The organism is Serratia sp. 4542, from assembly GCF_016805595.1.
Classification (GTDB): domain Bacteria; phylum Pseudomonadota; class Gammaproteobacteria; order Enterobacterales; family Enterobacteriaceae; genus Serratia; species Serratia nevei.
This window is the reverse complement of the sequence record NZ_RXKV01000009.1, coordinates 229,553-285,372: the sequence shown is the minus strand read 5'-3', so window position 1 is coordinate 285,372 and position 55,820 is coordinate 229,553. Positions and strand designations below refer to the sequence as shown.

The window sequence follows — 55,820 nt, the reverse complement described above, 5'->3', positions numbered from 1 at the left end:
AGAGCGAGCGGCGACGCAATCCTGCCGCTCCTCCGGCACCCTCGCAATCCCTGTCGTGGATGTCTGCCCCAAAGTTTAACCTTTTTTCGGGTTCGTGACCTGGACAAGCTGTCCGGTCAAGATTTGTGGCGCGCGCACGCTAAAATGTAAAGAGAATGTGAATGGCGAGATGTGTCTTTCCCCGGCGTAGTGAACAATAAGGAAAAAGTGATGAGTTTGCTTCCGGTTATGGTCATCTTCGGACTGTCGTTTCCGCCGGTGTTTTTCGAGCTGCTGGTGTCGCTGGCGCTGTTTTTTCTCTTGCGCCGCCTGCTGCAGCCGACGGGGATTTACGATTTTGTCTGGCATCCGGCGCTGTTTAACACCGCGCTGTATTGCTGCTTGTTTTATCTGATTTCATGTCTTTTTGTTTGAGGTCGCTGTGAAAAATTTTTCGATAAAAATAACCCGAATCGCGATCACTTTGATTCTTGTGCTGCTGGGTATCGTTGCGGTGTTCAAGGCCTGGGTGTTCTACACCGAGTCGCCGTGGACACGTGACGCCAAGTTCACCGCCGACGTGGTGGCGATCGCGCCGGACGTCAGCGGCCTGCTGACCGAAGTGCCGGTGGTGGACAACCAGCTGGTGAAGAAAGGCCAGGTGCTGTTCGTGGTCGATCGGCCGCGCTATGAGCAGGCGCTGGCGGAGGCCGGTGCCGACGTCGCCTACTATCAAACGCTGGCGGCGGAAAAACGGCGCGAAGCCGGCCGCCGCGTGAAGTTGGGCGTGCAGGCGATGTCGCAGGAAGAAATCGACCAGTCGAACAACTCGCTGCAGACCGTGCAACACCAGCTGGCGAAGGCCGTGGCGGCGCGCGAGCTGGCGCAGCTGGATCTGGAGCGTACCACGGTGCGCGCCCCGGCCGATGGCTGGATCACCAACCTCAACGTCCACGCCGGCGAATACATCACCCGCGGCTCGGTGGCGGTGGCACTGGTGAAGAAAGACTCCTTCTACATCCTGGCGTACCTGGAAGAAACCAAGCTGACCGGCCTGAATAAGGGGGACCGCGCGGAGATCACCCCGCTCGGCAGCAATCGCATCATGCACGGCACCGTCGACAGCGTGGCGGCGGCGGTAAACAACAGCAGCAGCACGGTCAACAGCAAAGGGCTGGCCTCGATCGACAGCAACCTGGAGTGGGTGCGCCTGGCGCAGCGCGTGCCGGTGAAGATCCTGCTGGACGCCAAGGACCAACAGCATCCGTACCCGGCCGGCACCACCGCCACCGTGGTGATCGTCGGCAAGAACGATCGCAATGCCGACAGCGGCTCGCCCTTTGTGCGCCTGATGCACCGGCTGCGTGAGTTCGGCTAATGAACAGCCCAACCTTTATCCGGCTGAGGTTTGCCTTCAAACTCAGCTTCGCGATTGTGTTTGCGCTGTTCGTCGGTTTCCATCTCAACCTGGAAACCCCGCGCTGGTCGGCGATGACCGCCGCCATCGTCGCCGCCGGCCCGGCCTTTGCCGCCGGCGGTGAACCCTTCTCCGGCGCCATCCGCCACCGCGGCTGGCTGCGCATCATCGGCACCTTTATCGGCTGCTTCGTCGGCCTGATCATTATCATCACCACCGCCCGTGCGCCGGTGGTGATGCTGCTGCTGTGCTGCATCTGGGCCGGCTTCTGCACCTGGCTCTCTTCGCTGATCAAGGTCGAGAACTCCTACGCCTGGGGCCTGGCCGGCTATACCGCGCTGATCATCATCGTGACGGTCGCCACCAGCAAGGCCCATCTGCTGGAAGCGCCGCAGTTCGCCATCGAGCGTTGCAGCGAGATCGTGCTGGGCATCGTCAGCGCCGTATTGGCGGATCTGCTGTTCTCGCCGCGTTCGATCAAGCAGGACATCGATCGGGCGGTGGATCAGCTGTTGGTGGATCAATATCGCCTGATGCAGATGTGCATCAGCAACGCCGACAAAGAAGACATTGACCGTGCCTGGAGCAATCTGGTCAAGAGCACCACGGCGCTGGATGGCATGCGCAACAACCTGATGATGGAGTCCTCGCGCTGGCAGAAGGTCAACCGTCGGGTGAAGGCGCTGCATACCCTGTCGCTGACGCTGATCACCCAGGCTTGCGAAACCTATCTGATCCTGCTGAATCACCCGAACGCGCTGCAAGCGAGCCTGCGGGAGCAACTGATGGTGCCGGCGGAAACCCCGCAGGAGATCCACAAGCGCATGAAGCTGTTGCGCCAGGTGCTGACCACGCATCGCTCCGATGAAACGCTGCCGACCCTCACCGGCTGGGTCGGCGCGGCGACGCGCTACCTGCTGCTGTCGAAGGGCGTACACACCAACGGCAGCATCAGCGCGGTGGAAGAGGGTGTGTTGAGCAATGAAACCGTGGTCAAGCCGACCTCGGCGGAAGGGCATCACGCGATGATCAACGGCCTGCGCACCTTTGTGGCCACGGCGTTCGGCAGCCTGCTGTGGCTGTGGACCGGTTGGACGTCCGGCAGCGGTTTTATGGTGATCATCGCGGTAATCACCTCGCTGGCGATGCGCACCCCGGCGCCGCGCATGGTGGCGATGGATTTCGTGCTGGGCATGCTGGCGGCGATCCCGGTCGGTTCCCTGTTCTTCATGGTGATCCTGCCGGCGACGCAGCAGAGCATCTTGCTGCTGTGTCTCAGCCTCGGCCTGCTGGCGTTTTTCATCGGCATCGAGGTGCAGAAGCGGCGGCTCGGTTCGCTGGGGCTGCTGGCGGGGACGATCAACATTCTGGTGCTGAGCAACCCGATGGAGTTCAACGTCACCCAGTTTCTCGATGGGGCGCTCGGCCAGTTCCTCGGTAGCTGCGTGGGGCTGATGGTGCTGCTGCTGATCCGCGACAATTCGCGCGAGCGCACCGGCCGCACGTTGCTCAACCAGTTCGTCAGCAGCGCGGTGTCGGCGCTGACCACCAAGGCGGCGCGCCGTCGGCAGAACCACCTGCCAGCGCTGTATCAACAGCTCAACCAGCTGCTGATGATGTTCCCGAACGATATCGCCAAGTATCGTCTGGCGCTGAACCTGATCATCGCCCACCAGCGTATGCAGCGGGCGGAAATTCCGGTCAGCGAAGAGCTGTCGGCCTTCCACCGCCAGATCCGCAGCACCGCCGATCGGGTGGTCTCGGCCAAGAACGACGTCAAGCGCGCCTATTACTACGATCGCTTGCTGGGTGAAATGAACGAGTACCAGCAAAAATTGGTGGACAACCAGGCGCCGCTCAGCGTCACCGGGCCGGTGAAACGCCTGGCCGACATGCTGCATCGCTATCGCCACGCCTTGATCGATTGATGCGTTCCCGCCTTTTGCGCCGCGTTGTGCGGCGCCTTCCCTGACTATACTGAAAGCAGCGCCTGGTACGGCGGCCGTCTCATAAGAGGCGGCCCGTTTTCAGAGAGACTCCGAGTGCCAGAACGGCTGGAAAGTGGCATCATTGTCATGAATGGATGAAACCTTAGCCGCCGCGAAAACGTTACTTGCCGGTCATCTTAGTTTCATCCAGGTCGACTATATACCTAACTAGCCTGGGGGAGCTGCGGCGCCTTCGGCGGCATAATTTCAGGGAATGTCATGAACAAGCGGATTCTGGTGGCGATTGTCATCGCCGTGGTTATCGCCGTCTTCAGCGCGCTGCGCGGCAACGAGCACCGTGCGATCGGCGGCAATCCGGCGGTGGTCCAGGCCCCGGCGGGGCAGCAGCAGAGCATCGATCGGCTCACGCAGCAGCAAACGGTGGTGAGTTACCTGCAGCAGCATCAGCGGCTGCCGGATTATTACGTCACCAAGAAGCAGGCGCGCGAGCAGGGCTGGGATCCGCGTTCAGGCAACCTCTGTGCGGTATTGCCGGGCAAGGCGATTGGCGGCGATCGATTCTCTAACCGTGAAGGGCAATTGCCGACCGCCGGCGGCCGGGTCTGGCGCGAAGCGGACATCAATTACCAGTGTGGCCGGCGCGGCGCCGATCGCCTGCTGTATTCGAGCGACGGTCTGATCTTCGTCACGCGCGACCATTACAAAAACTTCATTCGTGTGGAGTGAGTTTGATGGCAAAAGTAGAGTTTGATTTTGAACAGATCCAGGATGTGCCGGCCTTCTACCGCGATTTCGCGCGCAAGTTTGCGCTGGACGAGGGGTTCGGCGCCAACCTCGACGCGCTGTGGGACGTGGTGACCGGCGATATCGGCCTGCCGGTGGAAATCGAGTTCACTCACCTGAATGCCCGCAGCAAGCGTCGTTTCGGCGCGATCATTCTGCTGTTTGAAGAGGCGGAAGAAGAGCTGGAAGGCAGCCTGCGCTTCAATATCCGCGAAAGCAGCGGCGAGCCGGCCCATCACCGGGGATGAAACGGCTTCATCCCGGGATGGCGGCGGCGCTTAGTCGGCCGCTTCGGCCAGCTCGCGCAGGTATTGGAAGATCTGGCGGTAAGCCTTAGGCGGCTTGTTGGCAGCCTTCTCTTTCTGCGCGTTGCGCACCAGTGAACGCAGCTGTTGGCGATCGGCGGCCGGATACAGATCCAGGATCGACGGAATGACGTCATCGCCTTCTTCCACCAGGCGGTCGCGCAGCGCTTCCAGTTTATGGAACAGCGAAACCTGCTGGTTGTGGCGGTTTTTCAGCTTGTCGAGCGCGGTCTGGATCGGCTCGATATCGCGGGCGCGCAGCATCTTGCCGATCAGCTGCAGCTGACGGCGACGGCCCTCTTTCTTGATCTTTTGCGCCAGCTCGATGGCGGCACGCAGATCTTCGTCCAACGGAATGCGGTCCAGCGCGTTTTTGCCCAGATCGACCATTTCGGCCCCCAGGTCTTTCAGCGCTTCGGCATCACGTTTAATCTCACTTTTACTGACCCAGATAATCTCGTCATCGTCCTCGTTTTCATTCTCCGGGACATCGTCGAGCCAGTCTTCAGGCTGTTTGTTCATGGTAGGCTCCGTTAAAAAGAGGCTAATCCTAACAGGTTGCCGGCTTTATGCGAAATTCAACGCGGTTCCTGTTAGACTCAACGGCAGAGATCTCAGGATTTTTGCGCGCCGCCCCGCGTGCACAACTACGCCGCTCCGGCACTTTTCTCAACGATTTTCTGATTAATTATGGCAGATTGATGAAAGTAGTCACTCAAGTTGCAGAACAGCGCAAGGCGCTGGAACAGGCCGTTTCTCAGGCGCTGGAGCTGGCCCGCGCCGGTTCCGACGCGGCGGAAGTCGCGGTCACCAAATCGACCGGCATCAGCGTCAGTACCCGCTTCGGCGAGGTGGAAAACGTCGAGTTCAACAGCGATGGCGCGCTGGGCATTACCGTGTATCACCGTCAGCGCAAAGGCAGCGCCTCTTCTACCGATCTCAGCCCGGACGCCATCGCCCGCACCGTGCAGGCGGCGTTGGATATCGCGCGCTACACCTCTGAAGATCCCTGCGCCGGCCCGGCGGAGAAAGATCTGCTGGCGTTCGAGGCGCCGGATCTCGATCTGTTCCACCCGATCGAACTGGACGCCGAGCGCGGCATTGAGCTGGCGGCGCGCGCCGAGCAGGCTTCGCTGGCGGCGGACAAGCGCATCACCAACACCGAAGGCGGCAGCTTCAACAGCCACTACGGCATCAAGGTGTTCGGCAACAGCCACGGCATGCTGCAAAGCTACTGTTCCAGCCGCCATTCGCTGTCCAGCTGCGTCATTGCTGAGCAGGACGGCGATATGGAACGAGATTACGCTTACACCATCGGCCGTGCGATGAGCGATCTGCACAGCCCCGAGTGGGTGGGGCAAGAGTGCGCCCGTCGCACGCTGGCGCGCCTCGCGCCGCGCAAACTGTCGACCATGAAGGCGCCGGTGCTGTTCGCCTCCGAGGTGGCCACCGGGCTGTTCGGCCATCTGGTGGGCGCCATCAGCGGCAGCAGCGTTTACCGCAAGTCGACCTTCCTGCTGGACTCGCTCGGCAAACAGATCCTGCCGGCGTGGCTGACCGTCGAGGAGCATCCGCACCTGCTGAAAGGGCTGGCGTCGACGCCGTTCGACAGCGAGGGCGTGCGCACCCAGCGGCGCGATATCGTCAAGGACGGCGTGCTGCAAACCTGGCTGATGACCAGCTACTCGGCGCGCAAACTGGGCCTGCACAGCACCGGCCATGCCGGCGGCATCCATAACTGGCGCATTGCCGGGCAGGGTGCGGACTTCGCCGGCATGTTGAAACAGCTTGGCACCGGCCTGGTGGTCACCGAGCTGATGGGCCAGGGCGTCAGCGGCGTTACCGGCGATTACTCGCGCGGCGCCGCCGGTTTCTGGGTCGAAAACGGCGAGATCCAATACCCGGTCAGCGAGATCACCATCGCCGGCAACCTGAAAGACATGCTGCGCAACATCGTCAGCGTCGGCAGCGATATCGAAACCCGCAGCAATATTCAGTGCGGTTCGGTGCTGCTGCCGGAAATGAAGATCGCCGGTCAGTGATCCTCTGCGCGGCCGGTGCCTGCCGGCTGCGCGTTATCCCGCCTCAACCTTGCTTACAAATCTCCGGTTTCGGTTTTGCCCGGCCTTGCCTATGGTATCGGTGGGTTAATTAAAACAATAACTGGAAGGTGAGCAAACATGCAGAATACCCTGAAAGCGCTGGCGGCGTTGACGCTGCTGGCGGCCAGTTCGCTGGCGGCCGCCGCCGATCTGGGCGACGATATGGACACCTTGGCGGAAAACTACAAAACGGTGCTGAATACCGATTCCGCCGCTACCCTCACACAGAGCCTGCAAAACATGCGCGCCGCCGCGCAGGACGCCAAACAGGGCACTCCGCCGAAGCTGGAGGACAAAGCCGCCGACAGTCCGGAAATGAAAGATTTCCGCCACGGGCTGGATACCCTGATCGGCCAGATCGATCAGGCGCTGGCGCTGGCCAACCAGGGCAAAGTCGCCGAAGCGAAGCAGCTGGCGCAGGGGTTCAAACAGACCCGCGACGCCAACCACAAGAAATTCCGCTAACCCGTCAACCGTCGCGCCCGTCTTCCGTCAGATAGGAGGAGGGCGCTTGCCCCAGCACGCGGCGAAACATGGTTGAAAACGCCGCGCTGCTGTCATATCCCATTTCCATCGCCACCTGCGTTACGCTGCGCCCTTCGGCCAGCAGCGCCAGCGCCAGCACCACGCAGGCGCGTTGGCGCCATTGCGAAAACGGCAGGCCGGTCTGCGCGCGAAAGAAGCGGCTGAAGGTGCGGATGCTCATGTACAGACGAGGCGCCCACCGCTGCGCGGAGTCGTGGGCGTCGGGGTGCTGCAAAAAGGCGTGGCACAGCTCGCCCAGCCGATGATCGGCGGGCAGCGGGATGTGCAACGGCAAGGGTTGCAGCCGGGCCAACTCATGCAGCAGCAGCGTTGCCAGCGCTCCGTCGCGCCCGTCTCGCTCATACTCCAGCGGCATATCCACCGCCGCCATCAACAGCTGGCGCATCAGCGGGGTGACGCTGACCACCTGGCAGACCTGCGGCCGTTCGGCGGGCAATGCGCCGGGTTCGAGGTACAGGCTGCGGGTGGTGACGCCGACCATCCTCACCGCGTGCGGCATCTGCGGCGGCAGCCACACCGCATGCTGCGGCGGGACGACCCAATTGCCTTGCTGGGTGAATACGTGCATGACGCCAGTGGCGCCGTACAGCAACTGCGCGCGCCGGTGGCTGTGCATCGGCAGCAGATGCCCCGGCGGGTAGTCGGTGCCGATGGCGATCACCGCGCGCGTTACGTGGTCGATGTCATCAATGCGGACATTGCGCATGTGTCCTCTTTGGCGGGCAGATTGGCCGAAACGCAATGATAGTTGGCCCTTCATATAAAGCAAGCCAACGGCCGTCGCCCTACTATCGGGGCAGAAAAATAACGCTTGTTCGGGGCGCCGCTATTTTATCGGCCAGGCAACCCATGCAAGTTTTCACACCGGGGTGGGACGAACGTTCTCGTTCTCGCAATACAAGAAGTTAATAAGGAATAAAGCGTCATTTTATTCCAACACCTGAAGCAATAGTTCTTAGTGCAGCTCAATGACTATAAGGTGATATTTCATGTATAAGTTCGGTGTGATTGGCGGCGGAGCCGCCGGGATCTCTTTTGCGTATAACTTTATAAAAAATAAGTCGGTTAATCATTGCAAAAGACCGCTTTCCCTGAAGGTTTTCGACAAGCAGGGCTTCAAAGGCGGTATGGCATACAGCAGTGATTTTGACAGCCATATATTAAATATGACGCCGGAAAACATGTCGGCGGATATTTTCGACGATGCGCACTTTGTTGATTGGATTGCCATGCATTTCCCGCAGTTTTGCCAGGATCGTTATCCGCCGCGCTGGCTGTATCGGGAATATCTCGATTTTATTCGCGACATGACGATTTATATGGCGGCGGACAGTAATGTGACGCTGAATTTCGTGACCGCCGAAGTGAATGCCATCGCGCCGCACGAAGCCGGCTATCGGCTGACCACCGCCTGCGGCGGCGCCGAGCAGATGAACGCGCTGGTGCTGTGCTCAGGGCACAACCCGCCGGAATGTCTCTATCCGGTGGAGGGGGTGATCGCTTATCAGGCCCACCAGGATCTGCCGCCGATCAACCCTTATTCGACCATCGGCGTGATCGGCTGCAGCCTGACGGCGATTGACGCCATCGTAGAGCTGATGGAGCGCCTGGGGGCGACCGACATCTGCGCTTTATCGCGCTCGGGCCTGTTCCCCAGCGTGCAGCCGGCGCTGATGCGTCCGCCGCCGGAGGCGTTTGTGGAGGGGGTGCGGCGCTTTGTCGCCGGCAGCGATTTCATTGACGCGCATCAGCTGGTGCATGCGATCAATGCCGCGCTGGCGCGCCACTATCCGGGGCCGGAGCGGTTGACGGTGCTCTCGGCGCTGGGGGAAAGGCGCGATTGTTACCGCGATCTGGCGGACAGCCTCGATCGCGCGCGTTTTGCCCGGGAGCATATTTGCAGCTATCTGGCGGCGATCCACCCGGCGGTGTGCGCCGCCTGGGTCAAGATGGATGCCAACAACCGGCAGGTCTTCATGCGTTTTTACAACTCCTCCTGGATGCGCAATCGGCACGCCATGCCGATCAAGAACGCCAACAAGATCGTGGCGGCGCTGGAGAGCCAACGCCTGCGCGCCTGCGGCGGCCTGGCGGATATCAGCAAGGGAGCGGACGGGTTTACCCTCCGTTGCCATGAGACGCGGGTGCACGCGCAGTATCTGTTCAACTGCACCACGCCTTCCTATCAACTGCCGCCCAACCGCCTGAGCCATCAGCTGCTGCAAGACGGGCTGGTGCAAGAGAACCTGTTCGGCGGCGTGAAGTGCAACCCGCACACGCTGAAAATCGCCGACCGGCGCGGCCGCGAGCAGCATCTCTACTCGCTCGGCGCGCCCGCCAAGGGCGATCTGTTTTACACCTCGGCGATGGAGTCCATCACGCGGGATATCAGCAAGATCGTGTTTAACAACCCTATTTTCAACGCAAAGAAGGCTGAAGTATGAAAAACGTAGCGCTCTTTGTCGGCAACGACATTTTCTCCTGGCTGGTGTGTCAGGATCTGATCGCCGCCCTGAAAGGCGAGTGTGCCTTTACGGTGTATTTCCCCCTGGCGAAAAGCGCCAGGCGCACGCAGGAGCCGGCGGTTCGCCACCTGGGGCTGTATGAGCGCGAAGTGCTGAACGATTTCGTGTTCCCGTTCGTGGGCCGCAACGCCGCCGCCTGTGAGGGCGCCTATCAGCCGCCGGCGCTGTTCCTGGCCGCCGCCGGGGTCAAAGCGCATCGCGTTCTCGACATCAACGACACCGCGTTTATCAGCAGTCTGGGGCATATGGATGGGGTGATCTCCCTGCGCTGTTATCAGAAATTCTCCGCCGACTATGTGCGCGCCTTCAGCCGACGCGGCAAGCTGCTCTGGAACCTGCATCCGGGGGATTTGCCGCGCTATCGCGGGGTGATGACGCTGTTCCGCGCGATGATGAACGGTGACAGGGACTGTGCGGTAACGCTGCATGAAATGGATGAACACTGGGACGCCGGCCCGGTGATCGCCCGCCTGCCCGCCGAGCTGCGTCACGATCTGTCGTTCCTGGAAAACATGATGCTGTTGGGCGTGCAGAGCGGCACTTTCCTGGCGCGCCAGCTGATGCGGGCGGAGCATAGCGAAGCGATAGCGGCGGAAAAGCAGGGCGATTCGCGCTACTGGGGCTTCCCGGACGCGCAGACGCTGGCGCAGGCAGAGCAGGCGGGCATTGAGCTGGTGGACCATGACGCCGTGCGCGAGCAATATCTGGGGCTGTTCGTCGGCGATCGTTTCCACCCGCTGGCGGGGCAGTTCTGCGCCGGGTTCGACGACTTCGTGCGGGCGCACGGCCATGATTGAAACCTTGATTGTACTGGGTGCCGGTTTTCTGACCGGCATCACCACCATTCTGTTCGGCTTCGGCGGCGGCTTTGTGGTGGTGCCTTTCGTCTATCACCTGATCTCCGCCTCGGGCGAGCAGCCCGGCCAGGCGATGCATATCGCGGTGGCGACCTCGACGGCGGTGATGATCCTCAACGCGAGTTACGCCACGCTGACCAACTGGCGCAGCGGCAACCTGCTGCGTGAAACCATCGTGCCGCTGATCTTTTTCATCGGCATCGGCGCGGCGCTGGGCGCGTTCGCCTCTTCACTGCTGGCGGACGGCGTGATCCGCGGGCTGTTTGTGGTCTATATGGCAGTGACCATCGCCGACTGCCTGTTCCGCCGGGGTTTTTTGATCAAACCGGCGCGCGCCGAACTGTCCCCCGTTACGCTGTGGGGCGGTGGGCCGCTGATCGGCGGCATCGCCACCCTGCTGGGGGTGGGCGGCAGCGTGATGACCGTGCCGCTGCTGCGTCGCCATGGTTACGACATGAAGTATTGCGTCAGTGCCGCCAACCCGCTGTCGATCCCGGTGGCGGTGATCGGGGCGCTGATGTATATCGTGTTGGGGTGGCACGAGATGAGCGGGCCGCAGTATCTGGGCTACGTCAATCTGAACATTCTGGGGTTGCTGGTGGTCGCGGGAATTGCGGGGATCGTGTTTGCCAGGCGCTGTTTGCCTAAGGTGAGCGATGCGCTGCATGCCAAAATCTACGTGCTGCTGCTGATCGCCGTGCTGATCGCTATCTGCCTCTGAAACAGAAAGGGCGGCCGGATGCCGCCCTGAGAACCGCTTAACGGTGGTATTCGCCCGCCGCTTCCGGCTGGTACAGCAATTCCAGCACTTCAATCCGCGCTTCTTCACCGTTCGGCAATTGCCAGGAGATCTGCTTGCCGACGTGCATGCCGAGCAGCGCTGCGCCCAGCGGCGCCATTACCGACAGCTGATCGTGGCTGTCTTTCAGCGATGCCGGGTAAACCAGCGTGCGCACGTGCTCTTCATCGGTGTGCAGATCGCGAAAACGCACGCGGCTGTTCATGGTCACCACGTTGGCCGGCATTTTCTCCGGCGGCAGGATTTCCGCGCGATCCAACTCGTCGTTCAGCGCGGCGGCGACGTCGGTGTTGGCAAAGGCCGGTTGTTCCAATAGCGCATCCAGGCGTTCCGCATCCAGCTCATTAATAGTAATGATGGGTTTGGTCATTCCACTCTCCAGTCAAATCAAAGGGTGCCAGTCTGTGCACCCATAAATTCGGAAAAACAACACAAAGCAACACCCCCGCGCCAGAGGAGCGGGGGTGTGGGTAATGTCGATTTGTCCTATTGATAGTAGGCGGTTGGGGCGAGAAAAGAAAGAGATCCCGATCACGAAGGCTTTTATCGTCAATCGTGGCAAAAGAAACGGTTAGCCCGGTTATCTATTTGTTATCTCATTGACTTTTTCACCGCCGCGCCGTTTTGCGAAATGGATCCCCGCGCGTCATTCGATTTCCACTTCGAACTGGAAAAAACCGGTCTACACAGAAAATCCTACCGGGGGTAGGGTAAAGACATCATAGAAAGCGGGTTATTCAGGTGATGCGCTTTACGGCTTACTGATTAATGTAGGATCTAGGGGTACTGAAAAGTGAATGATGGATCTGCTTCGATAAAAGAAATTGAACAATCCGATGTCAGCGAAGCCGGAGCGATCGCTGCTCGGGTGTTGGCGGATATTACCGCGATGCTGAATGCTGAAAATATTTATACCAATGCGGTGCAGCAACAGATGCTGGAATCGCATATTCGCGCCATGGTGCTGCGTTCAATAACCGGTGAGCCGTTGCCGGAGGTGGATAAATCGTTGTTCGACGAAATCTCTGCCGAATCCATGCAAATGGCGGAGCGCGTGGTGAATCAGTTTGGCACATTGCCTATCGAAGAAGCCTATTTGCTGTCAGTGCACTTCGAAGTGGCGAAAGATAATAACGCATAGCGGTTAACGCATCGATTTCAATCAGGAGAATATACCATGGGTCAAATTACCGTAGTGATCGGCGATCGTCTGGGCAAAGGGCAAAAAGTTGGCCAAGGCGTTGAAAGCGCAGGCGGAAAAGCGGTGGTCATCCCCGGCGTCGCGGCGGACATGAAGCTGGGCGACGTCATGAAAGCGGAAAACGCGCAGCTGGGCATCTCTTTTTGCGGCAGCGGCGGCGCCGGCGCGATTACCGCGCAAACCAAACACGGCTACAAGGCTAAATATGGCATGCGTTCGGTGGAAGAGGGCGTGACGGCAATTAACGAAGGCTACAACGTGCTGGGCTTCGGCTTTATGGATAAAGAAGAGCTGGGCCAGAAACTGGTGGAAGCTTACGTCAAAAAACATGGCAATCCATAATGAAAGAGCAATATACCACATCGGTAAAGGTGGAGGGTAAAGGCGACAGCAAAGCGAAAGCTTTTGCTTCCGCCTTGGCTAATGTGCAGGGCGCGGTATTAAAGTCCACCAACAATATTCTGCTGCGTATCGAGCCGCAGGACGTCAGCGTAGTGAAAGCGGAAGAGAAAATAACTAAAGAGAAATTTCTTTTCTTCTTTTTGCCGCGTGAAAGAAAGAGCTATGCCGTTTCTCTGGAAATAACCGTGAACGTAACCATTATCAATACCGATAAGGTTGTCTTCGTCACGAAATAAAAACGTTAGCATAAATGAAAGGGTATACTGATGTTTTTAATCATCTTATTTAAATCGATTATTATCGGTGGGCTGGTGGGGGTCGGCGTAGGGGCCGGCGCCGCGCGCATGTTCCACGCACCGACAACACAGGGCATGGGGGCGTTTCGCACCCTGGGCGAGCTGAATTCCTGCGAGGGCGATCCGGCTTCCCACTTCTCATTCGGTCTGGGCTTCTTCTTCAACGCCTGGGCGTCTTCCGTGGCGGCGGGCTCCTTCACGCAGGACGTCGACCACCGCATCATCCCGCACTGGGGCGCGGCGGCCCTGATGGTCAAGAACCGCAATCTGGCGCAAACGCTGCACGATCCGAAAAAAATGGCCATTGCCTGCGGCATCATCGGCATGCTGGTGGTGGCGTTCCTCAATACCACCGCTTCCGCCGTGCCTGCCGCGCTGCAGGTCACCGCGATCAAGGTGCTGGTGCCGGCGGCCAACCTGCTGGTGAACACCGTGATGCCGGTGATCTTCTGGCTGGCGGCGATCGACGCCGGGCGCCGTTCTGGCTTCTGGGGCACCATCTTCGGCGGCCTGGCGCAGCTGATCATGGGCAACGCCGTACCGGGCCTGGTGCTGGGCATTCTGATCGGCAAAGGCGTGGAAGAGAGCGGCTGGAACAAGATCACCAAGATCATGATGGCGGTGATCGTGCTGCTGTTCGTGCTGAGCGGCTTCTTCCGCGGCTTCGACATGAAAGTTCTCGAGTCCTTCAGCCTCGGCGTGCCGGGCTGGCTGGACGCCATTCACAACACCCTGAGCGGTAAATAAGGAGCGGGATGATGGAAGAGCAAACCCAAAAAGGCTTCTGGTACGCCGACTGGTCATTCCCGATTTTTGTTGGCCTGCTGTCCTCCGGCGTGTTCGCCGGGACGCACATGTACTACCTGTATGGCATCGGCGCCTTTAACGAAGTGGCGTTCGTTTCCATGCTGCGGGCGGGGATGGATACCGGCGTGTATGGCGCGGTGGCGGCGTTCGGCGCCAGCTTCCTGTTCGCGCGCATCATCGAAGGCTCGCTGGTGGGGATCCTGGACATCGGTGGCGCGATCCAGACTGGCGTCGGGCTGGGCGTACCGGCGCTGCTGCTGGGGGCCGGCATCGTGTTCCCGGTCGCCAACTTCGCCGCTTCGCTGGCCACCGGCCTCGTCATCGGCCTGGCGATCGGTTACGTGATCATCCTGGCGCGCAAATTCACCATCAATCAGAGCAACTCCACCTACGGGGCGGACGTGATGATGGGCGCGGGCAACTCGTCGGGCCGCTTCCTCGGGCCGTTGATCATCCTGTCGGCGATGACCGCCTCGATCCCGATCGGCATCGGTTCGCTGCTCGGCGCGCTGCTGTTCTATATCTGGGGTAAACCGATCACCGGCGGAGCGATCCTCGGCGCGATGATCCTGGGGGCGATCTTCCCGGTAGCCATTTCTTAAGAGGCCTGCGCCAGGCGCCGCCCGATGCTGCGGCGGCGCCCGGGCTAACAGGAGCAATGCGGTATGTATGACTTAGTAATCAGAGGCGCCAGACTGGCGGACGACACGCTGATCGATCTGGCGGTGAAAGACGGCAAAATAGCCTCGGTCGGGCGGTTGGCGGCAGACGTCAGCGCCGTTCGCCAACTGGATCTGGCGGGCAACTGCCGCCTGAGCGCCGGTTGGATCGATGCGCACGTGCACTGCTATCCCGACTCGCCGATTTACCATGACGAGCCCGATCGGGTCGGCGTCGCCAGCGGCGTCACCAGCGTGGTCGATGCCGGCAGCACCGGCGCCGACGATATCGACGCCTTTTATCAGCTGACGCGCAGCGCCAAAACCAACGTGTTCGCCTTCCTCAACATCTCGCGCATCGGCCTGCTGCGGCAGAACGAGCTGGCGGAGTTGACGGATATCGACAAGCACGAGGCCGGCCAGGCCATCGCCAACCATCCCGGCTTCATCATCGGCATCAAGGCGCGCATGAGCAGCAGCGTGGTGGGCAAGAACGGCACCCGGCCGCTGGTGTTGGCCAAAGAGATCCAGCGGGAAAACCGCCAGCTGCCGCTGATGGTGCATATCGGCAACAACCCGCCGAATCTGGATGAGATCGCCGATCTGCTGACCCGTGGCGACATCATCACCCACTGCTACAACGGTAAACCGAACCGCATTCTGACGCCGGCGGGCACGCTGCGCGAGTCGATCCAGCGGGCGCTGCGGCGCGGCGTGTTGCTCGACGTGGGGCACGGCACCGCCAGCTTCAGCTTCGAGGTGGCGCGCCAGGCGATCAAGCTGGGCATTTTGCCGCATACCATCAGCTCCGATATTTACTGCCGCAATCGCATAAACGGGCCGGTGCACAGCCTGGCGACGGTGATGTCCAAATTTTTCAGCGTCGGCCTGACGCTGCCGCAGGTGATCGCCTGCGTGACGGAAAACGCCGCGTCGGCGCTGCAGCTGAGCGGCAAAGGGCGGTTGGAGCCGGGTTATGACGCCGATTTCACGCTGTTTGAACTGCGCCGCGAACCGCAGGTGTTCGCCGACGCCGAAGGGCAAACCGCCGAGGGCGAACAGCTGCTGGTGCCGCTGGCCGCGGTGGTGGCCGGGGAAATCCTATTAACTGAACAAGGGGAGGCAGCCCATGTCTTCGATTTATGAAAAATACGGTTTGAAGCAGGTGATCAACACCTCCGGCCGCATGACCATTCTCGGCGTTTCCACGCCGCGCCAGGACGTGATCGACGCCGTTGACTACGGCCTGAATCACTATTTCGAAATCAAGGACCTAGTCAACAAGACCGGCGCCTACATCGCCGATCTGCTCAATGTGGAGGACGCGGTGATCGTTTCCTGCGCCTCGGCGGGCATCGCCCAGTCGGTGGCGGCAGCGATCGTCAAAGATAACGCCAATCTGCTGGTGAACCTGCACTCGGCGCCGATCGCCGTGCCGCGCGAGATCGTGTTGCCGCGCGGTCACAACGTCAACTTCGGCGCGCCGGTGGACACCATGGTGGCGCTGGGCGGCGGCAAGGTGGTGGAGGCGGGCTACGCCAACGAATGTTCGCCGGAGCAGATTGAAGCCTGCATCACGCCGCAGACGGCGGCGATCCTGTACGTCAAATCGCACCACTGCGTGCAGAAAAGCATTCTGTCCGTCGAACAGGCGGCGGTAGTGGCGCGCAAGCATAACCTGCCGCTGATCGTCGACGCCGCGGCGGAAGAAGATCTGATGTGTTACTACCAGATGGGGGCCGATCTGGTGATCTACAGCGGCGCCAAAGCCATCGAAGGGCCGACCAGCGGTCTCGTGATCGGCAAGAAACAGTACGTCGAGTGGGTGAAGCTGCAGTCCGGCGGTATCGGCCGGGCGATGAAGGTCGGCAAAGAGGGCATCCTCGGCCTGACGCAGGCGATTGAAAGCTATCTGACGCTTGAGAAAACCACCGGGCAACAGATGGTGGCGCGGATGACGCCGTTCCTCGACAGCCTCAACACCCTGACCGGCGTTAGCGCCAAAACCGTCTGGGACAGCGCCGGCCGCGATATCGCCCGCGCCGAGATCACCTTCGACGAAGCGGTGCTGGGGCGGTCGACCTATGACATCGTTCAGGCGCTGAAAACCGGCGATATTGCCATCTACTTCCGCGGCTACAAGGCCAACGAGGGCAAGATTGAGGTCGACGTGCGCAGCGTCGACGAGCAACAGCTGATGACCGTCTTTAGCTGTATCAAGAACCTGTTTACGGAGAAACAAGCATGAAGCTGCAGCCTAACTACTATCGCGACCGCGTCTGCCTGAACGTGCTGGCCGGCTCCAAAGCCAACGCGCAGGACATCTACGCCGCGGCGGAAGGCCATGTGCTGGTGGGCGTACTCTCCAAGAACTACCCGGACGTCGACAGCGCGGTGACCGACATGCTGCGCTATGCGCGCCTGATTGAAAACGCGCTCTCGGTCGGCCTGGGCGCCGGCGATCCGAAACAGTCGGCGATGGTCAGCCTGATCGCTCAGCAGGTGCAGCCGCAGCACGTTAACCAGGTGTTTACCGGCGTCGGCGCCAGCCGCGCGCTGCTGGGCCAGAACGACAGCGTGGTCAACGGCCTGGTATCGCCGACCGGCCGCGTCGGCTGGGTGAAGATTTCTACCGGCCCCTTGAGTGCCGCAGCGCCTGACGGCATCGTGCCGGTGGAAACCGCCATCGCCTTGCTGAAGGACATGGGCGGCAGCTCGATCAAGTATTTCCCGATGGGCGGCCTGAAGTGCAAGGACGAATACCAGTACGTAGCCAAGGCCTGCGCCGAGCATGACTTTATGCTGGAGCCGACCGGCGGCATCGATCTGGAGAACTACGAGCCGATCGTCGAGATCGCGCTGGCGGCCGGCGTGAAACGCGTGATCCCGCATATCTACAGCTCGATCATCGACGCCGCCAGCGGCGACACGCGACCGCAGGACGTGAAAACCCTGCTGGCAATGACCAAAAAGCTGGTGGGCTGAACGCGTAATGGGATGAGGTAAACGCTGGGAGGCGAAGGTTTTCCCGTGGCGCGGCATGCCGCGTCGCCGTTAGCTATAGCCTATAGCTTTCAAGTTGCAGCTAGGCGGCAAGCGCAGGAGCCCCAGGAGCTTACTTAAGTAAGTGACTGGGGTGAGTGCGGGCAGCCAACAACGCTGCAGCTTGAAAGATGACGGATATATACTGAGGATTACTATGCGAAACTGGCAGGCTCCAACCCGACGCACCGCGTTGTTCCTGGCGCTGCTGGCCGTGACCGGCCCAGCGCTGCATGCTGAGGATGCAATGAATTCCACGTCATCTCATTTCGCCTATATCGGCACCTATAATCCCAACGGCGAAGGCGTTTACCGGGTGCAGGTCGATCCGGCCAGCGGCGCGCTGAGCCACACTACGCTGGTCAGCAAAGTGCCGAATCCGGCGCAGCTGACGCTGGGCGCCGATGGCAAGACGCTGTATGTCGCCAGCGAAGTGGCCGATTTCAACGGCGGCAAACACGGCGGCATCACCGCTTACCGGGTCAATCCTGCCGACGGCGGCCTGACGCAGCTCAACCAGGTGGATTCGCAGGGGGCGGGGCCGGTGTATCTCTCATCGACGCCGGACGGGCGGCATCTGCTGGTGGCCAACTACGTCAGCGGCAGCGTGGCGGCTTTCCCGATCGAAGCGGACGGCAGCCTGGGCGCCGCCAGCTCGGTGCAGCAACAGCAGGGCCCGGCGGGCGCGGCCAAACCGGCGGCGGCGGTGAACGGCAGCTTCGCCATCAGCGATCACAATGGCCCGCATGCCCATATGATCGCCAGCGATCCGAGCGGCAAGTTCGTGTTCTCCACCGATCTGGGGTTGGATCGCATCTACCAATGGCGCTTTGACGCCGCGAGCGGCCGGCTGACGCCGAACGATCCGCCGTGGATCGCCGCCTCTTCCGCCGGCGCGGGGCCGCGTCACTTTGTGTTCCATCCGGACGGCGAAACCGTGCTGCTGGTGAACGAAGAGGCCTCGACGTTGACCAGCTACCGTTTTGATCGCCAAAAAGGTACTCTGAAACAACTGCATGCGGTTTCCGCACTGCCCGCCGACTATCAGGGCACCAGCTTCGCTTCGGGGCTGGCGCTCAGCAAAAACGGCGGCACGCTGTACGTCGCCAACCGGCTGCATAACAGCATTGCCCAGTTCAGCGTGGGCGCCGGCGGTGAGTTGAAGCCGGTGGCGGAAACCTGGACGCGTGGCGATTACCCGCGTTTGCTGGCGCTGAGCCCGGATGGCCGCTATCTGTATGCGTTGAACCAGCGCAGCGATAACGTTACCCGTTTCAGCGTAAATCCGACGGACGGCAAACTCAGCTTTGTGGGCGGCTATCTGCCGATCGGCAGCCCCTCGCAAATGGCGTTCCTGCCGCCGCCGAAGTAACCCGTGGCCCGCCCGGTTCACCGGGCGGGTTGCCTGATTGACGGACACAGAATGGTGCGATTTCCTTACCCGCGTTTGGCTTACTTGTTCGATGCTTTGCAAACCGAGACTTTGCCGCAGGATGAGCTGGCGAAGCGTTTCGCCGTGTCCACCCGCACGGTGCGGGCGGACATCACCGCGCTGAACGAGATTCTGGACAAATACGGCGCGCGTTTCGTGCATAGCCGCGGGGCCGGCTATCGCCTGCAGGTCGATAACGCCGCGCTGTTCAGCGCCCTGCAGCATCAGGAGCGCCGCAAGCACGCCACCCCGCGCAGCGCACAGGAGCGGGTGCATTATCTGCTGGTGCGTTTTTTGACCTCAGCCTTCTCCCTCAAACTGGAAGATTTGGCCGACGAGTGGTTCGTCAGCCGCGGTACGTTGCAAAACGACATGGCTGAGGTGAGAGAGCGTCTGGCGCACTATCAATTGACGATCGAAACCAAGCCGCGCTACGGCATGAAGCTGTTCGGCGCCGAGATGGCGATCCGCGCCTGTCTCACCGATCTGCTGTTCCAGCTGCAGCTGGCCGACGCCGAGAACCCGCTGCTCAACAACGAGATCCTGCTGCAGCCGCAGGTAGCGGCGTTCGCCGGATTGCTGCACCCGCTGCTGTCGCAATATGCCATTCGCCTGACCGACGAGGGCGAGCAGTACCTGATCTTCTACTGCGCGGTGGCGCTGCGGCGCATCAACGACGGCTATCCGCTGCCGGACTTCGAGGTGGAAGACGGCGACGACGCGGTGCGTCAGGTGTCGACCCGCCTGGCGGCGGAGCTGCGTTCGGCCTCCGGCAAAGAGATCTCGATGGCCGAAGAGGCCTATTTGCGGGTCAACATTGCCGCACGGCGCGTGCAGGACGTGCAGCCGACCGAGATCAACGCCGACGATGAAGAAGCGCTGGTGGACTACATCCTGTCCTACATCAACGCACACTATAACTACAACCTGCAGGGCGACGAGCAGCTGCGGGCCGATCTGCTCACCCATATCAAGACCATGATTACGCGGGTGAAATACCAGATCAATATCCCCAATCCGCTGTTGGCCAACATCAAGCAGCACTATCCGATGGCTTACGACGTGACGCTGGCGGCGGTCTCCAGCTGGGGCAAATACACCCCCTATACCCTGAGCGAGAACGAAATCGGCTATCTGGTGCTGCACATCGGCGTGGGGCTGGAGCGGCATTACAACATCGGTTATGAGCGCCACCCGCAGGTGATGCTGGTGTGCGATACCGGCAACTCGACGGTGCGCATGATCCAGGCGCAGATTGCGCGCAAGTATCCGCAGCTGGTGATGACGCGCATTGTCTCGCTGCGCGATTACGAGATGCTTGAGCATATCGATGAAGACTTCGTGATTTCCAACGCCCGCATCGGCGAAAAGAACAAGCCGGTGGTGGTGATGTCGCCGTTCCCGACCGATTACCAACTGGAGCAACTGGGCAAGCTGGTGCTGGTGGATCGCACCCGACCGTACATGCTGGAGAAGTTCTTCGACGCCGAGCATTTCATGGTGCTCAACGAGCCGTTGACGCAGGCGGAGCTGTTCAGCCGGGTGTGCGGCCAGCTGGAGCGGGAAGGGTACGTCGGCGCGGACTTCTATCCGTCGCTGGTCGAACGCGAGGCGATCGTTTCCACGCTGCTGGGCGAGGGCATCGCGCTGCCGCACTCGCTGGGGCTGCTGGCCAAAAAGACCGTGGTGGTGACGCTGTTGGCGCCGCAGGGCGTCGCCTGGGGAGAAGGCGAGGTCGCGCACGTGATTTTCCTGCTGGCGATCAGCAAGAGCGACTATGAAGAGGCGATGGCGATCTACGAGCTGTTCGTCACCTTCGTGCGTGAACGCTCAATGAGCCGCCTTTTGGGCAGCGACAGCTTCGACAGCTTTAAAGCGGTGGCGCTGGACTGCCTGAGCCGGAGTTAAGGGGAAAGGATATGGGGGATTGGGCGCAAAGGCGCGCCCTCAGCGGCTAATCTTCATCAAACCCGGAGTTGAACAGCTCGACCACCGCCGCCAGCGCGTTGACTTCGTCGGGGCCGGTCGCTTCGACTTCGATATGCCGACCCTGGGCGGAGTCCAGCATCAGCAGCGCGATGACGCTGCTGGCTTCGGCTTCGGTGCCGCTTTCGTTGCGCAGCATCACCTCGGCGTCGAAGCTTTGCACCAGCTCGAACAGTTTCATCGCCGGACGCGCGTGCATGCCCAGCTTGTTTTTGATTTCAACCGTCTGTTTAACCGTCATTGTTTGCGCTTTTCCAGCGTGCGGTGGCGCGACTGCACGTTCTTGCCGCGCGAGCGGAAGTAATCGGCCAGCTGTTCCGCCACGTATACCGAGCGGTGTTTACCGCCGGTACAGCCGATGGCGACTGTCAGGTAGCTGCGGTTGTTGGTTTCCAGCATCGGCAGCCATTGCTCCAGGTAGCTGCGGGTCTGGTAGATGAAGTTGTGCACTTCGGTATGGCGATCGAGGAACGACGCGACCGGCTTGTCCAGACCGGTCATCGGCCGCAGCTTCGGATCCCAGTGCGGGTTAGGCAGGAAGCGCACGTCGAACACGTAGTCGGCGTCGATCGGAATGCCGTGCTTGAAGCCGAAGGATTCGAACACCATGGTCAGCTCACGCTCACGCTTACCCAGCAGGCGGGTGCGCAGCATTTCGGCCAGTTCGTGCACCGACATTTCCGAGGTGTCGATAATCAGGTCAGCCCGCGAGCGCAGCGGTTCGAGCAGATCGCTCTCTTCGTCGATGGCGCTTTCCAGCGACAGGTTTTTGCTGGAGAGCGGGTGCAGGCGGCGGGTGTCGCTGTAACGGCGGATCAGCGTGTTGCGATCGGCGTCGAGGAACAGCAGCTGCGGCGAGAAGCTGTCCGGCAGCTGAGTCATCGCGTATTCGAACACTTCCGGCGATTCCGGCATGTTGCGCACGTCGATGCTGACCGCCGCGGAGATATTGCGTTCCGCCAGCGTGTTGGCGAGCTGCGGCAGCAGCACCACAGGCAGGTTGTCAACGCAGTAAAAACCCATATCTTCCAGCGCCCGCAAGGCGACGGATTTTCCGGAACCGGAACGGCCGCTGACAATCATCAGCACCATGTGGCAACTCCCCTGGCATCGCGGCGGCGTTCATCGCCACCGGTGGAAACTTTGTTATTCCGGCCGCAGCCGGATCCATCATCGTGAAACAGTAGCGTTATCCGGGCTGGAAGTCACGCCGGCCGGGCCTCACTCGGTGATGATTTGGTAAAGCTCTTCGTCGCTCTGCGCGGCGCGCAGGCGGCGGCATACGGTTTTGTCGGCCAGGCGTTTGGCGACCAGCGACAGGGTATGCAAATGGGTTTTGCACTGATCGGCAGGCACCAGCAGCGCGAACAGCAGGTCGACCGGCTGGTTGTCGATAGCGTCGAAAGCGATGGGTTGGTCGAGACGGATAAACACGCCAACGGCCCGCAGTGTGTCCTCTTCCAGTTTGCCGTGGGGAATGGCGATACCGTTGCCGATACCGGTGCTGCCCATGCGTTCCCGGGTGAGAACCGCGTCAAACACCACCTGCGAAGGCAGATTGAGCTGTTTGGCGGCCAGTTCGCTGATAATTTCCAAAGCCCGCTTCTTGCTGGTGCAGTGTACCGAGCTTTTGGTGCACTCGATGTTTAACACCGAGCTTAATTGCATATATTCGTTGTTCATCTCATCTTCACTTAAAACCGCGCCGCCGGGCGCGCCCGGCAAGGCGGTTTTTCGTCGGTTTTAACCCTGATTACCGTTCGGCGCGTCACCCATGCGGGTCACGCGCCGAAGGGCGAGGCTGCGACGGAGGCAACCTCACGGAATGGGTTAGGGTGTCAGTGTTGCTTCAATTTGTCTTTATGTTTGTTCAATTGACGTGCCAATTTGTCGATCAGCGTATCAATTGCGGCATACATATTCTCGTCTTCCGAGGTGGCGTGCAACTCGCCTCCATTCACGTGCACCGTTGCTTCCGCAATTTGCTGCACTTTTTCCACACTTAATACAACATACACCTGATTGATGCGATCAAAATACTGTTCGAGTTTGGCGAACTTGTTGTTCACGAACTCGCGCAACGGATCGGTGATTTCGATGTGGTGTCCGGTAATGTTGAGCTGCATAGTGTCTTCCTTCTCAATAGAGGTCAAACCAACTGTTTACGCTGGTTCGACGGCGGGATGGACAAAGACTCTCGGTACTTGGCGACGGTGCGCCGCGCCACGATGATCCCCTGATCGGCGAGCAGGGTGGCCAGCTTGCTGTCGCTGAGTGGTTTGGCGGGGTTTTCCGCCGCAATCAATTTCTTCACCAATGCGCGGATCGCCGTCGAGGAGGCTTCGCCGCCGCTGTCGGTATTCACGTGGCTGGAGAAGAAATATTTCAATTCGAAAATGCCGCGCGGGCTGTGCAGAAACTTCTGCGTGGTGACGCGCGAGATCGTCGATTCATGCATTTCCACGGCCTGAGCGATATCCGCCAGCACCATGGGTTTCATAAACTCTTCGCCTTGCTCGAAGAACGCCTGCTGCTGATCGACGATGCAGCGGGTGACCTTCAGCAGCGTCTCGTTACGGCTCTCAAGGCTTTTAATCAGCCACTTGGCTTCCTGCAGGTTGCTGCGGATGAACTGGCCGTCGGCTTCGCTGCGGGCGCTGTTGCCCAGCGCGGCGTATTGCTGATTGATCTTTAAACGCGGAACGTTGTCGCCGTTGAGCTCGACCGTCCATTTGTTCTGCGTCTTGCGCACCAGCACGTCCGGGATCACGTATTCCGATTCGCCGGTATTGATCGACTGCCCCGGGCGCGGATCGAGCGACTGAATCAGCAGCATCGCTTCTTTCAGTGTATCTTCTTTTAGCCGGGTTGATCGCATCAGGCTGCGAAAGTCATGGTTGGCCAGCAGATCCAGATGGTCGCTGATGATCAGCCGCGCTTCGGCCAGGTAAGGGGTGTCTTTGGCGTATTGGGAGAGCTGCACCAGCAGGCAATCGCGCAGATCGCGCGCGGCGACGCCGATCGGATCGAAACGCTGCACGCGCTTCAACACCGCCTCGACTTCATCGAGGGTCACGTTTTCGTCGCCCAGGCTTTCCAGAATGTCTTCCAGCGGCACGGTGAGATAGCCGGTGTCGTCCACCGCGTCGACGATGGAGGTGGCGATGGCGGCGTCGGTATCGGAAAACGGCGTCAGATCCACCTGCCACATCAGGTAATCCTGCAGCGTTTGGGTGGTCTCGCCCTGATAGACCGGCAGCTCGTCGTCGCTGTAGTCGGTGCCGGTGCCTGACGGCGTGCCGGCGGTGTAGATCTCATCCCAGGTGGCGTCCAGCGGCAGCTCTTCCGGCATGTCTTTCTGTTCCAGCGCCTCGCGGGTATCGAGCCCCTCGGTCTCCTGGGTTTCTTTGGCGTCGATTTCGTCGTGCAGATCGGTCTGTTCAAGCAGCGGATTGCTCTCCAGCGCCAGCTGGATCTCTTGTTGAAGCTCAAGCGTGGACAACTGCAGCAGGCGGATCGCCTGCTGGAGCTGAGGAGTCATGGCCAGCTGTTGACTGAGCCTGAGTTGCAAACCTTGCTTCATAGTTTTCTGTCTACTTCCGTTAACGGTGTCGCCCCGAAGGGCGCGCCGGCGCTTAGAGGCGGAACTCTTCGCCCAGATAAACGCGTTTAACCTGCTCGTCGGCCAGAATAGCATCCGGCGTGCCGTGGGCAATCAGTTTGCCCTGGCTGACGATGTAGGCGCGTTCACACACGTCCAGCGTCTCGCGCACGTTGTGGTCGGTGATCAGCACGCCCAGGCCGCTGTCACGCAGGTGCTCGATGATTTTTTTGATGTCGATAACGGAAATCGGATCCACCCCGGCGAAGGGTTCGTCCAGCAGAATGAATTTCGGGTTGGCCGCCAGCGCGCGGGCGATTTCGACGCGGCGGCGTTCACCGCCGGACAGCGCCTGGCCGAGGCTGTCGCGCAGATGGGAGATATGGAACTCTTCCATCAGCTCTTTGGCGCGGTCTTCGCGTTGTTCGCTGGTGAGGTCGGGGCGAATCTCCAGCACCGCCATCAGGTTGTCGTACACGCTCAGGCGGCGGAAGATCGACGCTTCCTGCGGCAGGTATCCGATGCCGCGGCGCGCGCGGGCGTGCAGCGGCAGCAGGCTGATGTCTTCTTCGTCGATCACGATGCGCCCGGCATCGCGCGGCACGATGCCGACCACCATGTAGAAGGTGGTGGTTTTACCGGCGCCGTTCGGCCCGAGCAGGCCGACGATCTCGCCGGATTTCACTTTCAGGCTGACGTCTTCGACAACTTTACGGCCCTTGTAGGCTTTCGCCAGGTTTTCTGCGATGAGTGTTGCCATAAGTGATTAGTTACTCTTTTTTTGCCCGTTTTTGTCTTGCAACTGCGACGGTACCAGAACCGTTGTCACGCGTTTGCCTTTATCGCTGAACGCCTGCATTTGCTGCTGTTGCACCAGATAGGTGATGCGATCGCCTTTCACGTTGCTGTCGAGCTGCTCCAGATAGGCGTTGCCCGTCAGGGTCACCAGCTGGGTCGCCACGTCGTAACGCACTTTCTGCGCGTGGCCTTTGACCGGCTTGCCGCTGTCCTGCATCTGGTAGAAGGTTACCGGGTTGCCGAACGCTTCAATATAGGTCTTATTCTGATCTCCGCCCGGACGGGTGACCACCACCTTATCGGCGCGAATATCGATGGTGCCTTGCTTGATCACCACGTTGTCGGTGAAGGTACTGACGTTGCTTTGCATGTCCAACGACTGCTTGAGCGAGTCGATGCTCACCGGCTGGCTGGAGTCGGATTTCAGCGCCAGTGCGGGGGCGCTGGCGGCCAAAACTAAGCTGCCGAGCAACAGGTTACGGAGTTGGTTTTTGGTTCTGAATTTCATAGTTGGTCTTAACCTTATCAATCAGCTCAGCGGTTTTGGTCCGCAGGTTCCCACGCATTTTCATGCCGTTAGAGGTAAAATTGGTCCCGTAAAGCGTGACTTCGTCATCGGAGGTGACGTCCTGGGTGACCAGGTTTACCTGAGCGTTGTCCGTCTTAATTTTTTCCAGCTGCGAGGTGGTGGTCAGGCTGTTTACCTCGACGTGACCATACAGATACAGCATCCGGTCTTTAGTCAGTTTGGCGCGATCGGCGCGAACTGACCAGGTGGCCACCGCATTCTCATCGAACAGCGTCATCACCGGCTGGGTGAACCAGCTCAGCTCGCCGGCGGTGTAATACTTCGCGTCTTCCGCCACCAGTTTGTAATTCAGCTTGCCGGCCGGGTTGTACACCACGGTGACCGTGTGCTGGCTCTGGTAAGTCGGATCCTGATCGTTGACCGGGCCAGGGGCCGTCTCGTCGCTGAAGTCCGTCATGTTCCAGCCGATCAGCGCCAGAACGATCACCGTCAACAGGATGGTGATCCACAGTTTGGTTTTACTCATATCGACAGCCCTTTGGCGTCCTCCAGCTTATTTTGAGCCAAAAGAATGATGTCGCACAGTTCGCGCACCGCACCGCGGCCGCCGGCAATGCGGGTGACGTAGTGGGCGCGCGGCGTCAACAGCGGGTGGGCGTCCGCCACCGCGACCGCCAGGCCGACCTGCGCCATCACCGGCCAGTCGATCAGGTCATCGCCGATATAGGCGACCTGATCCGCCGTTAACGACAGTTTATCCAACAGTTCGCGGAAGGCCAAAAGCTTATCGGATTGCCCCTGATACAGATGGGTGATACCGAGCGTCTGCGCGCGGTCTTCCAGCAGCTTGGCGGAGCGGCCGGTGATGATCGCCACCTCGATGTCCGAGGTTTTCAAGCAGCGGATGCCGTAACCGTCGCGCACGTTGAACGCCTTCAGTTCTTCACCGTTGTTGCCCATGAAGATCAGGCCGTCCGACAGCACGCCGTCAACGTCGCAAATCAACAGGCGGATGTTCCCGGCACGCGCCATAACCTCTTGTTCTACCGGCCCGTAGCAGGTTTCTACCATACCCATTCCGTTCTATTCCTTAATTAAACGACGCCGGCGCGCAGCATGTCATGCATATGTACCACACCCAGCAACTGGTCGCCATCGGCAACCAGCAGCGCGGTGATGTGGCGTTGTTGCATCAGGTTCAATGCATCGACCGCCAGAATATTGGGGCGCACCCGCACGCCGCCCGGCGTCATGACGTCGGCGATCTTCGCCTCGTGCAGGTTGATGCCCATGTCGAACACCCGGCGCAGGTCACCATCGGTGAAGATGCCGGCGATTTTCATCAGATCGTCGCAAATCACCGTCAGGCCCAGATTTTTTCGGGTAATTTCCAGCAGCGCGTCGCGCAACGAGGCGTCGGCGCTGACGTGGGGCATTTCGTCGCCGCTGTGCATGATATCGCTAACCCGCAGCAGCAGTTTGCGGCCGAGTGCGCCACCCGGATGCGACAGCGCGAAATCTTCCGGCGTGAAACCGCGCGCTTTCAGCAGCGCGACGGCCAGCGCATCGCCCATCACCAGCGTGGCGGTGGTGCTGGTGGTCGGCGCCAGCCCCAGCGGGCAGGCTTCCTGCGGCACCTTGATGCACAGGTGGATATCCGCCGCTTTGCCCATCGAGCTTTCCGGATTGTTAGTCATACAGATGAGGGTGATCTGCTGGCGTTTCAATACTGGGATCAGCGCCAGGATCTCGCTGGACTCGCCGGAGTTGGAGATGGCGAGCACTATGTCCTGCGGGGTGACCATGCCCAAATCGCCATGGCTGGCCTCCGCCGGGTGAACGAAGAATGAGGGGGTGCCGGTGCTGGCGAAGGTCGCGGCGATCTTGCAGCCGATATGGCCGGATTTGCCCATGCCCATCACCACCACTTTGCCGCCGCAGGCGGCGATCGTTTCGCAGGCGCGGGTGAAGTCTGCGTTGATGTAGCTGTCGAGCTGAGCCAGCCCTTCACGCTCTATCTGAAGCACTTCTTTGCCGGCCTGCTGAAAATCGAAGCCCGGTTGCAACTCAATGTTCGACATACTCATTCCCGTCGGTTTAGCCGAAAGTACTGAAAGGGTTAAAGAACAGCACCGCAAGATACGCAATAAAGCCGCATAATAACAGCGCGCCCGCCAGGTGGCCGATGCGGTGTTTGCGGCCGATGCACAGCACGCTCAGCAGCACGCTGGCCGCCAGCATCACCCAGTAATCGCGCTGGAAGGCGGCGGTGTCCACGCTACCCGGCGATAGCAGGGCGGGGACGCCCAGCACGATCACCGTGTTGAAAATATTGGAGCCGATGATATTACCAATCGCCATATCATCCTCGCCCTTCAGCGCCCCGGCGATGGAGGTGGCCAGTTCGGGCAGGCTGGTGCCGATGGCGATAATGGTCAACCCGACCACCAGTTCGCTCAGGCCGAAATAGTGCGCAATCACCGTCGCGTTATCGACCACCATCCTGGAAGAGAGCGGCAGAATGATAAACGCCAACACCAGCCACAGCACCGCCACGGTGTTGCTGCTGTCCTGCGGCAGCTCGGCGATCTGTTCCATGGTCAGGCTGTCGCTGCCCTCGCGCTGCGCCAGCCGGGCGATTTTCAGCATCAGCAGGATGAAGCCGGCGGCGGCGGCCAGCAGCAGCACGCCGTCCAGCCTGCTCAGGGTGCCGTCCATCAACACGAAACCGCACAATACTGTGACCGCTAACATCAGCGGCAGTTCGCGCCGCAGTATCTCGGAGCGCGCGGCCAGCGGGTGAATCAGCGCCGCCACGCCCAGGATCAATAAAATGTTGGTAATGTTGGAACCTAATACGTTGCCAACGGCCATATCTATCTGCCCGTTCAGCGCGGCGGTGGTGGACACGATCAGCTCCGGCAGCGAAGTGCCGATGCCGACGATGGTCATGCCGATGATCAACGGCGGGACGCCGAGCGAGCGGGAAATCACGGCAGCACCATAAACTAAGCGGTCTGCACCATACACCAGTAGAAATAAACCAACGATTAATAATGCTATCGCGAGAAACATGCAGGGTCCTTTGTCGGGTATTATCCCGGTTCGTTGGTTAAAGCCGTCAATGCGGCGGTATTGCTTGCCCTCCGTTGCGCGCGCTAGAGCTACAGCAACGGTTTTTCCCGGCTAATAGTTGAACAGTTTCGTTTTTTTTCGTTATGGCGCCAATTTTGACCGGGTGGCGCGGAAAAGTAAAACCAATGGCACCATTGGTCGCGAAATGGCAGTAAGTTTTTGTAAAGATGAGACGGATTGAGCCCATTGCTTTAACATCACGGGTAGATTCAGCAACAGATGAGTCGTAAAGGGTCCATTAACATGCTCCATAAGGCAGATAATTTGGTCGAAGTGCGCGACATGAGCTTCTCGCGCGGCGACCGGCGGATATTTGAAGACATCAACCTGACGGTGCCCCGAGGCAAGGTCACGGCAATCATGGGGCCATCGGGCATCGGCAAAACCACGCTGCTGCGCCTGATAGGCGGCCAGCTGACGCCGGACAGCGGGGAGATTTGGTTCGACGGCGACAACATTCCCGCGTTGTCCCGCCGTCAGTTATACGACGCGCGCAAAAAGATGAGCATGCTGTTCCAGTCGGGCGCGCTGTTCACCGATTTGACCGTATTCGAAAACGTGGCCTACCCGCTGCGCGAGCACAGCAACCTGCCTGAACCCCTGCTGCGCAGCACGGTGCTGATGAAGCTGGAGGCGGTAGGGCTGCGCGGCGCGGCCCAACTGATGCCCAATGAGCTTTCCGGCGGCATGGCGCGCCGGGCGGCGTTGGCGCGCGCGATCGCGCTGGACCCTGAGATGATCATGTTCGACGAACCCTTCGTCGGCCAGGATCCGATCACCATGGGGGTGCTGGTCAAGCTGATCGATGAGCTGAACCATGCGCTGGGCATTACCTGCATCGTGGTGTCGCACGACGTGCCGGAGGTGCTGAGCATCGCCGACTACGCCTACATCGTGGCCGATCACCGGGTGATCGCCGAAGGCACCACGCAGCAATTGCAGAACAATCCTGATGCGCGCGTGCGCCAGTTCCTGGATGGTATAGCGGATGGGCCGGTGCCGTTCCGCTACCCGGCCGGGGATTATCAGACCGAACTGCTAGGCTTAGGGAGTAAATAAGCTCATGTTATTAAGAGCGTTAGCGTCCTTGGGGCGCAGTGGCATCAACACCAGCGCCAGCTTCGGCCGCGCCGGGTTGATGCTGTTCAACGCGTTGATTGGCCGGCCGGAACCCGGCAAGCAGTGGCCGCTGTTGTTGAAACAGCTCTACAGCGTCGGCGTGCAGTCGCTGCTGATCATCATGGTCTCCGGGCTGTTCATCGGCATGGTGCTGGGCCTGCAGGGCTATATCGTGCTCACCACCTACAGCGCCGAGGCCAGCCTCGGCATGATGGTGGCGCTGTCGCTGCTGCGCGAACTGGGGCCGGTGGTGACGGCGCTGCTGTTCGCCGGCCGCGCCGGTTCCGCGCTCACGGCGGAAATCGGCCTGATGAAGGCGACGGAGCAGATCTCCAGCCTGGAAATGATGGCGGTCGATCCGCTGCGGCGCATCGTGGCGCCGCGCTTCTGGGCGGGGCTCATCAGCATGCCGCTGTTGACCATCATTTTCGTGGCGATCGGCATTTGGGGCGGCTCGGTGGTCGGCGTGGACTGGAAGGGCATCGACAGCGGCTTCTTCTGGTCGGCGATGCAGGGCGCCGTGGAGTGGAAAAAAGATCTGCTCAACTGCCTGATCAAAAGCGTGGTATTCGCCATTACCGTAACCTGGATTGCCATTTTCAACGGGTACGACGCCGTGCCTACCTCTGAAGGGATTAGCCGGGCGACGACGCGTACCGTGGTGCATTCGTCACTGGCGGTGTTGGGATTGGATTTCGTGCTGACAGCACTGATGTTTGGGAATTGATTCGATGCAAACGAAGAAGAGTGAAATCTGGGTTGGGGCATTTATGCTGATCGCGCTGTGCGCCATCGTGTTTATCTGCCTGCAGGTGGCGAACCTTAAATCGATCGGCAGCGAGCCGACCTACCGCATTTACGCGACGTTCGACAACATCGGCGGCCTGAAACCGCGTTCGCCGGTGAAGATCGGTGGCGTGGTGATCGGCCGCGTGGCGGACATCGAGCTCGATCCGAAAACCTACACGCCGCGCGTGGCGCTGGATATCCAGAAAAAGTACGACCAAATCCCGGATACCAGCTCGCTGGCGATCCGCACCTCCGGCCTGCTGGGCGAGCAATATCTGGCGCTTAACGTGGGCTTCGAAGATCCTGACATGGGCACCACCATTCTGAAAGACGGCGGCACCATCCAGGACACCAAGTCAGCCATGGTTCTGGAAGATTTGATCGGCCAGTTCCTGTATAAAAGCGGCGGTCAGGACAGCGCCAAATCGGGAGACGCGGCCGCTGAGCCGGCTGCCGGCGCCGCACCGCAACCCGCTGTTCCAAATCATTAAGAGAGGATACCTGCATGTTTAAACGTTTACTGATGGTGGCTCTGCTGGTGGTTGCACCGCTGGCGAGCGCAGCCGACCAAACCAATCCTTACAGCTTGATGCAAGACGCGGCGCAGAAGACCTTCAGCCGTTTGAAGAACGAACAGCCGAAGATCAAGCAGGACCCGAACTACCTGCGCTCCATCGTGCATCAGGAACTGATGCCGTTCGTGCAGGTGAAATACGCCGGCGCGCTGGTGCTGGGCCGTTACTACAAAGACGCGACGCCTGCGCAGCGCGAAGCCTACTTTACCGCCTTCCAGTCTTACCTGGAGCAGGCTTACGGCCAGGCGCTGGCGATGTACCACGGCCAGACTTACCAGATCGCGCCTGAACAGCCGCTGGGCAATGCCGACATCGTGGCCATTCGCGTCACCATCATCGACAACGGCGGCCGCCCGCCGGTACGTCTGGATTTCCAATGGCGCAAGAACAGCAAAACCGGCTATTGGCAGGCGTATGACATGATCGCCGAAGGCGTCAGCATGATCACCACCAAGCAGAACGAGTGGGCGTCCACGCTGCGTACTCAGGGCATCGATGGCCTGACCAAACAGCTGCAGGCCGCCGCCGCGCAGCCTATTACGCTGGACAAGAAAAACTGATGTCGGCAGCGCTCAGCTTCGAATCACAGCAGCAGACGCTGATCCTGCGCGGTGAACTGGACCGGGAAACGCTGCAGCCGCTGTGGCGGCAGCGCGATGCGCTGATGGCGGATAAAACCGCGATCGACGTGGCGCAACTGGAGCGGGTGGACTCCGCCGGGCTGGCGCTGTTGCTGCATCTGCAGGAAGAGCAGCGCGAGCGCGGCGTAGCGCTAAAAATTTTCGGCGCCACCGAGCGCCTGAAAACGCTGATCGCGCTCTACAACCTGCAGGCGATAATGCCTGTCGATACCGCCGGTTAGCGGCGTTTTACGCCGCCCTTGCGTGGTAAAACGATACAAAGCCCCTGTTACGCAGGGGCTTTTTCTTTAGTTTAAGAAAACATCGTATTCCACTAAGATACTAGGCTGTTTATGATCCTTTAGCGGCAGAACTGGATACTATGGAAACCAACGAGATTAAAGACGTGCTGATGCAGGCATTGGCACTGGATGAAGTACATGTGACGGGCGACGGCAGCCATTTTCAGGCGATCGTGGTCGGTGAACTGTTCGCCGGTATGAGCCGCGTCAAAAAACAGCAGACGGTTTACGCACCGCTGATGGAATACATTGCGGACAACCGCATTCATGCCTTGTCTATCAAGGCGTACACCCCTGAAGAGTGGCAGCGAGACCGCAAACTCAACGGATTTTAAGGCTGTTTGCCCTGCCGGGCGGGCAGCTTCAGATTAGATAACAGAGAGTAGTCAGATGGATAAATTTCGTGTGCAGGGTCGGACTCGCCTGAGCGGTGAAGTGTCTATTTCCGGGGCCAAAAACGCCGCCCTGCCGATCCTGTTCGCCGCCCTGTTGGCGGAAGAGCCGGTCGAACTGCAGAATGTCCCTAAGCTGAAGGACATCGACACCACCATTAAACTACTCAACCAGCTGGGTACCAAGATTGAGCGCAACGGTTCGGTCTTCGTGGACGCCAGCGGGGTGAACGAGTTCTGTGCCCCTTACGATCTGGTGAAAACCATGCGCGCATCCATCTGGGCGCTGGGGCCACTGGTGGCGCGCTTCGGCCGCGGCCAGGTTTCCCTGCCGGGCGGCTGCGCGATCGGCGCGCGTCCGGTCGATCTGCACATCACCGGCCTGGAGCAGTTGGGTGCCGAGATCAAGCTGGAAGAAGGTTACGTCAAGGCGTCCGTCGAGGGCCGCCTGAAGGGCGCGCACATCGTCATGGACAAGGTGAGCGTGGGCGCGACCGTGACCATCATGAGCGCCGCGACCCTGGCGACCGGCACCACCGTTATCGAGAACGCCGCGCGTGAGCCGGAAATTGTCGATACCGCCAACTTCCTCAACACGCTGGGCGCGAAGATCAGCGGCGCCGGCAGTGACAAAATCACCATCGAGGGCGTCGAGCGTCTGGGCGGCGGCGTGTACCGCGTGCTGCCTGACCGCATCGAGACCGGTACCTTCCTGATCGCCGCCGCGGTTTCCGGCGGCAAAGTGATGTGCCGCAACACCCGTCCGGACACGCTGGATGCGGTGCTGGCCAAGCTGCGCGAAGCCGGTGCCGATATCGAAGTGGGCGAAGACTGGATCAGCCTGGACATGCACGGCAAACGCCCGAAAGCGGTCACCGTGCGCACCGCGCCGCACCCGGGCTTCCCGACCGACATGCAGGCCCAGTTCAGCCTGCTGAACCTGGTGGCGGAAGGTACCGGCGTCATCACCGAGACCATCTTCGAAAACCGCTTCATGCACGTGCCGGAACTGATCCGCATGGGCGCGCACGCGGAAATCGAGAGCAACACCGTGATCTGCCACGGCGTTGAGCAGCTGTCCGGCGCTCAGGTAATGGCGACCGATCTGCGCGCTTCCGCCAGCCTGGTGATCGCCGGCTGCATCGCCGACGGCGTGACCGTCGTCGATCGCATCTACCACATCGATCGCGGCTATGAGCGTATTGAAGACAAGCTGCGCGCGCTGGGTGCGAACATCGAGCGCGTGAAAGGCGAGTAAGTTGCCCTGCTGTTAACGGTGTAAAAACGGCTTCCTGAAGGAAGCCGTTTTTGTTAGGACAATTACTGGGTGAGTTTGCTCAAGGCGCGGCCGAAGAGAGGTTGATCTTCAGACGATCCTGATGCGTTGTTATTACGCACGTCTCCCCCGAATTGCGAACCAATCAGACTGCCGACCCATTGTCCGTCCATTGATGACGGCGCTATTGAGCCCGTGAAGGTGGAATCGTACAGGTGGCCGACGTTAATGCCGATTAATCCCCCTCGCTGGGAGACGCCAACGCTGTTCACTTTTCCTGCTGCAACCACGTTCTTGACGGTGCCGCCATTTCTGCCGACCACACCGCCAACTGCACTGCGAACCTCTCCGCTTACGTCACCAGACGCGCTGGCATGCTCAATGAGGCTGGCCACATCGTTGAGGCCAACAATGCCGCCAACGTCGCTGCCGGCAGCGCCATGAACATTACCCTGTGCATTGACCTGGGTCAGCGTTCCTTTGTTGTAGCCGGCTACACCGCCAACATAGCTGGCATTGCCGCCGGAGACCGTGACGTTTGCCGTTGAATCGCTCACGCTGCCTTGCTCGTTACTGCCAACCAGGCCACCGACCCGGCTGTTGGCCGCCGCGCTTACCGAGCCGAAGGCTTCCGCTTGCGCGATGGAACCGCTGCGGTTCAGGCCGACCAGCCCACCGGCGTAAGAGCCGTTGCCTCCACGCACTTGGGTATTGGCGGTGACGGCTTTAAGCGTTCCGCCGTTGTTCAGGCCGATTAAGCCGCCAAGGAAGCTGCCGTCCAGGCCGTTAACGGATCCCTGCGCTTTGGCGTTGGTAACGGAGGCTTTATTGTTGTTACCGATCAGCCCGCCCGCCAGGCTATTTTTACCGGCATAGACTTCAGTTTCCGCACTGACGTCCGTCAGATTACCGTAGTTATCACCAATCAATCCGCCGATGTTGGCATTATCGCCACCAATGACTGTGTTTTTGGCATGTGCATTTTGTACACGCGCATTTTTATTGTTAATGCCGATCAAACCGCCGATGTGCCGCCCTTTATTGTCAACGACTTTGCCAGTCGCCCAGACAGCATTCAGAACGCCGTTATTTTGGCCGACCAGGCCACCTATGGCGTATGTTTCCTCGCCGGTGACAGAACCATTGGCTGTTGCATTGTCGATTTTGCCGTTGTTTGTGCCGACCAGGCCGCCTATATAGCTGTTGTGTTTGCCTGAGACCGTTGCGTTGGCAACCGAATGGGCGATGGTGCCGTTGTTGGTACCAGCCAGCCCGCCGATTTCCATTTGCTCGCCTAAGGCACTCACGGTCCCTTCGCTTGACGAGCCAACGATGTGGCCGCTATTGTCGCCCACCAAGCCACCGATTTTGCTATGGGAAGCGCCGGCGACACTCAATACATCGACCTTTGCCCGACTATCCTGAACTGTACCCAGGTTAAAACCAACCAAGCCACCGAGATTGCTGTAGCTGGCGGTACCGGTTACCTTGCCGGAGGCTGAGGAACCAAGCACTTTGCCTAAGTTGATGCCGACCAAACCGCCGATGTCGCCACCGCCACGAATGTTGATGCGTGTCGCATGAACGTTGGAAACGGCCCCGAAATTGAGCCCGGTCAGTGCCCCGGTGTATTGCGTGAATTGTGTTGGTGTGAATGACAGCGAATCCAGTTTCAGGTTGTTGATAGAGCCGGTGGACGAGTTGAACAAACCGAGATAAGGGCCATTGTTGCTGATCTCCAGCCCCTGAATCATGTTGCCCAATCCTTCAAAGATACCGTTAAACGCGTAATCGCCGCCGATGGCATTGATACGGCTGTTACCGGTAATGGCATTCCCCAGCACATAACGGGCGTTCAGGTCTTTGTTGACATCCAGCAACTGTGACAGCGTCTGTATTACCCGATAATTTTCACCGTTGACGCTGAACGAAGCGTTGGCGCCGGACAGGGTGACCGCCGCATCATTGTTCAGGGTGTAGCCTGTTTTATGATTCAACGCCAAACTCCCGCCTGCGCCGGTCGCTTTGAGCGGAGCGTTGATCTTGATGCCAGCCTGCTCGGCCGTCAGCGACAGTTTGTTGGCATTCTGCCAGCGGACTTGTTGAGAAACGCTGACATCGCCTTTGGTGCTGACCAGTTCTACGTTGCTGTTTTCTAAAGTTTGTTCCAGAGTTTGGGCATTGAGCGTGCCGCCGTCCTTCACATTAACGTCGGCGGATGCCAGCTTCCAACTACCAGTTTTACCGTTGAGTGAACGAGTACTAATTTTGGCCGTTGGCTGTACGACCACTTGCGCGCCTTTGGTTTCAATAAAGCCGCCGTTGCCGACGTTGGCCGTCGCGCTCAGAGTGCCTCCAACGTTAACGAGGCCATTGTCGCCGCCATCCAGCACGATACGGCCGGCTTGCTCGCGCACGGTATCTGCCAGGATGACACCGTGATTGTTTACGACGGTTCTCAGCACATCGCCCGCAGCCTTGGCGCTCATCAACACCTGGCCGCCATCGGCACGCAGGACGCCACCGTTTTGCGCTAACGCATTGAGCGCTGCTGCATCGATCTGCAGATTAAGCAGTTTGTTGCCATCGAAGTTCAACGTAATATCGTCACCCGCACCCAGTGCGACGGTGCCCAGGTTTGCTTGAATGACACCCTGGTTATTCACCCGTGCGCCCAGTAGCGCAATGCTGCCTGCGTCAGCCGCTTGTAGCCGGCCTTCGTTAATAACTTCCGCTTGAGAACTGCCGACGAAACGGTTTTTTCCCGCCAGGAAGTCGGCATTACTGATATCGCGAGTCGAAGCCACCAGCCCCCCGACGTTGACCTGCGCATTTTTGCCAAATATCACCCCATTCGGGTTGACGATAAACACTTTGCCGTTGGCGTTGATTTTGCCCTGAATGTCACTGCCGTTCACGCCGATGACACGGTTGAGCGCCACGGATGTATCGCCTGGCTGGCGGAACGTCACGCTCTCGTTGCCACCCACGTTGAAACTATCCCATTGGGTGATTAATTTGTCGCTGTGCTGATTGATGGTCATATCAGGACCGTTGGTGGTGATGTCGCCCTTGCCGGAGACGATATTTTGCCCGCTGGGCAGGGCGAGCGCCTGTTCCAACGGCAGCAAGCTCAGCAGAGAAAGTGCTGCCGCCAGGCGGCGCTTGCTGTTGCCTTTGCCGCGGCGGCTGCAGTGTTCGTTGACTACGTTCCAGCACTCCCGAACCGGGTTCCAGACCAATGCATAGATCTTGTTCATCGCTTATTTCCTTTTTGTTGTGTCTGCCGCTTTCCAGCGGCGGGTTCTCAGCATCAGGCGGCTAGAAATAGCGGGCCGCCTGTAGCCAAACTCTTGGTGATTTATCCTGAGCGCTGCCAGGGCCGGAAGCAGCCAGCGGCCAGGCTGCCGTCAAGGCGACCTGATGATTTTCACCTCCCCAGACGAGCGTTGAACCGGCGGCGGACAGGTGCACGTTATTCTTTTCCGGCGTCCAGGGGTGTTTGTTGAGGCGCGCTTGCCCCTGGTCGATAAAGGTGCTCAGTTGCCAGCCGGGTCTTAGGGCGTAGCGCAGCTCCATGCTGGCTTGCCAACCCAGATCGCCGTTGCCGCTGCCCGGCGCGTAAGCCCGTACAGCATAGGGGCCGCCCGTGCTGAATTTCTCAGAGGAGTCCAGATTGTCAGGGGCCCATTGCGCGTTGAGCTGGGTATACAGCTGGAAGTCACCGCTCAGGTTTTGCAACCTGACCGCGCTCAGTGCCAGTTTGCTGAACTGCCCTTCGGTTTTTGCGGTTCGTCCGTCCCAGCGGCGAGCTGAGGGATCTTCAATGTGCAGATTGCCGAGGCTATAAGACAGCGATGCCACGCTTTGCCCCCCGCCAAACAGGCGATCCTGGGCATTGACGTCGACGCCCATCGTCCACAAACCGATACGCTTGCGGCTACGGTTTTCGAAGAGATCGATATCGTCGCGAAGCGTCTTGTGATCGAATTGCAGCTGTGCGTTGACGTTCAGGAGGCGGCTGCGCAGCAGGGGCTGGGTAACGAAGGCGCTGCTGATGGCGGCGTTGCCGTGGGCTTGCAGCTCGCTGAAATCTTTGCCTAAGCGATAATTCATGTAAGAGTGCGCAATGCCAACGCGTGTCGACCAAGGACTGACGGGAAGTTGGTATGCCATGCGGTAATAGCGTTGGTGTTTATCGCTGCTCAGTAGCCGCAGCTCAAGGCGATCGCCCAAGCGCAACGGGCTGTTAAGGCCGAGTGTCGCCATGCCGCGATATTCTCCGGTGTAGGCATCGCCAAAGTTATCCGCTTGCAAGATGCCATCCACTCGTTTTCCTGGCGTAGCTTTGATCTGCCAATCCGTGGTGCCGGGCTGAGAACCCGGTAGCAAAGTGCTGTTGATCAATATCCCGGGAATATCGTTTAGCAATAAAAGATTTCGCTCTAGCTGAGAATCTGTGATGGCCATGCCACTGCGGACATGGGATAGCTGCCAGCGCAATATCTCGTCTCTGACTGGAGCTTTATTATTTAGAGTAATGTTTCCGTAGCGACCTTCAACAATATCAATACGAATTTTGCCATCGACAATCTCTTGCCGGGGCAGGTAAGCGCTGGCCAGGAAATAACCTTTGTTTCGATAGTAAATGGTTATTCTCTGAACGGCCGTTTTTAATTGCGCTACCGTTAATTTACGCCCTTGAAACTCTGCAATCAAAGGCAAGAGTTTGGCTGAGGAAATACTCTTGTTCCCGTTAAGAAAGAAACTGCTTACCAACAAAGTTGGTGAATTCTCCGCTGCGGGCGTAATGGGGGCGTCTTCGGGTGGAGAGGGCTTTACCTCTACCGGGGCAGGAATATTCAGGCGAGTCTCTTCGAGATCTCTCATGACTTGCCCTGCATTTGGTAATGCGGCTGACGTGGCTAAGGGCGTGAACAGCACGAACAGGAGGTTTGCTGGCGTTTGAAAATAAAAAAAAGTTTGCTGTGCTACGTGAATAAACTTCACTAATACGCAATGAAAACGGGAGGTAATGATATTAATTATGTTATTCACGAAAGGAATTCCATATAAAAAATGAATGGATGCTTAATCTATTTCATGTGTATTGCTAGAATTTACCCTTGATATTATTGGTTTTCGATTTTTTAATCGCAATGCTTTTTGATTATTTTTCTTTTAATTTGGAATTTTCTGGTTTTTTAAGATTTTATTATTGTTAATTATTTATTTAATGAGATGAATGTAATATGTTTTTGCTTTGAATTATAATTGCGGGCTATAAATTAGGGCGCCAACAAGGAAATGAAGCCTATTAGATTCGTAAAGTAATAAGAATTGGCGGGGTAAATCAGGAACGTGGTGAGGGGCGCCGCTCTTTGAGTGGGGCTAAAGCGGCGCGTGTGCGATAAGAGGGCTAATTGCTGTCTTCCGGGAATTCACCCACCGTCATTTTCAACGTAATGCGTTTACCGTCGCGCAGCACGATAACCGGTATCTCGGTGCCCGGCCTGATCTCCGCCACCTGGTCCATAGTCTCCAGCACGGATACCGCCGGTTTGTTATCCACGTTGATGATGATGTCGTTGATCTGGAAACCGGCGCTGCTCGCCGGGCCGTTCGGCGTAATTTCGGTCACGATGATGCCCTGCAGGCGATCGATGCCGGAATTGGAGGAGCGCAGCGGAATGATCTCCTTACCCTGAATGCCGAAATAGCCACGGATCACGCGGCCGTCGCGGATCAGCTTGTCCATGATTTTGGTGGCCAGTTCGATCGGAATGGCGAAGCCGAGGCCCTCCGGCGTTTCGCCGTCGGTGATTTTGTCATAGGTCAGGGTGTTGATGCCGATCAGCTCGCCCAGCGAGTTGACCAGCGCGCCGCCGGAGTTGCCGCGGTTGATTGAAGCGTCGGTCTGTAGGAAAGTCTGTCGGCCGGTGGTGCTCATACTGATGCGCCCGGTGGCGCTGAGGATGCCCTGAGTGACGGTCTGCCCCAGGTTATACGGGTTGCCGATAGCCAGCACCACGTCGCCGACGTGGGCAACGCGGTTTTTGTTGGTCGGGATCACCGGCAGGTTGCCGGGATCGATCTTCAGCACCGCCAAATCGGTCAGGCCGTCGGAGCCGACCAGCAGCGCTTCGTAGCGGCGGCCGTCCTGCAACACCACGGTGATCTGCTGGGCGTCTTTGATCACGTGGCGGTTGGTGATGATATAGCCGCGTTCGTTCATGATCACGCCGGAACCGAGCGACAGCACGTTGGCGGCGCCGTTCAGGTTGCGGTTGTAGATGTTCACCACGGCGGGTGCGGCGCGGCGCACTGCCTTGTTGTAGCTCACCGGCGTTTCGTCGCTGGTATTCTCGGTTTTCTCTGCAAACAGGCCGTTGGAAGAGCGCAGCATGGGCAGGGCAGCCAACAGCAGGCCGGCAACGATGAGACCGATAACGACAGAACGCAAGAGCTTAGCAAACATGGAGTTTTCGTGGTGTGGTGAACGATGTTCGGAGGATAGCATGAGTTAACCGGGCGCAGTATGTCACCGAGCCCGGTTTTTGCACAAATTAACGCAGCAGCAGATAAATGGTTTCGGTACCGCGCACGATATTGAGCGCCATCACCGGTGGTTTGGCTTCCAGCACCTTGCGCAGCGCGGTAATGCTGTCCACGCGCTGGCGGTTGACGCCGATGATCACGTCGCCTTTTTGCAGGCCGATTTGCGCCGCCGTCGAGCCTTTATCCACGTTCTCTACCTTCACGCCCTTGTCGCCGCTCGGCAGCGCACCGTTGCTGAGGGAAACGCCCTGCAGCGCCGGCGACAGCGTTTCGGCATTGGTCGAAGCGCTCTCGCTGTTGTCCAGCGTGACCGAGACTTCCTGCGGTTTGCCGTCGCGCAGTAGGCCCACTTTGAGGGTTTTGCCCGGCGCAGTGGTGCCGACCTTGGCGCGCAGCTCGGCGAAGCTGTTCACCGGCTTGCCGTCGACGGAAACCAGAATATCCCCGGCTTTGATGCCGGCCTTGGCGGCGGCGGATTTCGGCAGCACTTCGCTGACGAAGGCGCCGCGCTGCGCGTCGGTGTTGAAGGCTTTGGCCATGTCAGGGGTCATTTCGCTGCCCTTGATGCCGAGCAGGCCGCGTTTCACTTCGCCGAATTCGATCAGCTGCTGGCTCAGGTTCTGCGCCATATTGCTCGGAATGGCGAAACCGATGCCGACGTTGCCGCCGCTCGGCGCGAGAATGGCGGTATTGATGCCGATCAGCTCGCCGTTCAGGTTAACCAACGCGCCGCCGGAATTGCCGCGGTTGATCGAGGCGTCGGTCTGAATGAAATTTTCCAGCCCTTCCAGATTCAGGCCGGTGCGGCCCAGCGCCGAGATGATGCCTGAAGTGGCGGTTTGGCCCAGGCCAAACGGGTTGCCGACCGCCACGGCGAAGTCGCCGACGCGCAGCTGGTCGGAATCGGCCATCTTGATGGCGGTCAGGTTTTTGGTGTCGCTGAGCTGCAGCAGGGCGATGTCGGATTGCTCATCGCGGCCGACCAGCTTGGCGTCCAGTTCGCGGCCGTCGTTCAACTGCACGCGGATTTTATCGGCGTTGTTGATGACGTGATTGTTGGTCAGCACGTAGCCTTTGGCGGCGTCGATGATGACGCCGGAACCCAGCCCTTCAAACGGGCGGGAGCTCTGCTGTTGGCCGGGGAAATTGGGGCCGAAGAAGCGTCTGAACTCTTCCGGCAGCTGTTGACGCTGCACCTGGGTGCCTGCGACATGCACGCTCACTACGGCGGGCAAGACTTTTTCCAGCATCGGCGCCAGGCTCGGCAGCGGCTGCCCCTGAACGGCAACGGGCAGCGCCGCGTTGGCCACCGGTACGGCGCTGAACGCCAGGCCGAGGCTCATTGCCAATGCACTAAGAATTAAAGACTTTTTCTTCATTGATGATAACTCTCTCAATACCTGCCGATGAAAATTTGATGATAAGGCAATCACCTTGTCATAGTGAAGGGTAAGACCGTGAATTTGCGTGCAAAGTTCAGTAAAGGTAATGCGAAGGAAGGTCAATAAGGCACAAAGGGGGAATAAACCCGCGGGTGGCCCCGCGGGCGAAGAAGGAATATCAGTCGCGGCGAGCGCTTTGGCCGCGCAGCAGGCCGGAGGCCCCTTCAGAATAGTCGCGCGGCATTTCCACCGGCGCCTGATCGTTGTCCGCTTCCGCTTCGGTCAGGCGATAGCGGAACGGATTCTCCTGCATCGGCAGATCCGGCAGCAGGTTGTTGGAGCTTTTCGCCATATGCTGATACAGCTGGCGATAATCGCGAGCCATGTTGTCCAGCAGCTCGGCGCTGCGGGCGAAGTGGCCGACCAGCTCCTGGCGGTACTCTTCCAGCTCGGTTTTGCTCTTGTCCAGCTCGTTCTGCAGGACTTGTTGTTGACGTAATTTACGGTTGCCAAAACGCATCGCCACCGCACCAATCACGATACCGACGACCAAACCAATCAGCGCATACTCCCAGGTCATGATGACTCCTATTTTGACTTCGTTGTTCCGCAGGGATTTTTCACTTAATAATATCCACTATAACCGTTAACCTTGTCCGAGTGGAATCCTGATGCGCTTCCACCCAGTGTTTACAGGGTTTTCAACGGCGCCCGCAGCGGGCATTTGTGGCGATAACGGTGCGAATCGGCATCAACTTGCCGCCAACGTTGGCTAAATAATTTCTAAGCGTTCTTAGGGAACATCGAACAGATGCAGGCACTATCACCGTTATCTCGCTACCAGCAGGCGCTGGACGCGGGGGAATATCAGGCCGATGAGGTTCAACGCCGGGCCGTCGCTCAACTGGATCGCATTTATCAGGCTCTGCTGCAAAAGCCCGCAGCGAGCGCGCCTGCGGGCGGGCTGCGCGGCAAGCTCAGCCGTTTGTTGGGCAAGGGCGGCGAAACGGCGCCGCAGCGTCCGGTGCAGGGGCTGTATATGTGGGGCGGCGTCGGGCGCGGCAAAACCTGGTTGATGGACATGTTCTTCCACAGCCTGCCGGGCGATCGCAAAATGCGTCTGCACTTCCACCGCTTCATGCTGCGGGTGCATGAAGAGCTGACCGAACTGCAAGGGCGGGAAAACCCGCTGGAAATCGTCGCTGACGGCTTCAAGGCTGAGACCGATGTGTTGTGCTTCGACGAATTCTTCGTGTCCGACATCACCGACGCCATGCTGCTGGCCACGCTGCTGCAGGCGCTGTTCGCCCGCGGCATCACGCTGGTGGCCACGTCGAACATCCCGCCGGACGATCTGTACCGCAACGGCCTGCAGCGGGCGCGTTTCCTGCCGGCCATCGATCTGATCAATGAGTACTGCGACGTGATGAACGTCGATGCCGGCATCGACTATCGTCTGCGCACCCTGACCCAGGCGCACCTCTACCTGACGCCGCTGAACGACCAGACGCGCGCGACCCTGGATCGGATGTTCGTCAAGCTGGCGGGCAAGGCGGGGGAGGACGCGCCGGTGCTGCAGATCAACCATCGGCCGCTGCAGGCGATCCGTTCGGTGGACGGCGTGCTGGCGGTGGATTTCCACACGCTGTGCGAAGAGGCGCGCAGCCAGCTGGACTACATTGCGCTGTCGCGGCTATATCACAGCGTGATCCTGTATAATGTGCAGGTGATGGGGCCGCTGAAAGAGAATACCGCGCGCCGCTTCCTGGCGCTGGTGGACGAATTCTACGAGCGACACGTCAAGCTGGTGATCGGCGCCGAGGCGTCGATGTTCGAGATCTACCAGGGGGAGAGGCTGAAGTTCGAGTACCAGCGCTGCCTGTCGCGCCTGCAGGAAATGCAGAGCGAAGAGTACCTCAAGCTGCCGCATCTGCCCTGAGTCCGCCGGGCCTATCGCCGGTTGCCTGCCGCCGGCGATAAATTTATTTTCCATTCAAAAACCGTTCGATCTTTGTGAGCGACTTCTCTATAATCTTGCGACCCCACGTTACAACAAAGTTTTTTTCCCAAAAACTTTATAGTGCCGGCAATGGCTATTCGAAGGGGTAGGTTTGCTGGACTTGTATGGTCGTGTGAGCCTCAACTGTTTTCGAGCGTTTGGGTGTTCACCAACGTGTAACTAATTATTGGGTAAGCTTTCTAATGAAAACTTTTACAGCTAAACCAGAAACCGTAAAACGCGACTGGTACGTTGTTGATGCAGATGGTAAAACTTTAGGCCGTCTCGCTACTGAACTGGCTCGTCGCCTGCGCGGCAAGCATAAAGCGGAATACACCCCGCACGTGGATACCGGTGATTACATCATCGTTCTGAACGCTGACAAAGTTGCTGTAACCGGCAACAAGCGTACAGACAAAGTGTACTACCACCACACCGGCCACATCGGTGGTATCAAGCAAGCGACCTTTGAAGAGATGATTGCCCGCCGTCCTGAGCGCGTGATTGAAATCGCGGTTAAAGGCATGCTGCCAAAGGGCCCGCTGGGTCGTGCTATGTTCCGTAAACTGAAAGTTTACGCGGGCACCGAGCACAATCACGCGGCACAGCAACCGCAAGTTCTGGACATTTAATCGGGATTAATGGCAATGGCTGAAAATCAATACTACGGCACTGGTCGCCGCAAAAGCTCCGCCGCTCGCGTCTTCATCAAGCCGGGCAACGGTAACATCGTTATCAACCAGCGCAGCCTGGAACAGTACTTCGGTCGCGAAACTGCCCGCATGGTAGTTCGTCAGCCGCTGGAGCTGGTCGACATGGTTGGCAAACTGGACCTGTACATCACCGTTAAAGGTGGTGGTATCTCCGGTCAAGCTGGCGCTATCCGTCACGGTATCACCCGTGCACTGATGGAGTACGATGAGACTCTGCGTTCTGAACTGCGTAAAGCTGGCTTCGTCACCCGTGACGCTCGTCAGGTTGAACGTAAGAAAGTCGGCCTGCGTAAAGCACGTCGTCGTCCGCAGTTCTCCAAGCGTTAATTTTCGCTGCTTCGGCAGTGCGATTTACGCAAAAAACCCGGTGCTTCACCGGGTTTTTTTATGCCTGAAATCCGCCGTCCCCGACTAAAATCTGTGGCAGATCAGACAATTCAACATGAATTCACCGCACCGTCCCCACAAAACAAGCAAAATCTGGTAAACTATCACCCACTTTTGCGCCTGTTCGCCGTGCAGTTGACCTCCTGGGCCGGTTTTTCATGGGCTCGGGTCGCGCTGCGTGCTGCCGGCCTGCGGCAAGATTATTCAGGATAGCAGCCTGTCAGTTGGCTATTCGCAGTATTTTCTAGATAACTTGGAGGTTTTCATGGCTGTCGCTGCCAACAAACGTTCGGTAATGACGCTGTTCTCTGGCCCGACCGACATTTTTAGCCATCAAGTACGTATCGTACTGGCGGAGAAAGGTGTCAGCGTCGAGATCGAGCAGGTCGAAATGGATAACCTGCCGCAAGATCTGATTGACCTCAACCCTTACCAGACGGTGCCTACGCTGGTCGATCGCGAACTGACCCTGTATGAATCCCGCATCATCATGGAATACCTGGATGAGCGTTTCCCACACCCGCCGCTGATGCCGGTTTACCCGGTTGCCCGTGGCGAGAGCCGTCTGATGATGCTGCGCATCGAGAAGAACTGGTACTCGCTGATGGACAAGATCGAGAAGAGCAGCGGTCAGGAAGCGGAATCCGCCCGTCGTCAGCTGCGTGAAGAGCTGCTGGCGATCGCACCGATCTTCGGCCAGGCGCCGTATTTCATGAGCGAAGAGTTCAGCCTGGTGGATTGCTATCTGGCGCCGCTGTTGTGGCGTCTGCCGCAGCTGGGCATTGAATTGAGCGGTGCCGGCTCCAAAGAGCTGAAAGGCTACATGACCCGCGTCTTCGAACGCGACGCTTTCCTGGCTTCCCTGACCGAAGCCGAGCGTGAAATGCGCCTGCAAACCCGGGGCTAAGCGCGATGGACATGTCTCAGATGACGCCGCGTCGCCCGTATCTGCTGCGGGCGTTCTATGACTGGCTGCTGGATAACCAGCTGACGCCGCACCTGGTGGTCGATGTGACTCGCCCGGACGTGCAGGTGCCGATGGAGTTCGCGCGTGACGGCCAGATCGTGCTGAATATCGCGCCGCGCGCGGTAGGCAACCTGGCGTTGGGCAACGAAGACGTGCAGTTCAACGCGCGCTTCGGCGGCGTGCCGCGTCAGGTTTCGGTGCCGATGGCCGCCGTGCTGGCGATCTATGCGCGTGAAAACGGCGCCGGCACGATGTTCGAACCGGAAGCCGCCTACGACGAGAGCGAAGGCGTGTTCGAAGGCCTGGACAATGAGACGATCCCTTCGGAAACCCTGATGTCGGTGATCGACGGCGATCGCCCGGATACCGCGGAAGACAACGGCCCGGACGACGAGCCGCCGCAGCCGCCGCGCGGTGGCCGCCCGGCGCTGCGCGTGGTGAAGTAATCCCTGCGCGAACAAACGAAAAAGCACCCTATGGGGTGCTTTTTTTTTGCCCGGCAGAAGCGGATCAGCCTTTCAAGGCGGCAATGCAGGCATCGCGCGGTGCGCTGAGATCGCCTACGCGCACGGTGGACAAGGCGCGGGTTGCGCGCTGGCGGAAACTGGTGATGGCGGTGTCGCCTTGCACTTCCGGCGGCGCGGTGCAAATGTCATTGAGCGGCAGATCGTTGCCTTTGTTGAGCGCCTGCAACACCGCCGCCGGATTGTAAATCAGGGCGGCGGAGAGCGCCGATTTGATGCCGGCGGTGAAGCCGGCATTGCCGCCGCCGGCCAGCTTGGGCGCCAGGGCAATCCAGCTGTCGTCCCCCAGCCGGATGCTGTTTTCCACGGCGCTGAACTGCCCGGCCTTGCCCAACTGTGCCACGACCGGCCGCGCGCCGCGCGCTTCGATATTGTAACCGACCTCCTGCGAATCCAGCGCCATGGCTGAAGCGCTGAAACTGACGGCCAGCACTGCGCCGGCCAACAGGGAAATGGAGCATTTCATGTTCGCTATCCTTATCTCGGTGTCAGGCGCAGCCGCGCCCCGCAATGGTGCTAACTCAATACTATAGCGCGTTGACGCGGTGAGGTGAGGGGAGGTTGTTACAAAGCGTGGCAGGCTAAAAACAGAGGCCCGGCAATGTGCCGGGCCTCTGGCGGTACGGAAGGTTTACACTTCCAGGTAGTTCATGATGCCGTCTGCCGCCTTGCGGCCTTCGGCGATCGCCGTCACCACCAGGTCGGAACCGCGCACCGCGTCGCCGCCGGCGAAGATTTTCGGGTTGCTGGTCTGGAACGCGTTGTCGCTGCCTTCCGGCGCCAGGATGCGGCCCTGTTTATCGAGCTGCACGTCGTGCGCCGCCAGCCAGTCCATACGGTGCGGGCGGAAGCCGAATGCCATCACCACCGCGTCGGCGTCGATCACGTGTTCGGAACCCGGCACCTGCTCCGCCGCCTGACGGCCGTTGGCATCCGGTGCGCCCAGCTGAGTGCGCACCATCTTCACCCCGGCCACGCGGCCGGCGCTGTTCAGCTCGATGCTCAGCGGCTGCAGGTTGAACTGGAAGTCCACCCCTTCTTCCCGGGCGTTCTTCACTTCGCGCTTGGAACCCGGCATGTTGGCTTCGTCGCGGCGGTAGGCGCAGGTGACCTGCGTCGCGCCCTGGCGCACCGAGGTACGCACGCAGTCCATGGCGGTATCGCCGCCGCCCAGCACCACCACGCGCTTGCCTTCCATGCTGACGTAAGGCTCGTGCTGCTCGGTTTCATAGCCCATCAGCTGCTTGGTGTTGGCGATCAGGAACGGCAGCGCATCGTACACGCCCTGCGCTTCCTCGTTCTCCAGGCCACCGCGCATCGACTGATAGGTGCCGACGCCGAGGAATACCGCATCGTACTCGCTCAGCAAGGTCTCCATGCTGATGTCTTTGCCCACTTCGGTGTTCAGCTGGAACTCGATGCCCATCTCACTGAAGATGCTGCGGCGTTTGACCATCACTTCCTTTTCCAGCTTGAAGGCCGGGATGCCGAAGGTCAGCAGGCCGCCGATCTCCGGATGACGGTCATATACCACCGCCTTGACGCCGTTGCGGGTCAATACGTCGGCGCAGGCCAGCCCGGCAGGGCCGGCACCGACGATCGCCACGCGCTTGCCGGTCGGCTGCACGTGCGACATGTCCGGCTTCCAGCCCATTTCGATGGCCTTATCGCTGATGTAGCGTTCGATATTGCCGATGGTGACCGCACCGAACTCGTCGTTCAGGGTGCAGGAGCCTTCGCACAGGCGATCCTGCGGGCACACGCGGCCGCACACTTCCGGCAGACTGTTGGTCTGATGCGCCAGGTCCGCCGCTTCCATGATGCGGCCTTCGTTGGCCAGCTTCAGCCAGTTCGGGATGTAGTTGTGCACCGGGCACTTCCACTCGCAATACGGGTTGCCGCAGGACAGACAGCGGTCCGCCTGGGCCTTGGCCTGGGTTTCCGAAAACGGTTCGTAGATCTCGACGAACTCGATTTTGCGGATCTTCAGCGGTTTCTTTGGCGGATCAACACGCTGCAGGTCGATAAATTGGTAAACGTTCTGGCTCATTAATGACCTACCTCTTACTGCGCCTGCACCCGCAGCTCGGCTGCGGAACGGCTACGGTGACCCAACAGCGCTTTGACATCGCTGGACTTCGGTTTGACCAGGGCGAACTTCGGTGCCCACTCCGGCCAGTTGGCCAGGATCTCTTCCGCGCGGGAAGAGCCGGTCGCCTGCACGTGTTCGGTGATCAGGCCGCGCAGGTGCTCCTCATGGATCGCCAGCTGATCGACATCCAGCACTTCCACCAGCTCCGGGTTCACGCGCTTGCGGAACTCGCCGTCTTCGTCCAGCACGTAGGCGAAACCGCCGGTCATGCCCGCACCGAAGTTGATGCCGGTTTTACCCAGCACGCAGACGATGCCGCCGGTCATGTATTCGCAGCCGTTGTCGCCGATGCCTTCCACCACGGTGATGGCGCCGGAGTTGCGCACCGCGAAGCGTTCGCCCGCGCGGCCGGCGGCGAACAGCTTGCCGCCGGTAGCGCCGTACAGGCAGGTGTTGCCGACGATGCTGGCTTCATGGCTGCGGAAGGCGGAGCCGATCGGCGGACGCACCGCGATGCTGCCGCCGGCCATGCCTTTGCCGACATAGTCGTTGGCGTCGCCGGTCAGGGTCAGCTCGACCCCGCCGGCGTTCCAGACGCCGAAGCTCTGCCCGGCGGTGCCGGAGAAGTGCGCCTTGATCGGATCGGCCGCCATGCCCTGATCGCCGTGCACGTCGGCGATAGCGCCGGACAGCATGGCGCCCACGGAGCGGTCGGTGTTGCGAATGTCGAAGTAGAAGGTTTTACCCTGCTTCGCTTCGATATGCGGTTGCGCCTGCGCCAGCAGTTCTTTGTTCAGCAGGCCCTTGTCGAACGCCGGGTTGCTGCTTTCGGTGCAGTACACCGCTTTACCCGGATGCGGCGTGGCGGTTTTCAGCAGCGGCGAAAGATCCAGCTTGTTCTGCTTGGCAGAGATGCCGTCCAGCTCGGTCAGGAACTCGGTGCGGCCGATCAGATCCACCAGTTGGCTCACGCCCAGTTGCGCCATGATCTCGCGGGTTTCACGCGCGATAAACTGGAAGTAATTCGTCACGCGTTCCGGCAGGCCGTGGTAGTGATCGCGGCGCAGCTTGTCGTCCTGAGTCGCGACGCCGGTCGCGCAGTTGTTGAGGTGGCAGATGCGCAGGTATTTACAGCCCAGCGCCACCATCGGTCCGGTGCCGAAGCCGAAGCTTTCCGCGCCCAGGATCGCCGCCTTGACGATGTCCACGCCGGTTTTCAGGCCGCCGTCCACCTGCAGGCGGATCTTGTGGCGCAGGCCGTTGGCCACCAGCGCCTGCTGGGTTTCCACCAGGCCCAGCTCCCACGGACAGCCGGCGTATTTCACCGAGGACAGCGGGCTGGCGCCGGTGCCGCCGTCGTAACCGGCGATGGTGATGAGATCGGCATAGGCTTTCGCCACGCCGGTGGCGATGGTGCCGACGCCCGGTTCGGACACCAGTTTCACCGAAATCACCGCCTTCGGGTTGACCTGCTTCAGGTCGAAGATCAGCTGCGCCAGATCTTCGATCGAGTAGATGTCGTGGTGCGGCGGCGGGGAGATTAGGGTCACGCCCGGCACCGAGTAACGCAGTCTGGCGATGTACGGGGTGACTTTGTCGCCCGGCAGCTGGCCGCCTTCACCCGGCTTGGCGCCCTGCGCCACCTTAATCTGGATCACGTCGGCGTTCACCAGGTAGGCCGGCGTCACGCCGAAGCGGCCGGAGGCCACCTGTTTGATGCGCGACACCTTGTTGGTGCGGTAGCGCGCCGGATCTTCGCCGCCTTCGCCGGAGTTGGAGAAGCCGCCGAGGCCGTTCATGGCGATCGCCAGCGACTCGTGCGCTTCCGGGCTCAGTGCGCCGATCGACATCGCCGCGGTGTCGAAGCGTTTGAACAGCGACTCCGCCGGTTCAACCTGATCGACCGGGATCGGTTCGCCTTTCGGCGTGATGGCCAGCAGATCGCGCAGCATGGCGACCGGCCGCTCGTTCACCAGCTTGGCGTAGGCCTGATAGTCACTGTATTCCCCGCTGTGCACCGCTTTTTGCAGCGAGTTCACCACGTCCGGGTTGTAGGCGTGGTATTCGCCGCCGTGCACGAACTTCAGCAGGCCGCCTTGCTCCAGCGGCTTGCGTTTCAGCCAGGCGCGCTTGGAAAGGTTCTGCAGATCCTGCTGGAAATCGCTGAAGCTGGCGCCGCCGATGCGGCTGACCACGCCCTGGAAGCACAGATCCGCCAGATCGCGGTGCAGGCCGACCGCTTCGAACAGCTTGGAGCAGCGGTAAGAGGCGATGGTCGAGATGCCCATTTTGGACATGATCTTGTACAGGCCTTTGTTGATGCCGTTGCGGTAGTTCAGCATCACGTCGCGGTATTTCTTGTCGATCGCCTGGCTGTCCACCAGCTTGGCCAGGGTTTCATAGGCCAGGTACGGGTAGATGGCGGTCGCGCCGAAGCCGAGCAGCACGGCGAAGTGGTGCGGATCGCGGGCGCTGGCGGTTTCAACGATCAGGTTGGCGTCGCAGCGCAGGCTTTTCTCAACCAGGCGGGTTTGCACGGCGCCAACCGCCATTGGGGCCGGTACCGGCAGGCGGCCGGGCGCGATGGCGCGGTCGGACAGCACCAACAGCACCGCACCTTCGCGCACCTTGCGTTCCGCTTCGTCGCACAGGGCGCGAATGGTCTGCTCCAGATCCTGCTGCTGCGGATCGAAGGTCAGATCGAGGGTCTCGGCGCGATAGTATTCGCCTTCCAGCGTGGTGAGCTGTTTGAAATCGGAGTACAGCAGGATCGGCGATTTGAAGCTCAGGCGGTGCGCCTGGCCTTCGGCTTCGCAGAACACGTTCATTTCACGGCCGATGCTGGTGGCCAGCGACATGACGTGCGCTTCGCGCAGCGGATCGATCGGCGGGTTGGTGACCTGCGCGAACTGCTGGCGGAAATAGTCGTAAACGATGCGCGGCCGGCTGGAGAGCACGGCGAACGGGGTATCGTCGCCCATCGAGCCGGTGGCTTCCTGGCCAATCTCGCCCAGCACGCGGATCACCTGATCCAGCTCTTCGCTGCTGTAGCCGAACTGTTTCTGGTAGGTTTCGAGCTGCGCGTCGTCGAGCTCGCGGCTGCCGACCTGATCGTCCGGCAGATCTTCGAACGGCACCAGACGTTTGACGTTTTTCTCCATCCACTCTTTATACGGATGGCGGCTTTTCAGATCGTTGTCGGTCTCCGCCGAGTGCAGGATGCGGCCGCTGCGGGTGTCGATCACCATCAGCTCGCCGGGGCCGACGCGGCCTTTTTCCACCACTTCGTCCGGCTGGTAATCCCAGATGCCGACTTCGGAGGCGCAGGTGATCAGCTTGTCTTTGGTGATCACATAGCGCGCCGGGCGCAGGCCGTTGCGATCGAGGTTACAGGCGGCGTAGCGGCCGTCGGACATCACGATGCCGGCCGGGCCGTCCCACGGCTCCATGTGCATCGAGTTGAAGTCGAAGAAGGCGCGCAGATCGCCGTCCATGTCCGGGTTATTCTGCCAGGCCGGCGGCACCAGCAGGCGCATGGCGCGAATGAGATCCATCCCGCCCGCCAGCAGCAGCTCCAGCATATTGTCCAGCGAGCTGGAGTCGGAGCCGGTTTCGTTGACGAACGGCGCGGCGGCCTGCAGATCCGGGATCAGCGGCGTTTGGAATTTGTAGGTACGGGCACGCGCCCACTGGCGGTTGCCGGTGATGGTGTTGATTTCGCCGTTGTGCGCCAGGTAGCGGAACGGCTGCGCCAGCGGCCAGCGCGGCACGGTGTTGGTGGAGAAGCGCTGGTGGAACAGGCAAATGGCCGACTCCAGGCGCAGGTCCGCCAGATCGAGATAGAAGCGCGGCAGATCCGCAGGCATGCAAAGGCCTTTATAGATCGTCACCAGGTTGGAGAAGCTGCAGACGTAGAAGCTGTTGTCCTGCACGCGTTTCTCGATGCGGCGGCGCGCCACGAACAGGCGGCGCTCCATATCGCGCGGGCGCCAGCCGGCCGGGGCGTTAACGAAGATTTGCTCGATGCGCGGCAGGGAGGAGAGGGCGATTTCACCCAGCACGTCCGGGTTGGTCGGCACTTCACGCCAGCCGACGATCGACAGCGTTTCGTTTTGCAGCTCTTCTTCCACGATGCGGCGGCTGAGGCGCGCTTCCTCTTCATTCTGGCTGAGGAACATCATGCCGACGGCGTAGTTCTTGGCCAAACGCCAGCCGCGCTCTTCCGCCACCATGCGGAAGAAGCGATCGGGTTTTTGCAGCAACAGGCCGCAGCCGTCGCCGGTCTTGCCGTCGGCCAGGATTGCGCCGCGGTGTTGCATGCGGGCCAGCGCGTGAATGGCGGTGCGAACCACCTTGTGGCTAGGTTCGCCTTCTATGTGGGCGATCAGGCCGAAACCACAGTTGTCCCTCTCTTGGGATTTATCGTACAACATATCAGTGAACCTCCCCAGGCTCTGCGTGACTCTCACAACCTACTGCGAGGGGGCTTCCCAATTTCAGGCAGAAGTCCAATCAGCAAGTTAACCCCGCTAATCTGCTTTTCCGCCCTCCATCAATGGCCTCTCGTGACGGTCTCACAAGTGGTATAGGACTTGTTTTAAGAGGGAGTCTTCAATTACTGCATAAATATGACGAGACGTTTGCCCGTCCAGAAAGCTTCCAGCGGACTTCCAACTTAGCGAGAAAGAATTCGCAGGTCAAATGTGGGCTTAAGATAGATTCTTATCGAATTGATGATGTTTATTTATTTGAAAAATAAGTATTTTAATGTGTTTTTGCACTATCGTGGGGCAACGCCGATCCCCACAGAAGTGTGAGCTGTCTCACTATAGTGCAACCCCTTAATCTCTGCACCATGCTAGTGCGGGGGTTAATGGCAGAATTTTATTCTATAAGATATTTCTTTGTTGATGTTTGTCACTGTTTTTCACCGCATTGTCATATTGCCGTTAACGGTTGCGCGACGATTAGAATAATTCATCAGAATTATAGTGAATTGATTTGCATTTATGATGAATAGTTATGCCTGGTGGCGCCTTGCGGGGAAAGCGTTGATCTCTGTCATCGCGGGAAAAGCCGTTTCTTATTAGCATCGCGGCTTTGAACACAGAGAATCACCAAGATTATGCAGTTGCCGCAATTAGTCAATATGTTTGGCGCAGATCTCCAGCGCCGCTATGGCGAAAAGATCCATAAACTCACGCTGCACGGCGGATTCAGCTGCCCTAACCGCGACGGCACGTTGGGGCGCGGCGGCTGTACGTTTTGCAACGTCGCTTCGTTTGCCGATGAGGCGATGCAGCGGCAAAGTATCGCCGAACAGCTGGCGCAGCAGGCCGCGCGGGTCAACCGGGCGCGGCGCTATCTGGCCTATTTCCAGGCCTATACCAGCACCTATGCGGAGGTCGAATTGTTGGCGTCGATGTATCGGCAGGCGTTGGCGCAGAGTGAGATGGTCGGCCTGTGCGTCGGCACCCGGCCGGACTGCGTGCCGCCCGCCGCATTGGATCTGCTGACGGGGTATCGCGAGGAGGGTTATGAAGTGTGGCTGGAGCTGGGGCTGCAGACGGCGCACGATAAAACGCTCAAACGCATCAACCGCGGCCATGATTTCCGCTGCTATCAGCAGACCGCGCAACGGGCCCGGCAGCGCGGGCTGAAGGTGTGCTGCCATCTGATCGTCGGGCTGCCGGGAGAAACCCAGCGCGATCATCTGCTCACGCTGCAGCGGGTGGTGGAGTCCGGCGTGGATGGCATCAAGCTGCATCCGCTGCACGTCGTCACTGGCAGTACCCTGGCACGGGCGTGGCATGCCGGGCGTTTGCCAGAACTGGCGCTGGAGGACTATGCCGCCAGCGCCGGGGAGATGATCCGCCACACGCCTGGCGAGGTGGTGTATCACCGCCTGTCCGCCAGCGCCCGTCGGCCCACGCTGCTGGCGCCGCTGTGGTGCGAAAACCGCTGGAGCGGCATGCAGGCGGTGGGCGCTTATCTGCAGCAATGCGGTGGGCAGGGCAGCGCGCTGGATGAAAAGCGGCGCTACCGCCCTGGAATGCCGCTCTGAAGTGCAATCTTTGCCACACTTCGGCGTTTGCCGCCTTATCTCACCGCTGTTTTACGGTATGATTCAAAAGATTGTGTCTGATGGGAGCCGCTATGAAGCAAATCCGGGTGTTGGCCCAGTACTACGTCGATTTAATGGTGAAACTGGGGTTGGTGCGCTTCTCGCTGCTGCTGGCCTCGGCGCTGGTGGTGCTGGCGATGGTGGTGCAGATGGCGGTGACCATGTTGCTGCGCGGCGAAGTGGAAAGCATCGACGTGGTGCGTTCGATCTTCTTCGGCCTGTTGATCACCCCGTGGGCGGTCTACTTCCTCTCGGTGGTGGTGGAGCAGCTGGAGGAGTCGCGCCAGCGGCTGGCGCGGCTGGTGGACAAGCTGGAGGAAATGCGCCACCGCGATCTGGAGCTCAATCAGCAGCTTAAGGACAATATCAGCCAGCTGAACCAGGAGATCGCTGACCGTATCAAGGCGGAAGAAGAGCGCCTGCAGGTGATGGACAAGCTGACGGAAGAGATGGAACAGCGTGAACTGGCGCAGATTGAGCTGGGCCAGCAATCGGCGCTGCTGCGTTCCTTCCTCGATGCCTCGCCGGATCTGGTCTACTACCGCAACGAAGACAAAGAATTTTCCGGCTGCAACCGCGCGATGGAGCTGCTGACCGGCAAGAGCGAGAAGCAGCTGATCGGCCTGACGCCGTTCGACGTCTACGGCCAGGAGATCGCCGAAAAGGTCATTGAGACCGACGAGAAGGTGTTCCGCCACAACGTCTCGCTGACCTACGAACAGTGGCTGGTGTATCCCGATGGCCGCAAGGCCTGTTTCGAGCTGCGCAAGGTCCCGTTTTATGACCGGGTGGGCAAACGCCACGGGCTGATGGGCTTCGGCCGCGATATTACCGAGCGTAAGCGCTACCAG

At 59.7% G+C, this 55,820-nt stretch carries 56 protein-coding genes (1 of these 56 cut by a window edge); 34 read left to right on the top strand and 22 right to left on the bottom strand.

All coding sequences use genetic code 11. The features are described 5' to 3' along the window. The first annotated feature begins 210 nt into the window (after positions 1-210). The 5 genes from aaeX (at position 211) to EKL15_RS12040 (ending at position 4,376) form a co-directional block, all read left to right on the top strand. Positions 211-414 (top strand): p-hydroxybenzoic acid efflux pump operon protein AaeX, encoded by a 204-nt coding sequence (gene aaeX / locus EKL15_RS12060; RefSeq protein ID WP_004936952.1) that lies wholly within the window; start codon positions 211-213, stop codon positions 412-414. 7 nt (positions 415-421) lie between these two features. After that, on the top strand, positions 422-1,357 hold the full coding sequence (aaeA, locus tag EKL15_RS12055; protein ID WP_084827489.1) for a p-hydroxybenzoic acid efflux pump subunit AaeA: 936 nt from the start codon (positions 422-424) through the stop codon (positions 1,355-1,357). After that, positions 1,357-3,324, top strand: a complete 1,968-nt coding sequence (aaeB, locus tag EKL15_RS12050) for a p-hydroxybenzoic acid efflux pump subunit AaeB (protein ID WP_203089505.1) — start codon at positions 1,357-1,359, stop codon at positions 3,322-3,324. Before aaeA ends, aaeB begins: the two co-directional genes overlap by 1 nt. Positions 3,325-3,603: 279 nt before the next feature. Continuing rightward, complete coding sequence (locus EKL15_RS12045) at positions 3,604-4,071, top strand: ribonuclease (RefSeq protein WP_141960343.1); 468 nt, start codon at positions 3,604-3,606, stop codon at positions 4,069-4,071. Between the two features lie 5 nt (positions 4,072-4,076). Continuing rightward, positions 4,077-4,376 (top strand): barstar family protein, encoded by a 300-nt coding sequence (locus EKL15_RS12040; protein WP_047730838.1) that lies wholly within the window; start codon positions 4,077-4,079, stop codon positions 4,374-4,376. A 30-nt stretch (positions 4,377-4,406) separates the two neighbouring features. Here EKL15_RS12040 and yjgA read toward each other — a convergent pair whose 3' ends face one another. Next, positions 4,407-4,955, bottom strand: coding sequence for a ribosome biogenesis factor YjgA (yjgA, locus tag EKL15_RS12035; RefSeq protein WP_004936968.1), 549 nt, complete (start codon positions 4,953-4,955; stop codon positions 4,407-4,409). A gap of 179 nt (positions 4,956-5,134) precedes the next feature. Here yjgA and pmbA point away from each other — a divergent pair, with 179 nt between their 5' ends. Beyond that, positions 5,135-6,475 (top strand): metalloprotease PmbA, encoded by a 1,341-nt coding sequence (pmbA, locus tag EKL15_RS12030; RefSeq protein ID WP_089186497.1) that lies wholly within the window; start codon positions 5,135-5,137, stop codon positions 6,473-6,475. 138 nt (positions 6,476-6,613) lie between these two features. Next, positions 6,614-7,000 (top strand): cytochrome b562, encoded by a 387-nt coding sequence (gene cybC, locus EKL15_RS12025; protein ID WP_038879687.1) that lies wholly within the window; start codon positions 6,614-6,616, stop codon positions 6,998-7,000. Between the two features lie 4 nt (positions 7,001-7,004). Here the strand turns inward: cybC and EKL15_RS12020 are convergent, their stop codons facing one another. Continuing rightward, the gene (locus tag EKL15_RS12020; protein WP_060440970.1) at positions 7,005-7,787 is read right to left on the bottom strand and encodes a helix-turn-helix domain-containing protein; all 783 of its coding nucleotides are present in this window, start codon (positions 7,785-7,787) and stop codon (positions 7,005-7,007) included. A 283-nt stretch (positions 7,788-8,070) separates the two neighbouring features. Between EKL15_RS12020 and EKL15_RS12015 the strand changes: the two genes are divergently transcribed. Genes EKL15_RS12015 through EKL15_RS12005 form a run of 3 tightly spaced genes read left to right on the top strand, consistent with a single transcriptional unit; the run spans position 8,071 to position 11,184 of the window. Next, entirely contained in the window at positions 8,071-9,525 is a 1,455-nt protein-coding gene (locus EKL15_RS12015) for an FAD/NAD(P)-binding protein (RefSeq protein WP_197784134.1), read from the top strand. Next, a complete protein-coding gene (locus tag EKL15_RS12010) occupies positions 9,522-10,403 on the top strand; it encodes a formyltransferase family protein (RefSeq protein ID WP_070915414.1) in 882 nt (293 codons plus the stop codon). The genes EKL15_RS12015 and EKL15_RS12010 overlap by 4 nt, the downstream gene beginning before the upstream one ends. Next, the gene (locus EKL15_RS12005) at positions 10,396-11,184 is read left to right on the top strand and encodes a sulfite exporter TauE/SafE family protein (protein WP_060424644.1); all 789 of its coding nucleotides are present in this window, start codon (positions 10,396-10,398) and stop codon (positions 11,182-11,184) included. The genes EKL15_RS12010 and EKL15_RS12005 overlap by 8 nt, the downstream gene beginning before the upstream one ends. 37 nt (positions 11,185-11,221) lie before the next feature. Here EKL15_RS12005 and rnk read toward each other — a convergent pair whose 3' ends face one another. After that, a complete protein-coding gene (gene rnk / locus EKL15_RS12000) occupies positions 11,222-11,632 on the bottom strand; it encodes a nucleoside diphosphate kinase regulator (protein WP_004936993.1) in 411 nt (136 codons plus the stop codon). 444 nt (positions 11,633-12,076) lie between these two features. Here rnk and EKL15_RS11995 point away from each other — a divergent pair, with 444 nt between their 5' ends. The 10 genes from EKL15_RS11995 (at position 12,077) to EKL15_RS11950 (ending at position 21,009) form a co-directional block, all read left to right on the top strand. Further along, positions 12,077-12,403, top strand: coding sequence for a glycine dehydrogenase (locus tag EKL15_RS11995; RefSeq protein ID WP_369803947.1), 327 nt, complete (start codon positions 12,077-12,079; stop codon positions 12,401-12,403). A gap of 36 nt (positions 12,404-12,439) precedes the next feature. Continuing rightward, on the top strand, positions 12,440-12,805 hold the full coding sequence (locus tag EKL15_RS11990; protein WP_019453148.1) for a glycine-rich SFCGS family protein: 366 nt from the start codon (positions 12,440-12,442) through the stop codon (positions 12,803-12,805). Continuing rightward, on the top strand, positions 12,805-13,101 hold the full coding sequence (locus EKL15_RS11985) for a DUF4312 family protein (protein WP_203089504.1): 297 nt from the start codon (positions 12,805-12,807) through the stop codon (positions 13,099-13,101). The genes EKL15_RS11990 and EKL15_RS11985 overlap by 1 nt, the downstream gene beginning before the upstream one ends. A gap of 30 nt (positions 13,102-13,131) precedes the next feature. After that, positions 13,132-13,908 (top strand): DUF4311 domain-containing protein, encoded by a 777-nt coding sequence (locus EKL15_RS11980; protein WP_004937006.1) that lies wholly within the window; start codon positions 13,132-13,134, stop codon positions 13,906-13,908. 11 nt (positions 13,909-13,919) lie between these two features. Then, positions 13,920-14,570, top strand: a complete 651-nt coding sequence (locus EKL15_RS11975; RefSeq protein WP_048234891.1) for a DUF4310 family protein — start codon at positions 13,920-13,922, stop codon at positions 14,568-14,570. Positions 14,571-14,633: 63 nt separating this feature from the next. Beyond that, complete coding sequence (locus EKL15_RS11970) at positions 14,634-15,773, top strand: amidohydrolase/deacetylase family metallohydrolase (protein ID WP_193158434.1); 1,140 nt, start codon at positions 14,634-14,636, stop codon at positions 15,771-15,773. Further along, positions 15,757-16,875 carry a DgaE family pyridoxal phosphate-dependent ammonia lyase gene (locus EKL15_RS11965; protein ID WP_049273708.1) on the top strand — a complete coding sequence of 373 codons (1,119 nt, stop codon included), beginning with the start codon at positions 15,757-15,759 and terminating at the stop codon, positions 16,873-16,875. Before EKL15_RS11970 ends, EKL15_RS11965 begins: the two co-directional genes overlap by 17 nt. Beyond that, positions 16,872-17,612: a KDGP aldolase family protein gene (locus tag EKL15_RS11960; protein ID WP_033648993.1), complete on the top strand. Its 741-nt coding sequence runs from the start codon at positions 16,872-16,874 to the stop codon at positions 17,610-17,612. Before EKL15_RS11965 ends, EKL15_RS11960 begins: the two co-directional genes overlap by 4 nt. 214 nt (positions 17,613-17,826) lie before the next feature. Continuing rightward, positions 17,827-19,041: a lactonase family protein gene (locus EKL15_RS11955; protein ID WP_203089502.1), complete on the top strand. Its 1,215-nt coding sequence runs from the start codon at positions 17,827-17,829 to the stop codon at positions 19,039-19,041. 51 nt (positions 19,042-19,092) lie between these two features. Then, positions 19,093-21,009: a transcription antiterminator gene (locus EKL15_RS11950; protein ID WP_089186491.1), complete on the top strand. Its 1,917-nt coding sequence runs from the start codon at positions 19,093-19,095 to the stop codon at positions 21,007-21,009. Between the two features lie 46 nt (positions 21,010-21,055). On the opposite strand, the gene npr is transcribed toward EKL15_RS11950, so the two are convergent. The 11 genes from npr to EKL15_RS11895 form a co-directional block, all read right to left on the bottom strand. Beyond that, complete coding sequence (gene npr / locus EKL15_RS11945) at positions 21,056-21,328, bottom strand: PTS phosphocarrier protein NPr (RefSeq protein ID WP_004937034.1); 273 nt, start codon at positions 21,326-21,328, stop codon at positions 21,056-21,058. After that, entirely contained in the window at positions 21,325-22,179 is an 855-nt protein-coding gene (rapZ, locus tag EKL15_RS11940; protein WP_015379177.1) for an RNase adapter RapZ, read from the bottom strand. The genes npr and rapZ overlap by 4 nt, the downstream gene beginning before the upstream one ends. Before the next feature lie 129 nt (positions 22,180-22,308). Further along, positions 22,309-22,770 (bottom strand): PTS IIA-like nitrogen regulatory protein PtsN, encoded by a 462-nt coding sequence (gene ptsN, locus EKL15_RS11935; RefSeq protein WP_016930212.1) that lies wholly within the window; start codon positions 22,768-22,770, stop codon positions 22,309-22,311. Positions 22,771-22,925: 155 nt separating this feature from the next. Then, the gene (gene hpf / locus EKL15_RS11930; protein ID WP_004937038.1) at positions 22,926-23,213 is read right to left on the bottom strand and encodes a ribosome hibernation promoting factor; all 288 of its coding nucleotides are present in this window, start codon (positions 23,211-23,213) and stop codon (positions 22,926-22,928) included. Between the two features lie 23 nt (positions 23,214-23,236). After that, positions 23,237-24,670 carry an RNA polymerase factor sigma-54 gene (rpoN, locus tag EKL15_RS11925; RefSeq protein WP_203089500.1) on the bottom strand — a complete coding sequence of 478 codons (1,434 nt, stop codon included), beginning with the start codon at positions 24,668-24,670 and terminating at the stop codon, positions 23,237-23,239. Positions 24,671-24,722: 52 nt separating this feature from the next. Next, positions 24,723-25,448 carry an LPS export ABC transporter ATP-binding protein gene (gene lptB / locus EKL15_RS11920; RefSeq protein ID WP_004937040.1) on the bottom strand — a complete coding sequence of 242 codons (726 nt, stop codon included), beginning with the start codon at positions 25,446-25,448 and terminating at the stop codon, positions 24,723-24,725. A gap of 6 nt (positions 25,449-25,454) precedes the next feature. Then, on the bottom strand, positions 25,455-25,994 hold the full coding sequence (lptA, locus tag EKL15_RS11915) for a lipopolysaccharide ABC transporter substrate-binding protein LptA (RefSeq protein ID WP_025304377.1): 540 nt from the start codon (positions 25,992-25,994) through the stop codon (positions 25,455-25,457). Next, positions 25,963-26,541 (bottom strand): LPS export ABC transporter periplasmic protein LptC, encoded by a 579-nt coding sequence (lptC, locus tag EKL15_RS11910; RefSeq protein ID WP_038879652.1) that lies wholly within the window; start codon positions 26,539-26,541, stop codon positions 25,963-25,965. Before lptC ends, lptA begins: the two co-directional genes overlap by 32 nt. After that, complete coding sequence (gene kdsC, locus EKL15_RS11905) at positions 26,538-27,092, bottom strand: 3-deoxy-manno-octulosonate-8-phosphatase KdsC (protein ID WP_021505108.1); 555 nt, start codon at positions 27,090-27,092, stop codon at positions 26,538-26,540. The genes lptC and kdsC overlap by 4 nt, the downstream gene beginning before the upstream one ends. Before the next feature lie 17 nt (positions 27,093-27,109). After that, on the bottom strand, positions 27,110-28,096 hold the full coding sequence (kdsD, locus tag EKL15_RS11900) for an arabinose-5-phosphate isomerase KdsD (RefSeq protein WP_038879650.1): 987 nt from the start codon (positions 28,094-28,096) through the stop codon (positions 27,110-27,112). Between the two features lie 16 nt (positions 28,097-28,112). Continuing rightward, complete coding sequence (locus EKL15_RS11895) at positions 28,113-29,090, bottom strand: calcium/sodium antiporter (protein WP_004937053.1); 978 nt, start codon at positions 29,088-29,090, stop codon at positions 28,113-28,115. 303 nt (positions 29,091-29,393) lie between these two features. Between EKL15_RS11895 and mlaF the strand changes: the two genes are divergently transcribed. The 7 genes from mlaF to murA all read left to right on the top strand — a co-directional run bounded on the left by mlaF (position 29,394) and on the right by murA (position 34,205). Next, positions 29,394-30,209, top strand: a complete 816-nt coding sequence (mlaF, locus tag EKL15_RS11890; protein WP_038879647.1) for a phospholipid ABC transporter ATP-binding protein MlaF — start codon at positions 29,394-29,396, stop codon at positions 30,207-30,209. Between the two features lie 4 nt (positions 30,210-30,213). After that, positions 30,214-30,996, top strand: coding sequence for a lipid asymmetry maintenance ABC transporter permease subunit MlaE (gene mlaE, locus EKL15_RS11885; RefSeq protein ID WP_004937059.1), 783 nt, complete (start codon positions 30,214-30,216; stop codon positions 30,994-30,996). A 4-nt stretch (positions 30,997-31,000) separates the two neighbouring features. Beyond that, the gene (gene mlaD / locus EKL15_RS11880; RefSeq protein ID WP_060424667.1) at positions 31,001-31,549 is read left to right on the top strand and encodes an outer membrane lipid asymmetry maintenance protein MlaD; all 549 of its coding nucleotides are present in this window, start codon (positions 31,001-31,003) and stop codon (positions 31,547-31,549) included. A 14-nt stretch (positions 31,550-31,563) separates the two neighbouring features. After that, positions 31,564-32,193 (top strand): phospholipid-binding protein MlaC, encoded by a 630-nt coding sequence (gene mlaC, locus EKL15_RS11875; RefSeq protein WP_084827500.1) that lies wholly within the window; start codon positions 31,564-31,566, stop codon positions 32,191-32,193. Further along, positions 32,193-32,495, top strand: coding sequence for a lipid asymmetry maintenance protein MlaB (gene mlaB, locus EKL15_RS11870; RefSeq protein ID WP_060424671.1), 303 nt, complete (start codon positions 32,193-32,195; stop codon positions 32,493-32,495). The genes mlaC and mlaB overlap by 1 nt, the downstream gene beginning before the upstream one ends. A gap of 140 nt (positions 32,496-32,635) precedes the next feature. Further along, a complete protein-coding gene (ibaG, locus tag EKL15_RS11865; RefSeq protein WP_004937066.1) occupies positions 32,636-32,890 on the top strand; it encodes a BolA family iron metabolism protein IbaG in 255 nt (84 codons plus the stop codon). A 55-nt stretch (positions 32,891-32,945) separates the two neighbouring features. Beyond that, complete coding sequence (gene murA / locus EKL15_RS11860; protein WP_004937068.1) at positions 32,946-34,205, top strand: UDP-N-acetylglucosamine 1-carboxyvinyltransferase; 1,260 nt, start codon at positions 32,946-32,948, stop codon at positions 34,203-34,205. Positions 34,206-34,267: 62 nt separating this feature from the next. Here the strand turns inward: murA and EKL15_RS11855 are convergent, their stop codons facing one another. The 5 genes from EKL15_RS11855 to zapG form a co-directional block, all read right to left on the bottom strand. Beyond that, a complete protein-coding gene (locus EKL15_RS11855; RefSeq protein ID WP_203089498.1) occupies positions 34,268-37,483 on the bottom strand; it encodes a GLUG motif-containing protein in 3,216 nt (1,071 codons plus the stop codon). 61 nt (positions 37,484-37,544) lie between these two features. Continuing rightward, a complete protein-coding gene (locus EKL15_RS11850) occupies positions 37,545-39,281 on the bottom strand; it encodes a ShlB/FhaC/HecB family hemolysin secretion/activation protein (protein ID WP_370592981.1) in 1,737 nt (578 codons plus the stop codon). 361 nt (positions 39,282-39,642) lie between these two features. Further along, positions 39,643-40,701, bottom strand: a complete 1,059-nt coding sequence (degS, locus tag EKL15_RS11845; protein ID WP_019453130.1) for an outer membrane-stress sensor serine endopeptidase DegS — start codon at positions 40,699-40,701, stop codon at positions 39,643-39,645. 88 nt (positions 40,702-40,789) lie between these two features. After that, positions 40,790-42,160 (bottom strand): serine endoprotease DegQ, encoded by a 1,371-nt coding sequence (degQ, locus tag EKL15_RS11840; protein WP_060424673.1) that lies wholly within the window; start codon positions 42,158-42,160, stop codon positions 40,790-40,792. A 181-nt stretch (positions 42,161-42,341) separates the two neighbouring features. Next, positions 42,342-42,743 carry a Z-ring associated protein ZapG gene (zapG, locus tag EKL15_RS11835; protein ID WP_004937074.1) on the bottom strand — a complete coding sequence of 134 codons (402 nt, stop codon included), beginning with the start codon at positions 42,741-42,743 and terminating at the stop codon, positions 42,342-42,344. A gap of 231 nt (positions 42,744-42,974) precedes the next feature. Between zapG and zapE the strand changes: the two genes are divergently transcribed. The 5 genes from zapE (at position 42,975) to sspB (ending at position 46,675) form a co-directional block, all read left to right on the top strand. Then, a complete protein-coding gene (gene zapE / locus EKL15_RS11830; RefSeq protein ID WP_060424675.1) occupies positions 42,975-44,102 on the top strand; it encodes a cell division protein ZapE in 1,128 nt (375 codons plus the stop codon). A 263-nt stretch (positions 44,103-44,365) separates the two neighbouring features. Then, positions 44,366-44,794 carry a 50S ribosomal protein L13 gene (rplM, locus tag EKL15_RS11825; RefSeq protein ID WP_004937079.1) on the top strand — a complete coding sequence of 143 codons (429 nt, stop codon included), beginning with the start codon at positions 44,366-44,368 and terminating at the stop codon, positions 44,792-44,794. A gap of 15 nt (positions 44,795-44,809) precedes the next feature. Further along, positions 44,810-45,202 carry a 30S ribosomal protein S9 gene (gene rpsI / locus EKL15_RS11820; protein WP_004937080.1) on the top strand — a complete coding sequence of 131 codons (393 nt, stop codon included), beginning with the start codon at positions 44,810-44,812 and terminating at the stop codon, positions 45,200-45,202. Between the two features lie 325 nt (positions 45,203-45,527). Then, entirely contained in the window at positions 45,528-46,169 is a 642-nt protein-coding gene (gene sspA, locus EKL15_RS11815; RefSeq protein WP_004937082.1) for a stringent starvation protein SspA, read from the top strand. Between the two features lie 5 nt (positions 46,170-46,174). Further along, positions 46,175-46,675 carry a ClpXP protease specificity-enhancing factor gene (sspB, locus tag EKL15_RS11810; RefSeq protein WP_004937084.1) on the top strand — a complete coding sequence of 167 codons (501 nt, stop codon included), beginning with the start codon at positions 46,175-46,177 and terminating at the stop codon, positions 46,673-46,675. A gap of 64 nt (positions 46,676-46,739) precedes the next feature. Here the strand turns inward: sspB and EKL15_RS11805 are convergent, their stop codons facing one another. The 3 genes from EKL15_RS11805 to gltB form a co-directional block, all read right to left on the bottom strand. Continuing rightward, the gene (locus EKL15_RS11805; RefSeq protein WP_084827503.1) at positions 46,740-47,219 is read right to left on the bottom strand and encodes a hypothetical protein; all 480 of its coding nucleotides are present in this window, start codon (positions 47,217-47,219) and stop codon (positions 46,740-46,742) included. Between the two features lie 165 nt (positions 47,220-47,384). Further along, on the bottom strand, positions 47,385-48,803 hold the full coding sequence (locus tag EKL15_RS11800; protein WP_048234903.1) for a glutamate synthase small subunit: 1,419 nt from the start codon (positions 48,801-48,803) through the stop codon (positions 47,385-47,387). A 14-nt stretch (positions 48,804-48,817) separates the two neighbouring features. Next, positions 48,818-53,278 (bottom strand): glutamate synthase large subunit, encoded by a 4,461-nt coding sequence (gene gltB, locus EKL15_RS11795; protein ID WP_033649002.1) that lies wholly within the window; start codon positions 53,276-53,278, stop codon positions 48,818-48,820. A gap of 692 nt (positions 53,279-53,970) precedes the next feature. On the opposite strand from gltB, the gene EKL15_RS11790 reads away from it, so the two are divergent. Together EKL15_RS11790 and arcB are read left to right on the top strand one after the other, a co-directional pair. Then, complete coding sequence (locus EKL15_RS11790; RefSeq protein ID WP_060440983.1) at positions 53,971-54,909, top strand: TIGR01212 family radical SAM protein; 939 nt, start codon at positions 53,971-53,973, stop codon at positions 54,907-54,909. Between the two features lie 92 nt (positions 54,910-55,001). Next, positions 55,002-55,820: the 5' end (the start) of an aerobic respiration two-component sensor histidine kinase ArcB gene (gene arcB / locus EKL15_RS11785; protein WP_060440984.1), read on the top strand. Its footprint extends 1,521 nt past the window's final position; the window shows 819 of its 2,340 coding nt (coding positions 1-819); the start codon lies at positions 55,002-55,004; the stop codon falls past the right edge of the window.

Excerpts from the sequence above, each read along its gene's own strand:
- aaeX (WP_004936952.1), top strand. The coding sequence starts at position 211 with ATGAGTTTGCTTCCGGTTATGGTCATCTTCGGACTGTCGTTTCCGCCG.
- aaeB (WP_203089505.1), top strand. The coding sequence starts at position 1,357 with ATGAACAGCCCAACCTTTATCCGGCTGAGGTTTGCCTTCAAACTCAGC.
- EKL15_RS12045 (WP_141960343.1), top strand. The coding sequence starts at position 3,604 with ATGAACAAGCGGATTCTGGTGGCGATTGTCATCGCCGTGGTTATCGCC.
- EKL15_RS12040 (WP_047730838.1), top strand. The coding sequence starts at position 4,077 with ATGGCAAAAGTAGAGTTTGATTTTGAACAGATCCAGGATGTGCCGGCC.
- yjgA (WP_004936968.1), bottom strand. The coding sequence starts at position 4,955 with ATGAACAAACAGCCTGAAGACTGGCTCGACGATGTCCCGGAGAATGAA.
- pmbA (WP_089186497.1), top strand. The coding sequence starts at position 5,135 with ATGAAAGTAGTCACTCAAGTTGCAGAACAGCGCAAGGCGCTGGAACAG.
- cybC (WP_038879687.1), top strand. The coding sequence starts at position 6,614 with ATGCAGAATACCCTGAAAGCGCTGGCGGCGTTGACGCTGCTGGCGGCC.
- EKL15_RS12020 (WP_060440970.1), bottom strand. The coding sequence starts at position 7,787 with ATGCGCAATGTCCGCATTGATGACATCGACCACGTAACGCGCGCGGTG.
- EKL15_RS12015 (WP_197784134.1), top strand. The coding sequence starts at position 8,071 with ATGTATAAGTTCGGTGTGATTGGCGGCGGAGCCGCCGGGATCTCTTTT.
- EKL15_RS12010 (WP_070915414.1), top strand. The coding sequence starts at position 9,522 with ATGAAAAACGTAGCGCTCTTTGTCGGCAACGACATTTTCTCCTGGCTG.
- EKL15_RS12005 (WP_060424644.1), top strand. The coding sequence starts at position 10,396 with ATGATTGAAACCTTGATTGTACTGGGTGCCGGTTTTCTGACCGGCATC.
- rnk (WP_004936993.1), bottom strand. The coding sequence starts at position 11,632 with ATGACCAAACCCATCATTACTATTAATGAGCTGGATGCGGAACGCCTG.
- EKL15_RS11990 (WP_019453148.1), top strand. The coding sequence starts at position 12,440 with ATGGGTCAAATTACCGTAGTGATCGGCGATCGTCTGGGCAAAGGGCAA.
- EKL15_RS11985 (WP_203089504.1), top strand. The coding sequence starts at position 12,805 with ATGAAAGAGCAATATACCACATCGGTAAAGGTGGAGGGTAAAGGCGAC.
- EKL15_RS11980 (WP_004937006.1), top strand. The coding sequence starts at position 13,132 with ATGTTTTTAATCATCTTATTTAAATCGATTATTATCGGTGGGCTGGTG.
- EKL15_RS11975 (WP_048234891.1), top strand. The coding sequence starts at position 13,920 with ATGGAAGAGCAAACCCAAAAAGGCTTCTGGTACGCCGACTGGTCATTC.
- EKL15_RS11970 (WP_193158434.1), top strand. The coding sequence starts at position 14,634 with ATGTATGACTTAGTAATCAGAGGCGCCAGACTGGCGGACGACACGCTG.
- EKL15_RS11965 (WP_049273708.1), top strand. The coding sequence starts at position 15,757 with ATGTCTTCGATTTATGAAAAATACGGTTTGAAGCAGGTGATCAACACC.
- EKL15_RS11960 (WP_033648993.1), top strand. The coding sequence starts at position 16,872 with ATGAAGCTGCAGCCTAACTACTATCGCGACCGCGTCTGCCTGAACGTG.
- EKL15_RS11955 (WP_203089502.1), top strand. The coding sequence starts at position 17,827 with ATGCGAAACTGGCAGGCTCCAACCCGACGCACCGCGTTGTTCCTGGCG.
- EKL15_RS11950 (WP_089186491.1), top strand. The coding sequence starts at position 19,093 with ATGGTGCGATTTCCTTACCCGCGTTTGGCTTACTTGTTCGATGCTTTG.
- npr (WP_004937034.1), bottom strand. The coding sequence starts at position 21,328 with ATGACGGTTAAACAGACGGTTGAAATCAAAAACAAGCTGGGCATGCAC.
- rapZ (WP_015379177.1), bottom strand. The coding sequence starts at position 22,179 with ATGGTGCTGATGATTGTCAGCGGCCGTTCCGGTTCCGGAAAATCCGTC.
- ptsN (WP_016930212.1), bottom strand. The coding sequence starts at position 22,770 with ATGAACAACGAATATATGCAATTAAGCTCGGTGTTAAACATCGAGTGC.
- hpf (WP_004937038.1), bottom strand. The coding sequence starts at position 23,213 with ATGCAGCTCAACATTACCGGACACCACATCGAAATCACCGATCCGTTG.
- rpoN (WP_203089500.1), bottom strand. The coding sequence starts at position 24,670 with ATGAAGCAAGGTTTGCAACTCAGGCTCAGTCAACAGCTGGCCATGACT.
- lptB (WP_004937040.1), bottom strand. The coding sequence starts at position 25,448 with ATGGCAACACTCATCGCAGAAAACCTGGCGAAAGCCTACAAGGGCCGT.
- lptA (WP_025304377.1), bottom strand. The coding sequence starts at position 25,994 with ATGAAATTCAGAACCAAAAACCAACTCCGTAACCTGTTGCTCGGCAGC.
- lptC (WP_038879652.1), bottom strand. The coding sequence starts at position 26,541 with ATGAGTAAAACCAAACTGTGGATCACCATCCTGTTGACGGTGATCGTT.
- kdsC (WP_021505108.1), bottom strand. The coding sequence starts at position 27,092 with ATGGGTATGGTAGAAACCTGCTACGGGCCGGTAGAACAAGAGGTTATG.
- kdsD (WP_038879650.1), bottom strand. The coding sequence starts at position 28,096 with ATGTCGAACATTGAGTTGCAACCGGGCTTCGATTTTCAGCAGGCCGGC.
- EKL15_RS11895 (WP_004937053.1), bottom strand. The coding sequence starts at position 29,090 with ATGTTTCTCGCGATAGCATTATTAATCGTTGGTTTATTTCTACTGGTG.
- mlaF (WP_038879647.1), top strand. The coding sequence starts at position 29,394 with ATGCTCCATAAGGCAGATAATTTGGTCGAAGTGCGCGACATGAGCTTC.
- mlaE (WP_004937059.1), top strand. The coding sequence starts at position 30,214 with ATGTTATTAAGAGCGTTAGCGTCCTTGGGGCGCAGTGGCATCAACACC.
- mlaD (WP_060424667.1), top strand. The coding sequence starts at position 31,001 with ATGCAAACGAAGAAGAGTGAAATCTGGGTTGGGGCATTTATGCTGATC.
- mlaC (WP_084827500.1), top strand. The coding sequence starts at position 31,564 with ATGTTTAAACGTTTACTGATGGTGGCTCTGCTGGTGGTTGCACCGCTG.
- mlaB (WP_060424671.1), top strand. The coding sequence starts at position 32,193 with ATGTCGGCAGCGCTCAGCTTCGAATCACAGCAGCAGACGCTGATCCTG.
- ibaG (WP_004937066.1), top strand. The coding sequence starts at position 32,636 with ATGGAAACCAACGAGATTAAAGACGTGCTGATGCAGGCATTGGCACTG.
- murA (WP_004937068.1), top strand. The coding sequence starts at position 32,946 with ATGGATAAATTTCGTGTGCAGGGTCGGACTCGCCTGAGCGGTGAAGTG.
- EKL15_RS11855 (WP_203089498.1), bottom strand. The coding sequence starts at position 37,483 with ATGAACAAGATCTATGCATTGGTCTGGAACCCGGTTCGGGAGTGCTGG.
- degS (WP_019453130.1), bottom strand. The coding sequence starts at position 40,701 with ATGTTTGCTAAGCTCTTGCGTTCTGTCGTTATCGGTCTCATCGTTGCC.
- degQ (WP_060424673.1), bottom strand. The coding sequence starts at position 42,160 with ATGAAGAAAAAGTCTTTAATTCTTAGTGCATTGGCAATGAGCCTCGGC.
- zapG (WP_004937074.1), bottom strand. The coding sequence starts at position 42,743 with ATGACCTGGGAGTATGCGCTGATTGGTTTGGTCGTCGGTATCGTGATT.
- zapE (WP_060424675.1), top strand. The coding sequence starts at position 42,975 with ATGCAGGCACTATCACCGTTATCTCGCTACCAGCAGGCGCTGGACGCG.
- rplM (WP_004937079.1), top strand. The coding sequence starts at position 44,366 with ATGAAAACTTTTACAGCTAAACCAGAAACCGTAAAACGCGACTGGTAC.
- rpsI (WP_004937080.1), top strand. The coding sequence starts at position 44,810 with ATGGCTGAAAATCAATACTACGGCACTGGTCGCCGCAAAAGCTCCGCC.
- sspA (WP_004937082.1), top strand. The coding sequence starts at position 45,528 with ATGGCTGTCGCTGCCAACAAACGTTCGGTAATGACGCTGTTCTCTGGC.
- sspB (WP_004937084.1), top strand. The coding sequence starts at position 46,175 with ATGGACATGTCTCAGATGACGCCGCGTCGCCCGTATCTGCTGCGGGCG.
- EKL15_RS11805 (WP_084827503.1), bottom strand. The coding sequence starts at position 47,219 with ATGAAATGCTCCATTTCCCTGTTGGCCGGCGCAGTGCTGGCCGTCAGT.
- EKL15_RS11800 (WP_048234903.1), bottom strand. The coding sequence starts at position 48,803 with ATGAGCCAGAACGTTTACCAATTTATCGACCTGCAGCGTGTTGATCCG.
- gltB (WP_033649002.1), bottom strand. The coding sequence starts at position 53,278 with ATGTTGTACGATAAATCCCAAGAGAGGGACAACTGTGGTTTCGGCCTG.
- EKL15_RS11790 (WP_060440983.1), top strand. The coding sequence starts at position 53,971 with ATGCAGTTGCCGCAATTAGTCAATATGTTTGGCGCAGATCTCCAGCGC.